Raw genomic sequence first — 57671 nt, 5'->3', positions numbered from 1 at the left:
TTGCTCCCGGTGGAAGAGAGCTTGTTCGTTCAGGGCGCTGAACTTATTTCTTATCATATTCATTCAGGATACGAGGATTATTTTGAACAGGCAGAACATAGGGAATTCAGTGGATTGCTGAGACGTTGTATAAATGGTAACTTATCTTACGCCGATTTAGCACAGGCTACGCTCGAATTGGAAATTGAACTGCTTCAGTCGCCATTTCAACTGGTATTAACTGATATTGTTGCGACTGTTGAAGACCGCCAAAGTGAGCTGCTTAGATTAAAAGAAGAATACACTGAACACCCCGTATTGCGGGAATCAACGGCCATTCATGTGATTGTAGACCAAGGATTATTGTCCATCTATCCGGCAACACTTCAGAGTCCTGAGCAATTTCGGGATGTAATTCAGGCTTGTTTTGACAACCTGAAGTTTGACAAGGGGGATTATCCACGAGCTGCGATAAGTAGTTATAAAGTGAAGCCGGATGGGCTGAAGGAGGCTTTTGCGGAGGTGAAGGAATGTATGGGGATGCTTCAGTTTGAGGGAGTGCATGGGAATGTTGTACATTATCGGCAGCTTGAGCTTTCCTTGCTTCTTGGGCAAATCCCGACAGAGGTCATGGAGAAATATTGCAACGGAACGCTTAGAGGACTGCTTAGCCGTGAGCCGGAGTATGTACGAGAAATGCTGCGGACGCTGGAGGTTTATCTAGAGAACGATGGGCATGTCAATGAGACAGCCAAAAAGCTGTTTATTCATCGGAACACGGCTACCTACCGAATCGAGAAGCTTAGTGAGCTCCTGGACGTCGATTTTAAAAAAATAAATGATCTAATGAGGCTGAAGCTAGTGTTCATGTTTCGGAGAATGCTTGGGCGGGACTAAGGACTGGGTTGAAATGCAAACACGGAGGAGGGGAACCTCGTGAATACACATGAGATCGCAATGCATATTCAAACCCATAAGGCACCTGCGGTGCTGGCGACGCTGATAGAAGTGGAGGGGCATTCGTATCGTAAACCCGGGGCAGTGATGCTGTTTTTTGAAGGGGGCACGATTGGAAGTCTGAGTCCAGGTTGTCTGGAAAGCGATCTGCAGCTACGTACCTCTGGAATATGGGAACGAGGGCTGCCCGAAATTGTGGAATACAATATGTTGTCTCCGGATGATTTGTCCTGGGGTGAAACTGTCGGGTGCGGGGGCAAAATTAAAGTGGTGCTTGAACCCGTGCAGGGTCAGCTCTACAAGCTTTTAGTGCAGGCGAGTGACAGATTGGCTAGGGGAGAGAATCTAGTTCTGTTCCGCGAAGCAGTGGAGAAAGGTTTTGCCTATAAGCTGGAGCCGGATACTTCGCTATCGCAGAACAAGAACCGTCCAAAATTATCCCCCTCGGCAAAAGAAAACCTAGCGACAGGTCACTTTATGGCCGCTCCAGCAGAATTGACAGCATTCGATACGTCTTTCGTGCCCAAACCGCGGCTTGTGATTTTTGGCGGGGGGCGTGATGTGGTTCCGATTGCGGAGCTTGCCGACAACGTTGGCTTTCGGGTTGCGGTTGCGGATTGGCGCGAAGGAAGCTTGCACAATAAGTTTCCTCGAGCTGAACAGGTAATTTGTTCCCCTATGGAGGTTGTTCAGCGATTGGGCATAGCTCAGGAGGATTATGTATTGATTTGCAGTCATCAGCTTGGGAGAGATAGACAGTTCCTGGAGAGTGTGATTCCGCTTGCTCCTTTATATATAGGGATTATCGGGTCGAAGGTGCGGATATCTCTTTTACTGGAAGAGCTTGAGGCTCCTGCATCTTTGCATGCGCCTGTAGGGTTGCCCATTGGTGGAGAAGGTCCGGAGGAAATTGCGGTCAGTATTATAGCTGAAATTATTCAAATTAGAAGGGCGGGCTCACGAGAACTGCCCAAAGGAGTGGAGAGTATTGAAGGTAGCAGGAATATATTTGGCAGCGGGGCAGAGCAGGCGGATGGGCGTGTCCAAGGTTTCACTGAAATTGTCGCAGGAGGTCTCACTCGGGAGCGTCGCGCTTAGTGAATTGGATCGTTGCAATCTAGAACCGCTAATCGTGGTAGTGCGTGCGGATGACAACTTGGAATGGCTGCCACCCGCGATTGAACCGCAAGGATCCAGACGTACCGAAACTTGCTTAACCGCACATCTAGGATTGTCTTTTTCACTGCGCTGCGGTCTTAATGCGGTATTGCCTTTGCAGCCCGATGCAGTAGTTGTGGCGCTTGCGGATCAGCCATTTATTACTACGGCATTAGTGAATCGTTTAATACAAACGTTTGAACAATCACCGGACATGGATTATGTGGCTAGTGTCAGCAATGGGTCAGCTATGCCACCGGCTTTATTTTCGAAGACGTTGTTTCCAGTACTACAGGGATTGGATGGGGATCGCGGAGCGGCAGCGATTTTGCGTTCGCCTGATTATAAGGGAATCGTTCTGGAGTCTGAATCCACCCACTATTTCATGGATGCAGATACAGAAGAGGATTTTGGTGAGATTCAGGAGCAATGGATACTGAGGAACGAAAAATAGAAATGTAATCGAAAAGTGATCTGAGTAAGTGTTCTTTTTTCGCCTTTAGTCATATAATATGACACGGATCTCACCTTTGAAAAACCAGTTAGTGCATACCACACAAAAAAAGCTCTAATTCTTATCATCTAACACAAACGTATGTTATATAAATTTACGCAAAGACCACCTCTAAGTATAGTAGAAGTACATTAATGGTTGCAGCCATGATGAGAGATGATTTGGAGGAGGAGAATTATGATAAAAAGGGGTCAGTTCATAACATCTTGTCTTGCATTAATAGTTCTGATGACGGTGGCTTTGGTGGGGTGTGGCAGCAATAATACTTCTACAAATGCAACGGAGGCACCAGCGACAACTACAGCGGCAACAGATGCAACTGCAACAACAGAACCGGCTGCAAAGAAACCGGCGGTTGCTTTTGTGTATATCGGTCCTCCAGGGGATGGCGGCTATACGTATCAACATGATCAAGGGCGGCTGTATCTGGAGAAGGAGCTTGGAATTAAAGCTGACTTTGTAGAAAATGTTCCTGAAAGTGCCGATGCGGAACGAATCATTACAGAGCTTGCGCAATCACACGACATCGTGTTTACAACGAGCTTCGGATATATGGATTTTACTTTGAATGTAGCAGGCAAATTTCCCAATGTGAAGTTCATGCATGCTTCTGGTTATAAAACCGCAGAGAACATGGGGACCTACTTCGGGAAGAATTATCAAGCCAGTTATTTGAGCGGTATTGCGGCTGGAAAAATGACCAAAAACAATCAGCTGGGTTATGTCGGTGCTTTTCCGATCAGTGAAGTAATTTATAACTTGAATGCATATACCCTTGGCGCACAAAGTGTCAATCCGGATGTGAAAGTGAATGTGGTTTGGACGAATACATGGTATGACCCGACGACTGAACGCCAAGCGGCAATCAGTTTGCTGGATAAAGGGGCGGATGTGCTTTTGGCTTATCAGGATTCCCCTGCTACACTGCAGGCTGCTGCTGAACGGGGCGCTTTTGCCGGGGGAAATGACTCGGATATGAGCAAATACGCCCCGGATAATTATTTAACGAATCCAGTATGGAACTGGGGTCCTTATTACGTAAAAGCTGTGCAGGCAGTTATAGATGGAACATGGAAGAGCGAGCAATATTCCGGTGATATGGCTGACGGTATGGTGGAGTTGGCTCCTTTCGGGAACAAGATTCCAGAGGATGTGAAAAAGCTTGTCGAAGACGCCAAAGCCAAAATTATCAGCGGTGAGCTTGAGGTTTTCACAGGTCCGATCTCAGATAATCAAGGGAATGTGAAGGTTCAGGAGGGTCAGAAGCTGACCTTGGAGGAAGTGCTGGGCATGAACTGGCTCGTAAAAGGTGTGGAAGGAACCATCCCTCAATAATGTTTAAAAATAGGGAATAAAATGTGCACAATCTATGGGTGGGGCGGGTTCCGTTAAGCGGAAACTTCCCCACCCGTACTACAACTTGAAGGAAGGAGGGGCACAGGCCATGCGTGGAACTTCAGTTGAAATGCGGGGGATTGTGAAAAAATTTGGCTCGGTAACCGCCAGTGATCAAGTAGACTTTTCGGCAAATGCGGGTGAGATTCATGCGCTGCTTGGTGAGAATGGGGCAGGTAAAAGTACGGTGATGAGCATGCTGTCAGGGGTGTATAGAGCAGACGAAGGAGAAATCTTCATTCATGGGAAAGGTGCTCAGATCCGTTCTCCTAAAGATGCTGCGCAGCTAGGTGTAGGTATGGTGTTTCAGAACTTTAGGCTGGTGCAAAGCCTCACAGCAGCAGAAAATATCGTGCTTGGCGAAAAGTCGTCTTTCTGGCGCGGCCGTAAGTGGATGAAGAACAAACACAAGGAGATCGAGGCATTAGCGAAAAGGTTTGGACTGAATTTCCCGGTGGATCGCCCGATCTGGCAGTTGTCCGTGGGTGAGCAGCAGCGTGTTGAAATCGTTAAGACGCTGTATCGCGGGGCTGACATTATTATTCTGGATGAACCAACCTCTGTACTGACCCCGGGAGAGGTGGAACAGCTATTTGAAACACTGCGGGTCATGAAGCAGGCAGGAAAGACGGTCATTATGACGACTCATAAAATGAAAGAGGTTATGGCGTCCTCCGATCGGATTTCCGTCATGCGCAAAGGAAAAATGATCACCACGCTGACTACGGCAGATACAGATGAGTTAGAGCTGGCTCGTCTGATGGTGGGCAAGGAAATAACCATCACCCGTCAAGAGCGGGAAGCCTTTGAAGGGGATTCTTTATTAGAAGTGAAAGATGTGGACGTATTTGCCGATCACGGGCGAAAAGCATTGGATCACTTCTCACTGAACGTATGCAAAGGAGAGATTGTAGGCGTAGCTGGGGTAGCTGGCAATGGGCAAAAGGAACTGGCCGAAGTGTTAACAGGTCTTAGGAGCTGGAAAAGTGGTGAAATCACGTTTGATGGAAAGACGGTGAAATCGGCTTCGGTTAGAGGGGCAATTGATTCAGGAATCTCCCACGTGCCGGAGAATCGGATGAAGAGCGGTTTAGCTGGACGCCTCGGATCGGTGGATAATCTTTTGTTTAAGTCTTACCGCTCAGAGGAGCACTCCAAATTCGGTTTCCTGAAGTCTGCGAAGAACCGTTCGTGGTCAGAGGAGCTGGTCCAGCGCTTTAACGTCAAAACACCTGAGATGGATACACCAGTTCAGCAATTGTCAGGTGGTAATCAGCAGAAGCTGCTGTTTGCACGTGAGATCAGCCATCGGCCGAAGCTGATGGTCGCTGTTCATCCAACGCAAGGGCTGGATGTAGGTGCTACGGCTGGTGTTCACGACCTTCTTATGGAGCTGCGTGGTTCAGGTAGTGGCGTGCTGTTAATTTCGGAGGATTTAGATGAATTGCTTCAGTTGTCTGACCGGATTCTAGTAATCTACAACGGCTCCATTATTGGTGAAAGTACACATGGGGAAGCGAATCGGGAGCGCATTGGTTTATTGATGGCTGGTATTCATAACAGAGAGGAGAGCGCCGTATGAGCCTGGAGAATGGAAGAAATACCGCAGCAGCTGTACTTGAACCTATCCCAACTCACTCCGGCAAACGGTTCTCTCTACGTGTGGAATATGATGCCAGCCGCGTCCGTTCTCCTTGGTGGACTCCTATTGTATCTATCATTCTAGCGTTATTGCTGTGTGCCTTATTTATCGCAGCGAATGGGATGAATCCGGTACTGGTCTACGAGAAAATGTTCCGTGGTGCATTTGGCACTACGTATGGCCTTACAGAAACGATGGTTAAGGCGATCCCCTTACTCCTGTGTGGGCTTGGGATTGCGGTAGCTTACCGCATTTCCGTATGGAATATTGGAGCGGAAGGTCAGCTGACCGTTGGTGCTATGGCGGCTACCGCGGTCACGATTTATTTTCCTGATTTATCTTCATTCTGGTCTTTATCCTTAATGCTGCTATTTGGCATTGCGGCGGGAGCGCTTTGGGGATTGCTGACCGCTATCCCCCGGACGCATTTTGGAGTAAATGAACTTATCACTTCATTAATGCTGAATTATGTTGCCCTATTGGCGCTCGATTACGTGGTATTCGGACCCTGGAAAGATCCTAAAGGGTTTAATTTCCCCGGATCGCCAATGTTTACTGCGGCTCAGTCGCTGCCTGTTCTCGGAAGTACAAGACTTCATATCGGACTGTTATTTGGACTTATCGCCGTTGTGATTTATTACTTCATGATTCGTTTCACCAAGTGGGGCTACGAGCTCCGTCTGATTGGGGCCAATCCTGTTGCAGCCAGATACGCGGGGATTCCTATCAAGCGCCATATTATTATCGTCATGCTGATTAGTGGGGGGCTCGCGGGTATCGCTGGAATGGCTGAGGTCTCAGGTGTTACACATAAGCTGATGCAGGGCATCTCTCCAGGATATGGGTATACCGCTATTATTGTGGCTTGGTTGGCTAAATTGAATCCACTCGGTCTAATTGTTACTTCTATTCTATTCGGTGGCCTAATTGTTGGCGGATATAGTGTTCAAACTATCGGGCTGCCCTCATCGATATCAGAAATGCTGCAGGGCTCTATCCTGTTTTTCCTGATTGCTGGTGATATGATCTATCGTTTCCGCATTCGCCGTAGCGGGGTTCAGATGAAAGGAGGACGGTAGCCGATGGACTTTACGACACAGCTATTAATCGCCGCAATATCCGCAGGGACCCCACTGCTGCTGGCTACGCTGGGAGGCATTCTAAATGAACGAGCCGGCATTATCCAGCTTGGAGCTGAAGGATTAATGCTGATGGGAGCAGTCACCACTTGTATCGTGTATATTCGCTCCGGAAACCTGCTGCTGGCTCTGCTGGCTACCGTAGCTGTAACGGCTGTGCTTGGATTGCTGCATTCTTTTCTCTGTGTGACTCTGCGGGCGAATCAAACCATGTCCGGTCTTGCGATGACCCTGTTCGGCAGTGGGTTGAGCGCTTATCTAGGCAAACCGATCAGCGGCATTCCTTTGCCGGGAACCTCCCCTAAGCTGCATCTGGCTTGGCTGGAAAATGTACCGTTCCTTGGAAAAATATTCGGCAATATGGATTACCTAACCTGGTTCAGCCTGCTGCTAGTGCTTGTTTTGCATCTACTAATTCACCGCACTTCATGGGGCCTGCATTTGCGGGCAGTCGGAGACAGTCCGGCTACCGCAGATGTGATGGGGATCCGTGTGCAGCTTATCCGCTACAGTTATGTGATCATCGGCGCTGCCCTCATCGGTATGGCCGGAGCGGATATGGTATTAGCTTACGCGCCAACCTGGAATGAAGGACTGACGGCCGGCCGAGGCTGGATTGCGATAGGGCTAGTGATTTTTGCCAGATGGAATCCGCTGCGTGCCTTGTTCTGCGCCTACTTTTTTGGGGCATTGGATTCCCTTGGCTTCCGTATTCAATTGCTGGGCAGTGCAGTCCCGCCCTATTTTCTCAAAATGATTCCGTACCTTGTGACCATTCTAGTCCTGATGTACCTGGGGTACCGCAACCGCAACAAACCATCCGGCACACCGGAGGCGCTCGGAGTGCCTTATATTCGGGAACAAAGGTTTTAAGGCAAGCTGCATGAGGAGGCATCAGCAATCTGGTACTCAAAAAGGAGGCGGAGTGTATGGGGGTCTTACGGGAAGAGGAAGGAAGGTTACCTGATGTAATTCAACCCCGCAGCCTGCACGAAGCTTGGGAGAGAAAGATAGCACTTGGAGAAAGTGCCCAATATGTCGCGGGAGGGACACTGCTGAGAACAGGGTGGGAAAGCGGAACGGCGCTTATGCCGAAGCAGTTGATTGATCTCAGGCAAATCCCAGATCTCGCGGATATCACTTTGACGGAGTTCCACTTATCTCTTGGCGCTCTTGTCCCACTTTCACAGTGCCGAAGCAATGAGCTTGTGCAGGCAGTGGCTCCAGCGCTGCAAGAGGCCGCACGTTGCATAGCGGCTCCATCAGTGCGTTATCTAGCCACGCTTGGTGGCAATATCGCTTCTGGCTTCGGTGATATTCTACCCGCGTTACTGGTATATGACGCTGAGTTGATCTCCTTTGACGGTAAATTTATGACGACACTACCGTTGACAGAGTGGCTAAACAATCACTGGAGTGGGATTAAACCTGCGGCAGATCTAGTGGCTGAGCTTCGCATATCACCTGCTCGCCGAGAGAATCCATTAACAGATAGACTTGAAATTTTTCGCAAGGTTGGCCGCAGGGAAGCTTTCACTCCTTCACTTGTAACGGTAGCAATCTCAGCTTCGATCGATGAGGAACATCGTTTCCGCGAGGTTCGTATCGCAGCAGGTGGGGGCTCTGGGCGGCCGCAGCGGTTAACCAGAGCTGAAGTTATGCTTGAAGGCGTGGGGTATACAGAGGAGCTGTTGGCTTCTCTATATGAAGTGGTTGAGAACAGCTTTGAGACGTATAGTGATCCCTTTGCAACAGAACTTTACAAGAAAAAGAGTGCTGGAAATTTGGTTGTATCTGAGCTGTGGAAGGCTATGAATATACGGAGTTAAGAGGTGAATAACCCACGAAAGGAGAGAGGGAAAATGCTGCTGAATAAGGAATCCAGCGGGAGCCGCTGGCGTACACGGCCCGACGGAGAGGGCAAAGTATCAGGCAAGCTGCAGTATTTGACCGACATGAGGGCGGAAGGTATGTTGATTGGCCGCGTGCTCCGCAGTGAGCAGGCACATGCTCGTATTTTGTCCATACGCATTGAGAAGGCCATTGAAGTCCCTGGTGTACACGCTGTAATTACTCATGAGGATGTGCCCGGACTTAACGGCTTTGGCATAGCTTTGCCGCATCAACCAGTATTTTGCAGCGATCGTGTGCGTTACACTGGCGATGCGATTGCGGCAGTCGCGGCTGAGACGGACGAAATTGCGGAATACGCCTTATCTCTTATCGAAGTGGATTATGTGCTTCTACCACTGTTGGAAGATCCGGAAGAAGCCATGAAGAAAGCTGCTGTTCTTCTGCATCCCGAGGGAAACGTGCTTCATCATACGGAATACTGCAAGGGCGAACCGGGAGCGGTATTTAAGGATTGCTGCCACGTAGTGGAGGAGACCTACTACACACCTCGCCAAATGCATACCTATATGGAGACTGAGGGCGGATTGTTTATCCCCGAAGATAACGGACGGCTTACCGTGTATTCAGCTACACAACATGGGTTAATGGATCGCATGCAGCTATCCAGAATTCTGGCTATTCCTCAAGAAGATATTCGAGTCATCTCGAGTCCGATCGGCGGGTCCTTTGGAGGAAAAGACGAGCTGAATGTACAACCGTATGGTGCGCTGCTCGCCTTGCGGACACTCCGTCCGGTAAGACTGCATAATTCGAGAGCTGAATCGGTCCGTGCAGGACTTAAACGTCACCCTATGAAAATCACCATGAAAACTGGCTGCGATCACGAAGGAATCATCAAGGCGCATCAGGTCAGAATTATTTCGGATACGGGGGCTTACGCAACGCTCGGTGCGGAGGTGCTCAACTTCGCGACAGAACATGTAATGGGCCCTTACATCATCGATCATATAGAGGTGGAAGGTTTCGCTGTATATACCAATAACGGTGTGTCCGGTGAATTTCGAGGATTTGGCGGCAATCAGGCGATTTTCGCGTTGGAAGGACAAATCGATCGTTTGGCTGAGCGATTGCAGATCGATCCGTGGGAAATGCGCCGCCGCAATTTGCGTAAATATGGAGATCTGGGGCCCCTGGGTCAGGAAGTTGCTCAGACCGATGGAGCCTTTCAGGTGTGGAAAGCATTGGCGGACTCGCCTCTAATGACTAAGGTATCTTCTACAGACAGCAGCTTAGGCTTTGTGGAACCATGGATCGTCACCGGAACGGGTGCTGCAATCGCTATGCATGGTGCAGGACTTGGTTATGGCATTCCGGATCCCGCGGGTGGCCGGCTGTCTCTGACGCTAGAGGGCAAGATTGAGGCGGTGTTTGGTTACGAGGAGTTTGGGCAGGGCTTAATCGCGACCATGGAACAAATGCTGATTGAACAGTTTGGCTTCGCAGCAGAGGATCTAAGTATCGTCATTGGCGATACGGACGTCGTGCCCGATAGCGGATCAAGTACAGCTTCACGTTCGACAAGCATGATGTGGATGGCCCTAAAACGGCTACGTCCAGACTTCACGGCTCGAGTGTTGCAGACAGCTGCTACGATAAAGCCGGGGCTGGATGACTATGAAATGAAGCTCGGTCCTGGCGGCATTTGGCTAAAAGACGGCGGTCTGCTTCTGACTTACAAGGACCTGGCACAGCGAATTTCAGAACCCATTGTCTGTAATACAAAGTTTACTTATCCAACCACAACTTTTAAAAGAGTGGGAGCACATTTCCTATACACCTATTCGGCTATCGCAGTGCGCGTGGAAGTTAATCTGCTTACAGGACGTGTCCGTGTGTTGGACCAATATCATGCGGTAGCTGCGGGGCCGGTGGCTAATCCGCAAGGGTATCTCGGGCAGATCGAAGGTGGCAGTAGTATGGCGGTGGGCTTCACCTTGTCAGAGGATGCTGTAATGTCAGGCGGTAGCTATGTCACCAAAAATCTAGACACTTATTTGGTGCCGACCATTGCCGACATGAACGGAAGCATTCAGGTGCAGCCGATAGAGGATTTGCCAGATCATGATACGTATGGTCCTCGCGGCATTGGAGAGGTGGGTTCCGTCAATTTAGCTCCGGCAGTCGCATCAGCCATATTTCAGGCAGTAGGGAAACGGGTAACTAAGCTGCCCATTGATCCCGAATGGCTGCAATCTACGCCGTTTATTCCACAAAAGGCGGTGAATATCCATGCCGAGCTATAATCCCATTTCAAATCTAAATGAAGAGGACCCTAACCCCGCATCGTCTGAGGAAGCTTTTACAGAAGAGAGGTTCACCTTCAAGTGCAGCCTCAATGGTAAAGCGATATCCACGGAGATTCCACCCTCCCGTAGGCTCTTAAATGTTATACGTGAAGATTTGGAGCTGACCGGAACGAAGCGCTCTTGCGAGATTGGCCGTTGCGGAGCCTGTATGGTGCTGGTCGATGGACATCCGGTGAATTCATGTCTGATGATGGCCTATCAATGCTCAGGTGCCGAAATTACAACAATTGAGGGTCTTAGTGAGGCGGGGCTGCATCCCGTTCAGTGTGCTTTTTTAGAAGAAGGCGGGTTCCAATGCGGTTATTGTACGCCAGGGATGGTCATCTCGGTGGTTGCCCTGCTGGATGAGAATCCGCATCCTACTCAGGCTGAAGTAGAGGAAGCTTTATCGGGTAACATTTGTCGCTGTACAGGATACGGAGGCATTTTGCGAGCTGTCAATAAAGCTATAGGAGGTGGAGTGGATGGTCGTTTCTGAATACAGGTATACGCTGGAAGAGATAAATGTCATGAGGATAACGGATTTTGTGAAGCATCTGGGCGGCATTTTTGAACATTCACCGTGGGTAGCAGAGGAGGTTTATAAGCAGATCCCGTTCCATTCTATAGAGCATTTGCATAGTACCATGATGCAAACCGTTCTGAGTGCTGATCGTAGCCGAATGGAGGGACTATTAAAAGCTCACCCAGATTTGGCGACTAGGCTTCAGGTTACACCTTTGTCAGCATCAGAGCAGCAGGGAGCCGGACTAGATCGGCTAACAAGGGAAGAGTTTGATCTTTTGAATGATCTGAATAGAAAATATACAGAAAAATTTCAGTTCCCTTTTATTTTAGCTGTACGTGGTAAGAACAAAGATGCCATCATTAACGCCATGGAAGCACGGGTAGAACGTTCCCCTCAGGAGGAATGGGTGCAGGCTTTTTCTGAGATCGGCCTTATTACGAAATTCCGCCTAAGTGATTTAATCATTCATTCATCATAATCGGGGAGGGCGTCAGCCATGCTGGAACCAATGAACGGACGTACTATGTTTTATGGAAAAAGCGATGTTCTAACCTATCGTACCTATGCCAAACCGCTGGCCGTTACCCCTGTTCCCGAATCTTCCTTTACGGGCCGCGACAACATTATATTCGCGCATAATATTACATTTGCCGTTACGGGTGAAGCCTTTCTTCCTTCATTTTCAGAGGGGGATAATTCAATGGTCGTAGCTACTGATTCTATGAAAAATTTCATTCTCCGCAATACCGCTGACTACACGGGCAGCACAACGGAAGGATTACTGCAGCTTCTGAGCAGCCGTTTTATCGATAGATACAGTCATGTCACCGCGGTTTCGGTTTCCGCAGACCGGTTACCTTTTGAACAGGTAATGGTGCCCGGGGGTGAGGGGCTTAGGCAGAGTCATTTAGTGCTGCGGCACTCCAATAATGAATCCTACTCGGCTTCGCTGACAGTAAAGCGTGGGGAAAGTGGGACTGAGGTTGTTGCTCATGGATGCCGGTTGAAGGATCTACAGCTGATAAAAGTGAGCGGAAGCTCGTTTTATGGATTTGTCCGAGATGAATATACGACATTGCCAGAAAGCTTTGACCGTCCGCTTTATATTTTTCTGAATATTAACTGGACCTACATTAATGTGGAGCACGCTTTGGATGGAGATCAGGGTCAATATGTGGCTGCGGAGCAGATTCGTGATATCGCCCATAGTGCTTTTCATGAGCTCAACAGTCCATCAATCCAATCGTTGATTTATCAAATTGGACTGCGCGTGTTGTCCCGTTTTCCACAGCTGGCTACCGTTTCATTTGAGTCCAATAACCGGACTTGGGAAACCATTGTTGAGCCTGAAGAAACTAAAGGTGGGGTCTTCACCGAACCTCGTCCACCCTATGGTTTTCAGGGCTTTTCTGTCAGCCGTGCAGATCTGGCCGGAGAGACAGCGTAATGAGCGGGCGGCTTACCACCCATGTGCTGGATCTGTCGCGGGGCATTCCTGCTGCAGGACTGACGCTTCAGCTCTGGAAGCTTACGGATGGGATGAGCAAGCTTCTGTGTGAAAAAGTCACGAACAGTGACGGGAGGCTGGATGCTCCGCTGCTGGAGGGAACCGAGATGGAGGCTGGTTGTTACGAGCTGCTGTTTATGGTCGGCGATTACTATCGTAGAGCCAATGCCAAAGTGTCAGCAGCTGGCATAGAAGTAACAGAAAGCTCAGTAGACACTCAACGTGAGATGTCTTTTTTTCTAGAACAGATACCTATTCGATTTCATATAGAGAGCTCCATGCAGCACTACCATGTACCTTTGTTAGTAGCTCCTGGTGGATACAGTACGTATCGGGGAAGTTAGGAGAAATTTAACGACCAGTGGAGGTTGGCAGCTCATGAAGGAATCCTACGAACTTGTGATTAAGAACGGGAATGTAGTGCTGCCCGATCAGGTGCTTAAGCTGGATATTGCTGTATCAGAGGGACGGATCGTCGCATTAGGTGAGGAGCTTTCGACTGGACCGCTGACCCATGTCATCGACGCAGATAGGCTCTATGTCCTCCCCGGTATGATTGATATGCATGTGCACTTTAATGAGCCTGCGCTGGGACATTGGGAAGGCTTTCGCAGCGGTTCTGCCGCTTTGGCAGCTGGCGGCTGCACAACCTATGCAGATATGCCGCTTAACGGCAATCCACCTACGGTGAACGAGATGGCACTCCATCAAAAAGTGAAGGCGGCGGCGGGTAATTCCGCGGTTGATTATGTGCTGTGGGGTGGTCTCGTTCCGGGAAATCTGGATGATTTGGAAGCATTGGCAGCTGCCGGGGTCACTGGCTTCAAAGCTTTTCTCTCTAATCCCGGAGGGGAGGGTGAAGGCAGATTCCGTGAAGTGGATGAGGATACGCTCTATCAAGGAATGCAGCGAATTGCTGCTTTGGGCGGGATTCTTGCCCTTCATGCCGAAAGCGAGGCGATCACGGCAGTGCTGACCGCTGATGCCGTGCGAAATGGGAGAAGCAGTGCGCGTGATTTTGCGGCTTGCCGCCCTGCTGAAGCGGAGCTGGAGTCAGTGTCCAGGGCACTGTTGTACAGTGAACGTACTGGATGTCGGGTGCATTTTGTCCATATCAGCACTGCAGCCGCCATAGAGAAAATCTATGAAGCCAAGGTTCGAGGACTGGACGTTTCGGCTGAAACCTGTCCACATTATTTGGTGCTCACAGAAAGGGATATGGAGGAGCTAGGACCTGTGGCGAAATGTGCCCCTCCATTGCGAAGTGTACTGGAGCAGGAGAAGTTATGGGAAATGCTCGCCCAGGGCAAAATCGACTTAATCGCTTCAGATCATTCACCCTGTCCGACGGACTTGAAGATGAACCCTGAGTTGTCTTTTTTTGAGGCTTGGGGTGGAATCTCAGGTGCCCAAAGCAGCTTAGAGCTTATGTTCCATGAAGGTGTAAATGTCCGGGGATTGCCAATTACATTAATCTCTCGCTTGCTCGCCGGGCATCCCGCAAAACGCTTTGGGATGGAGCATCTTAAAGGCACTATCGCGCTAGGACTGGATGCCGACTTCGTACTGCTGAATCCAAACACAACCTATACGCTGGCTGCTGAAGATTTGTTATACCGTCACAAGCATAGTCCTTACATCGGAAGAACTCTATCCTGCAAGGTAGCTGCTACGATAAGCCGTGGCCGGGTGGTCTATACCTCTGAAGAAGGCGTACTTGCTGAGGAAGGTGGACAGTGGCTGCAGATTAGGAAGGAGCAGTACAGCCTATGAATGATTCCAGAGTGCAAGCATCGCCCGAGAAGCTGCTCAAGCTCCTGGAGGAGCTGGCGGCATATACCGCACCTGGGCCGGGGGTTACTAGATTGCTATACACGGAGGAATGGGGGCGGGCGCAGATCTTTTTGCAGCAAAAAATGGCTGAGTTTGGTTTAAAGGTTACCACCGATAAGGTGGGCAATGTTTATGGGCGCCTGTGTGGACGCAGTCCGGAGCAAAAGGTCATATTAACCGGATCACATATCGATACCGTGGTCAATGGCGGCAAATATGATGGAGCTTATGGGATCGCCGCAGCCATGCTTGCGCTTCAAGATTTGCAGATGAATTATGGTCAGCCGAAGCGTACGCTTGAGGTCGTATCTTTTTGTGAAGAAGAGGGGAGCAGATTTCCCCTTGCTTATTGGGGATCGGGTCATGTCACGGAAAGATATGACGGAAGCGAGGCCGAGACCTGTATGGATGCAGATGGAGTAACGTTACAGGCAGCAATGGCGGAATCTAGCTTTTTGCAAGGTGTAACAGATGAGACTGGAGCCAGAAATGATATTGGCGCTTTTGTAGAGCTGCACATTGAGCAGGGAATTATTCTGGAGAAAACAGATACGCTGATAGGCGTAGTTCTGGGGATTGTTGGACAGAGACGCTATATGATCAAGGTCAGTGGTGTGGCTAATCACGCTGGCACAACGCCGATGTTGATGCGGCACGATGCACTGACTAGTGCGGTAGAAATGCTGTATGTACTAGAAGGTGCTGCTATAGCGGCAGGTGATCCGCTCGTAGCAACCTCAGGCAAGCTTGAGGTGTATCCGAATACGCCAAATGTGATTCCGGGTGAGGTTCTTTTTAACTTAGATATCCGTCACAGTGAAGAGGATGAACTAGAGTGTTTCTGTGAGTGGCTTTTTTCGCAATATCATGAAATCGTCTCAAAACGTGGAGTAACCTTGGAGGTTATGCCTGTGCTTCATACACTCCCTACACCTATGGATACTAAGCTCTCTACAGCGCTGGAGAATATCTGCCTGGAACAGGGCAAAACCTACCGCAGGATGGTCAGTGGAGCAGGACATGATGCCCAGCTCTTTGCGCCGCGTTGCCCCACTGCGATGATTTTTGTACCAAGCCGTGCTGGGATCAGCCATTCACCGGAAGAGTATACCTCTCCTGAACAGCTCGCTGCTGGACTTGAGGTGCTGACTGCCATGTTATACGAGTTAGCTTATTAAAAAAATTCACCGAAGGCGTTGATGCTTGAAGGGAGAGATCATCATGAAGCGTTACGAAGATTTGTCGCCGTCCCTGCGCTGCATTATGACTCCGGGCCCGGTGGAGGTGGATCCACGTGTGCTGCGGGCGATGTCTTTTCCCGTGCTGGGGCAGTTTGATCCCGAGTTCACCCATATGATGAATGAAACGATGGAGATGCTGCGGGAGCTGTTCGCTACCCGAAATACATGGGCTTACCCGATAGATGGGACCTCTCGCGCTGGCATTGAAGCGGTGATGGTCAGTTTGATTCTGCCGGGGGAACGTGTGCTGATTCCGATCTTTGGACGTTTTGGACATTTGTTGCATGAGATTGCTGAACGTTGTGCAGCTGAGGTATTCGTTTTGGAAAAACCATGGGGAAGTGTGTTTGAACCAGATGAAGTGATAGCGGCTATGGAGACCTTTAAGCCGAATGTGGTGGCGATGGTGCATGGTGAGACCTCTACAGGACGGGTGCAGCCACTCGCGGAGATTGGCAGAGCCTGCCGCCGAATGGATGCTCTATTCATAGTGGATGCAGTTGCAACTCTTGGGGGCATTCCTGTTGAAACGGATGCTTGGATGCTTGATGCGGTCGTGGGCGGCACACAGAAGTGCCTGTCCGTCCCCTCTGGAATGGCACCGATAACGTATAATGACCGCGCTGAAGCTAAGCTCATTACCCGGAAGCGAGTAGAACGTGGGATTAGAACCAGTGATGTCCAGGCTGGTGAGCGGTCTTTTGTCCGCAGCAACTATTTCGATCTAGGCATGCTTCAGGATTATTGGAGCCCGCAACGTCTTAATCATCATACAGAGATGACCTCTATGCTCTATGCACTACGGGAAGGCTTGCGACTTGCGCTAGAAGAAGGATTGGATGCCAGATTCGCCAGACATCAGCTCCATGAAAAAGCACTTATAGCTGGTTTAGCAGCGATAGGGCTTGAACTTTATGGGGAGCCTTCTTGCAAACTTACCGTTGTAACCTGTGTGCTGATTCCTGAGGGCATAGAGGGGGAATCTGTACGCACGCTGCTGCTGGAGCGGTTCGGCATTGAAATTGCCAGCTCCTTTGGACCTCTGAAAGGAAAAATCTGGCGCATTGGCACGATGGGCTTTAGCTGCCGTACAAATAATGTGCTGCGTTTGCTGGGAGCTTTGGAAGCAGCGTTGCTGCGACATGGATTTGGAGTGGCTTGCGGTCTTGGTGTTCAGGCGGCACTTGACGTATATGAGGAAAACGTAAGATAATCGTTGGAATAGATGCTGGCGGGTGAGTTCATACCAGGGGCATGTCCGGATTGTTGGACAATCTTTGGATTAAGAAAACGGCTATCATCTACAGGGATGACGGAGCCGTTTTTTCGTACAATATCAGATTTGCCAACTATTATAACAACACAGCCGATGCTTAAGCAATCCTCTATTATTATGAATCTATTCACTACATCAAGAACGCACATGGATACTAACGGGGGAGAGATGAAAATGACAGCTTTTACAAGAAAGCCTTTAGCAGATTGTGTACCTGAGCTTGTGGCTACGGCCAGAGGAGATAAACCGGCAACACTAGTAATTACAGGTGGGAAGCTGGTCAATGTATGCTCTGGTGAAATTTTAGAAGGAATGTCTGTTGGTGTGCAAGGTGGACGTATCGCTTATGTTGGTAAAGATGTGACACATATGATTGGTGAAGGGACTCAGGTCATTGAGGCGAACGGTAAGTATATAGCTCCGGGACTACTCGATGGCCATTGTCATATTGAGAGCACCCAGCTTACCGTTACAGAATTCTCACGCGCGGTTCTGCCGCTGGGCACAACAGGCGGTTTCTTTGATGCTCATGAGATTGCTAATGTATTCGGGCTGAAAGGGATTCAATTAATGCTCGATGAGATGCGGGGAACACCGTTAGCGGCTTACATGCAGGTAGCTTCTTGTGTGCCTGCGGCAGGTGCGGAATTCGAGACAACGGGAGCTTCTATTGGACCAGAAGAAGTGGCAGAAGCCTTTACTTGGGGACCTGACGTGATTGCGCTGGGTGAAGTGATGAATTTTCCTGGCGTTGTTTATGGCGATGAGAAAATGCTTGGAGAAATTCAAGCTACGCTGCGGGCAGGCAGATTTGTAGACGGTCATTTCACATGGCCTTCCAGCGACTGGAGACTGCCCGTGTATGCGGCGGCAGGTGTGACTGGCGATCATGAGTGTGTGACGGCAGACGATGTGATTGAGCGCGTTCGACTGGGGATGTATGCCAAAATGCGCCGTGGCTCCGCTTGGCATGATGTGGCTAAAACAATTACAGCCCATACAGAACACGGCATTGATACACGCCGAATGATGCTGGTAACGGATGATCGTAGTTCGGAATCCTTACGAGATGAGGGGCATATGAATTTCGTTCTGCGTGATGCTATTGCTCAAGGTGTTAAGCCCATAACAGCTATCCAAATGGCTACCATTAATACTGCTGAACGCTTTGGTTTAGCGCGGGATATCGGTTCTATTACTCCGGGTTCTTTTGCAGATATCATCCTTCTGGACGGGAATTTGGCAGATATTAATGTAGTGCTGACGATTGCCGCAGGTGCAGTTGTTGCTGAGAACGGAGTAATGACGGCAGAGCTTGCTGAATTCACCTATCCGGAGGAAGTGTTGGCTTCGGTTCATTTGCCACAGCGTCCTACTTCAGAAGATTTCATCATTGCTGCTCCAATTCAAACCGGTGAACTTACTACAAGAGTTATTAAAGTAAGAGAAAATCATGTGGAGACTATTGAGCGTATGGTTTCGATACCAGTAGTCGAGGGGCAACTGGATGTAAATGCTATAGAAGGTTTGTGCAAAATCGCCGTGCTCGAAAGACATAAAGGTACAGGCAATAAATCAGTGGCCGTTGTCGAAGGTATTGGATTTAAAGAGCCGGCTGCCATTGCAATGACGGTTGCTCATGATAGTCATAATGTACTCGTCATCGGCAATGATGATGAGTTAATGGCTAAAGCTGCAAATGCGGTGGCGGATGCCCAGGGTGGTGTTTGCATGATCACGTCCAGTGGAGAGACGTTATTCCCGCTGGCTATTGCAGGCCTAATGTCCACGGAACCCTTCGAAATTGCTGCTGCAAAATCAGCTGCGATCAGCAAAGCGCTATATGATGCTGGCTGTACTTTGAACTACGCGTTTATGACCTTATCGCTGCTTGCTTTGGCAGTTATCCCGACATTGCGAATTACAGATAAAGGACTGGTTCGGATTTCACCGGAAGACGGAATACAGCTAGTGCCGCTGTTTGTTTAAGCAGAGTTAACTAAATAACAAGTAGGCAAAAGACTGTTTAGAGGTCGTTTATGACCAATCTGAACAGTTTTTTTTGTTATGAAAATAATGAGATTTAAGTTTTTTAAGTATACATATTAAACAGATGGACAAAGATTGAAACATTTTTTTTGTGGAATTAATGAAAAAATATTAACAAAGCGTAGTCAGTTGACGATAATAATGTTAAATTAGATAAAAATTAAAGTGAATGGATAGAGTTAATTTTACATGATTGGCATATAACGAAATTAAAGATATCATTAGATTTCAGATAGCCCAACTAAGAGGGACGAGGTGCATAGAGATGATCAGACTAGAAACGCAAGACATTCTAAATATTAGCATGAAGCAAATGGCTAGTATTTTTAAAATGAAGCCGCTTGAGCTGAGATTTGTCACCGATTTTCAGGGTGAGAAATATCTCTTAACCAATGATAAGCTACACCTCAGCAACCAGCAGTATTGGGCAAAGGTTATGGAATGTGTCTTTGAGGATCATGTTAGACCTGTGTTAATGTGTGAGGTGTTATATTTCCTGCGTAATGAATTTCTGGAAAGTGATATTAAGATTTGCTTCTCTTATAATTATGCAGAGGATGGGAACGGAGAAGCTACGGCAATGGCTGAAGTCTCGTTTAATGACTCTGCTGATTTAGAGCCGAGTGAGATCGCCGAGCTGATCGACTTTGCATTGACCTTACAGGATAAGCAATGGTTCCATGAACTGACTACTAAATATAAGCAGCTTACAGCTTAAGGATCTTTTTAATTCTTAGATCTTATGAACTGGCATAGCAAACCGTTTTGTCTGCAGCAAAGAATATTTGCGGACAAGACGGTTTTTTATGTTACCAGCCTATGGCGTTTTGTGCAACATGCTGAGCCAGAAATTGAAGCCAGTCCTCATGATTATTCAAGCAGGGGATCGCTGTGAAGTCTTCAGCATGTCCTCCTCCAGCCTCGAATTGTTCGCGCCCTTCTATTGCTAGCTCGTGCAGCGTTTCCAGACAATCCGTTACAAGTCCCGGTGAGAATATCAAAGGTTTATGAATTCCGCGTTCCGCTAGCTTTCCCAAAACATCAGCTGTAGAGGGACCTACCCATTCTTCGCGTCCGAAGCGTGATTGAAAAGTAAGCTGCCAGCGTTCGGGCTCCCAATTCATAGCTGAAGCGAGAAGACGCGCGGTTTCCATACATTGCTCTGGATAGGGATCGCCTGTATCTGCATAACGCTTGGGGATGCCGTGGAAGGTTAGTACGAAATAATCAGGATCAGAGTTCAGAAGTTTCATTTGCTGAAGTAAATGCGACTTCATAGCTAAAATATAACCGGGTTCATTGTAATAAGCATCTATAAATCTGAGCGCTGGAATCAGTCGCTTCGTAACCGGTCCAGTGGAGCTTTGGCGTCCTAATGCAGCAAAACTTGCTTGATCGAAGACAGATGCCGTCGTAGTGGACGAGTATTGCGGGAATAGCGGCACAATGATGATTCGTGTGACTCCGGCAGCTTCCAATTTGTTCATTGCTTGCTCCATACTGGGTTCGCTATACGCTAAGCCCAGCTCTACTTGATAATGCGGACCTAGAAATGCTTGCAAACCAGACTGCTGAGTTAATGAATGGGAGAGTAAAGGTGATCCTTCTGTTGTCCAGATTTGTCTGTACAGCTCAGCCGAGCGGCGTGGACGAAAGCGCAGAATAACGCCTCGCAGCAAAGGCTGCCAGAGCAGTGGTGAATAATCTATAATTCGGCGGTCGGATAAAAAACGTTTCAGATAAGGACGTACCGCCTTTGCAGTAGGTGCAGTAGGTGTGCCAATTTGGGCGAGAATAACTCCAATAGGTGGCTGTTTGTGCAATGGATTTGACTCCTTCCCATGTTAGAGATCGTTTTAAAATAGCATATCTATTCTTGAAAACACAATAATCGAGATCACGTTATTTACATAAGGAAGAGGAAGAGGGGATATTTTCTGGAAAAGATTATTAAAAATCACAATCTTGAGCAAATAGTGATATTTCTTATAGGGTGTGTGATTTTAGATACAGAGGAATGGCGGAAAACTTTGGTAGTATCAAACCAGAAATTGATGAAAAAACGCATTCATTCTTTTTCTATCATCTTATGTGAATTATTTCACCTTTTATGCGGTTTATTGTTAAAAGGAAGGAATGAATAGATTTAAGGCATTCTTTTTTGGAAAGTGATGGGTCGCGCATTGGCATGAGAGGGGGGATGGGTTCTTATGAAGAGAGAAGTCACGCTTCATAAGAAGAGAAGGGGCACTGTGAAAGGTAAGTTTGGTTAAGAAAAGCTATATATCACTGGGGATTTGGTAAAGGAGAATTTTATTGAAAAAACTAATTTCTTTAACGGTTAGCGCGGCAATATTGTTAGCGCCATTTGCTTACACACTTAATGTGCCTGCTTTGAACTTGAAGGTGGATGCAGTATCCGCAGCTTCTGAAGAAGCGGATGCACCAGCAGTCAAACCAACAGCAAAACCAGCAGCAACAGCAAAGCCAGTAGCAACACCAAAAGCAACAGCAAAACCAGTAGCAACACCAAAGCCAACAGCAAAACCAGTAGAAACACCGAAAGCAACGGTAAAACCAGTAGCAACCCCAAAGGCAACAGCGGCACCAGCAGCAACGACAAAACCAGCTACAACGCCAAAAGCAACCGCTGCTCCAGCGGCTACAGTAGTTCCAGCAGCGACTGTTAAGCCTGTGCCTACAGCAATTCCGGTTACAGTTAAGGAAAATGTATATCAAGATGGAGTTTACGTAGCGTATGGCGATGCTTACTCCAAAGGTACCGAAGGCGCTAAGATCGAAATTAAAGATGGAAAAATTACTAGCATCGATCTCCTGAGAACCAGCCCTAAGCTGATCGACAGAGATGCTCGTAACAATTATAGCGCTTTATGGCAAGCTTATGGATTGATGGAGAATAAATTGATTGGCAAGACAAGAGATGGAGCAGCTGCAGTAGACGCTGTTTCGGGAGCAACACGCTCTAGTAATGGATGGAAATTGTCTGTAGACAGAGCGTTTGAAAGAGCTCTAACAGTGAAAGATACAGATGCAATTTACTTTGATGGTGTTCATATGGGCATAGATCCTTCAGGTAAATATGCAGTATTTGCAACCTACGAATCCAATAAGCTCACAGCTGTTAAGGTGTACCCGCTGAACAGTGCCGGTGATTTCGTGGATGAGAAGGCCTACACAGCTGAGCAATCCGCAGCAGTTGCAGCTATAACACCAGCATTGCTGGCTAAAGGAACAGCTGCAGAGCCTGTTGCAGGACTCGAAGCCGACTTTGAGGCTGCGATTAATGCCTTCTGGGATGCTGAGCAGAATGCAAAGATTGACAATGCTTCTGCTTATGTAGACGGATTCTATTCCTCTTATGGAACTGCAAGAAGTGTGGGTGTTGAAAGAGCTGACATCGTGATCCGCAACGGTAAGCTAGTGGATGTGAAGCTGTTCAGACTTGGGAACAACCTAATTGACAGAGGTGCAACAGCTTATGCGGAAGTTGTAAAAGCTAATGCTCCGATGACAGCTAAGTTGCTTGCTAATGGATCTTACTTCACTAACTATGATGAGAAGGTTGATGGAATTTCTGGCGCTACAGAAAGCAGTCACGGTTGGAACCAAGCCGTAGAAAGAGCTTTTGAAAAAGCACTAAAAGTTCCTGGTGAAGTTAGATATTTTGACGGAAAATTCGCAGGTGTAGATAACCAATCTAAAGTATTACTGCTTGTTGATATTGCTTCAGATGCAGTTACAAACATTAAAGTAAGCTTGTTCAGTGCTGACGGCAAGCTGATCGCTGATGACAAACTAAGTGCAGAACAAAAATCACTGGTGGGTACACTTACTTCAGGATTACTTGAAAAAGGTGTGCAAATGTCCGATATCACAGGTCAAGAGGAGCTATCCGCAGCTGCCAAAGCTGCACTGACGGATGCTTTGACTAACGCATCCAAAGTTCAAGGGACCTATAAAGACGGAACGTTTACTGCATTTGGTGATGCTTATGATAAAGGAACAAATAGAGCAGACGTTACACTACGTAACGGTAAGATCGTAAATGTTGCTTTGTATCGTGTAGGAATGAATCTTGTGGATAGAGGCAAAGCTGCTTACCCAGAGGTGGTAAAAGCAATTCCACAATTGACTTCTAGCTTCCTTGCAGCAGGTACTAGAGAAGCTGTGCAAGCTGTAGACGCTGTTTCCGGTGCAACTAGTAGTAGTGTAGCTCTCAAGACTGCGGTGGATAGAGCATACGGGAAAGCTGAAATTGTAGAAGCTAATAAAGCGGCTTACTTTGATGGAATCTTCATTGGTGTAAGTGCTGATAAGCTTGTGAATGTTATGACATATGTAGAACATGGCGTTCCTGTTAAAATGCTTGTTTATTATCTGGATAAGAATGGAAGCACAAGAACGGTTAACCAATTGACTGACGCTGAACTGGCTGTGAAGAGCGAGATTGAGTCGACTTCCACAGGTTATAGCTTACACAAGTATGGATATCGCGCAGCAGCCTTCGGAAATAATGATGCTGAGAAAGAAGTATCTGCTAAAGTGGTAGAAGCTATCAAATCAGCCCTTGAATCCGCTGGTAAATAAGCAGTTATCAATCAATACTTAATCTATACAGGGGGTTATTCTAGAGCCATATTATGGCCCGTGGAGTAACCTCCTTTATCTACCTGTACATAAAAGTGAAAATAGATCGTATAGTGATTTAAAGGGATTTTGGACGTGAGTGTCTAAAGTTTAATATAGAGGGCAGGTACAAAGCCTGTTATTAATAGGAGGCTTCAACATGACACAAATTAAACAGCTCGCTCCACAGGATGAATTTGTTGGCTTTTATCTCTTAAGAGAGCTAGCGATCAAACAAACGAACGGTACTCCTCCAAAGGATTATTTCGACCTGGTCTTGGGAGATTCCAGTGGACAATTGTCCGCGAAATATTGGGACGTCAGCACAACCGATAAAGAAACTTTTTTTCCTATGGCACTGGTGAAGGTTCGCGGGATTGCGCACACTTATCGTGAGAAATTGCAAATCAAAGTAACCAAAATCAGATTGGTGAACGATGAGGATGGCGTAGCGTTAACGGATTTCATTCGCTCCGCTCCTATTCGTCCAGTAGACCTTATTCATACGATTAAAGGGGTTATGGCAAGCATTACAGATCCGGAGATTGCTTCGATTGTCTCCTTTTGTGTAAGCAAAGTGGAAGAGAAATTGATGCATTATCCGGCTGCCAAAACGCATCACCATGCTTATTTTGCCGGACTTGCTTATCATATGGTCCGTATGCTGGAGATTGGGGATTTTCTGTGCAAGCAGCGTCCATTCCTGAATCCAGATTTAATGAAAGCTGGAATTATTCTGCATGATATCGCGAAGCCGGAGGAGATGGTCTCTCAGCTCGGGATTGTCTCAGAATATAGTGTTCAGGGTAAGCTGATTGGTCATATTTCGATGGCATCTAACTGGATTACGGAAGCGGCCATCCGTTTAGACATTGATTTGAATTCAGAGAAGGTTCTAGCGTTACAGCATCTCGTATTGTCACACCATAACCTGGGTGAATGGGGCAGTCCAGTTCAGCCGCAAACGGCTGAGGCCGTAGCCCTGCATCATATTGACGCGATGGATGCGAAGCTGCAGATGGTCGAGGATGCGCTGGATACCACACCAGAAACCGAAGAATGGACGCCATTCATCAGAGGATTGGAGAATAAAGCAGTATATCGGATGAAGATTTAGTATGTTGTGTTGATCTTGGTTGGTGATCTGGATGAACCGATGGGATGTTCACTGATCGCTGATAGAACATACGGAATTCTTCCCTATAATGACCAGCAAGGTTAGATTTCTTCATAGTGAATGAATCGGCATGTATGCTATATCATTTCGAATGCAAAACACCCAACCAGCTGTTATAAGCCGATTGGGTGTTTTTTGCTAAACAACTTAATATTCTCTTATAAATAGAAGTTTTTCGTTCTTTGATTGTTCACAGGTTTCTTAGCAGGTTTACTCTTACGAGCAGAAAAAGGAGTGTATCCACCAGTAAACATTGTTCCGCTAGTATATCCTTGGCTGCTAGAGAGCAAAAGCGGGTCAAGGTGTGATTCTCGCTCCATAAGCATTAATAGAACCAAAGCCGCTGCGCGCGCATCATCGAGAGCGTCATGGTGCTTCAGCTCAATGCCGAAATGCTCGGATACTACATTAAGTTTATGAGAGGGAAGCTCGGGCAGCATTTTTTTCCCTAATAAATAAGTACATAAGTATTGAAAGCTCGGATAGCTTATGGACATCCCATCGAGGCAATACCGCAGTACACTCATATCAAAAGCGGCATTGTGTGCTACAACGATTCGTCCATGCAGCAAAGGTTCAACGGCGGGCCATAATTCGTGAAAAGTAGGTTGACCGATTACCATGGAGGGGGTGATGCCATGTATCGAAATGTTCATGCCGTCAAACCGCTGTTGCGGATCGATCAGCCAAGAATGTTCTGCAGTGATAACGCCATCTTTAACTTCCACAAGTCCTAAAGCACAGGCGCTGGATCGACTGGAATTCGCCGTTTCAAAGTCAATTGCTATAAAGTCCATTCGTAAAGCTCCTCATCTATCATATATACATTCATATTAAAGTAGTAAAATGATAAATACAATCTAGTACAAGTTACAAATAGTAGTTGAGTAAAAATAAGGTGTACAAGAAGTGTTGTAGCTTTTTCAAGTTTCGTTATCTTGCTATCCTATTCAAGAATCCGTACACTGCAAAATAGATATTGTATATTATTGTTAAGCTAAAAACGGGAGGACATACTTTGGGAGTTGTAATCACTAAATTTTTTGAATATGGACAAGCAGAAATCGATTACCTCGGAAGTGTGGACCCAGTGCTAGGTGCGGCGATGGCGCGAATGGGGAAAGTGGAACGTGTGATTATTCCAGATCTTTTCACTGCGCTTATTTATGCCATAGTAGGTCAGCTAATCTCAGTCAAAGCAGTTCGGACCATCTGGACAAGAATGCAGGCTCAATTCGGAGAAATCACTCCGCTGCAGCTAGCTTTACACACGGCGGATGAGATTCAGGGTTGCGGTATGACGATGAAAAAGGCGGTTTGTATTCATGACATTTCCAAGCTGATTGCTGATGGGGCGTTTAAGCTGGAGGAACTATATGGGTTATCCAATCAAGAGGTTATTCAAAGACTCATGAAGTTAAAAGGCATCGGTAAGTGGACAGCAGAGATGATGCTAATCAATTGTATGGAGCGCCCAGATGTAGTTAGTTGGGGAGATATCGCCATTCGTCGTGGCATGATGAAGTTGTATGGGCTTGATACGCTTACCAAAGAGCAATTCGAACAATACCGTCTCAGGTACTCACCATTCGGTTCGGTAGCCTCCATATATTTATGGGAGATTTCATTTCAATAATTAATACGTAGGGAGCATTATAGTGGAGAAATCAATAAAGGAACAGCTAGTGGAGTTGGCAGATGCGGACTACCAGAAGTTTTCTGCGGCTTTACTTCCGACGATTGATAATGTGATAGGAGTCAGGCTACCGGAGCTGCGTAAACTCGCCAAAACCATTGCAAAGGGTGACTGGAGAGCCTATTTGGAGCACGCCGAGTCAGATTATTTTGAAGAAGTAATGCTGCAGGGTATGGTGCTTGGTTACGTGAAAGCAGAGCTTGAAGACATCCTGCGATATATCGCAGATTTTATCCCCAAAATCGATAACTGGTCGGTATGTGATAGCTTTTGTACAGGACTGAAGTTTACCTTGAAGAATAAAGAACAGATGTGGGATTTTATAGTTCCGTATCTATCATCTGACGAAGAATACGAGATTCGATTTGCGGTAGTAATGATGCTTAATTTCTTTATTGAAGAAGCGTACATCAACCGGATTTTACAACTACTCGATAAGGTCAGACATGAGGGGTATTATGTAAAAATGGCAGTTTCTTGGGCGTTATCGATGTGTTATGTGAAGCTGCCTGCGGCTACGATAGGTTATTTGAGAACTAATACTTTAGATGATTTCACCTATAACAAGGCTTTGCAGAAAATCACAGAGTCTTACCGTGTAGATCCGGAATCGAAAAAAATGATTCGCGGGATGAAGAGGAATAGAAAAAACAAGCCCCTTATATAGCTCAGTAGCTGAGAAATAAGGGGCCTGTTATTATATTTATTTTTTGTCGGTATTGATTTTCCGGTTGCGGATACGTTCAATTTCATCATCAACAGCACTACGAAGGTTAGGATCAATGGACGAAGCTGCGCCTGCTCCTGAGTTGGATTTATACTTGGCGTTTTCCGCCAGAGCTTCCCACTCGAAAATCTTCTCTTCCATTCGTTCGAAGCCACGTGAAGCGGTACCCACATTAGGTCCTTTTACACTGTTGCTATGAGGAGCGGAGCTTAGTGTTTCTGTAGCTTGCTGAGCACGAGCGATAAGTTCAGTTCTTTTCGCTTTAAGCTGTTCGCGCTCTTCTTTAGCTCTAGCGATATTGATCTCCAGCTCTGCCAGGGATTGCTGCGTTTGCACCTGACTATTGATACTCTCATCCAGCTGTTCTGTATACCGCAGCTTGGCCATGAGTGCAAGGCGCGCTCTTTCTTCATTTCCTTGCTCAACCGCCTGAACGGCTTCAGCTTCGCTTTGCTCTATCAACTGAGTATATTCTTGCTTACGGCGTTCCAATACACTCGCTGTAACTTTTAAATCACGCTCATTGCGTTCTGCCGCAGCTATTTCGTTCTCAAGATCGCGCAGATACTGACCTGTCAGTAGCACTGGATTTTCTAATTTGTTCAGACCTTCGTGTAGGGCAGCTTTAGTAAGGGTGGAAATTCTTTTGAATAAACTCATGTTATATCTCTCCTTAGTATGTTTGATTGGTATTAAAGGACGATCTGTTAATAGAAATCATGTCCATCCGAAAAGCTGCCAAAAGGTTCTTTAGGGACGATGATGCTGGCGATAAAGTAAAAGATAAGTACGGTACCGAAGCTGAAAAGTGCTGCCGCAACCGTTACGAGACGGAGAATTGTGGCATCGATGCCTGACCAACTGGCAAGACCTCCGCATACACCACTAATTTTCTGGTCACTTCTGGAACGATATAATTTTTTCATTTATTATTGTCATCCTTTCTTATGGGGGTGAGTATTATTAAATCTTGCAATCCGCTTGCTTATGTACTTATTGTATAGCCTTTTCGAATACGGCAAAACGGCCTGAAGGCGGTTTTAAATACCAGACCTGAGTCGAGGTTCGTTCCCGCAGGAAGGCGGGGGAAATAAGTTCATGATTGTGGATGAACTACAAATCGCGGTTGAAGTTAGGTACAATAAAGAGAGGAATACTTGTGGCGGTGTCGAAATATGCTTATATATGACTACTACGGAATTGGGGGCTGAACATGAGCTTTTTTAACAAGGTAAAGGCAGGCGTAAGCGAGGCTGGGAATAAGGCAAAGACAGTGGTGGAGATCAATCGTTTGAAATTACAGAACAACAGCAAGCAGAATGACATTGACCAGCAGTATCAAGTAATGGGTAAACTGTTGTTTGAAGCTGTAACACAAGGAGTAGGACCACTGCCGAGTGAGCAGATCGAGAAGAATATTTCCCGTATTCTTGAACTGAAGTCGGAGATTGAGGTCAATCTGCAGCAAATCGCTGGGTTGTCTGATGTGAAGCACTGTAAAGCATGCGGTGGAAATGTGGCCATCGAGGCTCGCTTTTGTCCGAGTTGTGGATCAACCTTTGAAGTGTCAAATGAACCTATTCGTGACGTAACACCATCGTCGATACCTTTGGATAAGAAGGAATAAATCTACAACAGGCAAGTAATTCATTAAAAAAAGGACAGCTCAATAGCTGTCCTTTTTTTAATTTCGGAAGTGAGGTCGTTTAGCCTTTGGTTGCAAGACGTTTTTTAAAATAATACACAATTAGCAACATAAGCGGCAGAACAAATGCAAGAGTGAAATCCCAATCTACCCAGTAGGCAGGGATTTCCTTTACATAGAAAATGATGTCTTTGGCAATCAGTTGTGACATACCAAATAACAAAAATCCAGTGGGTATGATCAGAGGGCGATGGCTTTTAAGTTTAAATAATTGGGCTGTACCTAATGTTAAAGCATAGTAATAAATGGCTGTTTTGAAGTATGTACTGATAATCCATGCTGTAGCCATAAGCGCTTCAATACGTTGCAGAGAATTAGCAATATTAATTTTTTGAGCAAGAATATATGCGGCATAAAATTGATGTTCAGAAGCGTAAACACCAAGAACGGTAATGGAAAAAAATAAGATGAGGTTAAGTCCCAGAGCTCCGATGATCAAGGCTATGAAAATATCCCGGCTAGTTTTGCTATTCTTCTGAGCATAAGGATATACCATAAGAAACACGCACAATTCACCAAAAGGATAAAAAACACCATACATCAAAGTATGGAGCATGTCCGGTACTGGTGTGTTCATGATGGGGTATAAACGTTCCATTTTGACATCGGGTGTTAGCAGAAGCAGCAGACCGATCAAAAAAACTGCAAACAAAGGGAAAAAAAGCTGAGCTGCCCGTCCCAATGTCTCCAGACCCAATCGTACGCCATATACCAGCAGGAAAATGGCCATAAAACGGATAACCCCACCGGGTGTTTTCTCGTAAATCTGTGTACACATGAAATCTTCAATTTCTCTTATGTAAGTGGAAGCTGCAATCAGGAAGAACACTAGATAGAACATGGCTACAGCTGTTCCGGCCCATTTTCCTAGAATTTGTAGGCTAAGCTCGATAATATTCTTGTCGGGTTCAATGTCTGCTAAGCAGAGCAACAGTTTTATGGTCGCCAGGCCCAAGGGAATACTAATCAAAGCAGCAATCCATGCATCTTGTTGCGCTCCTGATATCATTAACGCTGGATACACAAGCGCCATATCCCCAATAAATGTGAATAGCCCGAGTATAATCATTTGATTGGTACTAATTCGATCTTTCTCCAAATGCATATACCCCCTCAAATTTATTGGACTAGTTTTAGTATGGTTGTAGTTACCAGAATTATGCCATTCCGAATTTTAATCAGAAAGGAATAATTATCAAAATTAACATCAAACTATACTCATTAATCTAAGTGAAGTGGAGGCTACATCATGAAGAGCTCGGAGACTGTTAGACTATCAAACCGATTGAAAACCAATATTGATCAGTTGTACGGGTTGCTGGGCGGAAGTTCTGATGTAGTGATAAAAGAGTTGCAGATAGAAGAAAATACTCATATTTCTTTGATTTACATAGATGGTCTTGTAGATACTCAGGTGCTGCACAATTCAATTTTGTATTCTTTGCAGGAACATATTCCTTATGAACAGCTGGGGAAGCTTGAACCCGAGCAGAAGATTGAGATCATTAAGAAACAAATATTAATAGCCGGTGATCTAACCGTCATCGTTGATTTCAACCAATTTGTACACGAATTATTGTCCGGTAGTGTAATGCTGCTGCTCGATGGGACATCCACCGCTCTCCGGATCGGTTTACCTGGCTGGGAAGATCGCAATGTAGGAGAACCCAGTTCGCAATCGGTTGTACGAGGTCCAATGGAAGGATTCACGGAGAATTTGCGGACGAATACAGCACTGGTTCGGCGGAAAATAAAAGATAGCCATTTATGGCTGGAAACCGTTCAGATCGGAAGGGTGACTCAAACTAGCGTATCCATTATGTATCTAAGTAACATAGCGAATAAGGATTTGGTGCAAGAAGTAAAACACCGTCTGAATAAAATTGATACGGACAGTATTCTCGAGAGTGGATATATTGAAGAGTTTATTCAAGAGACGGCAGTTACACCTTTTCCTACCGTATACAACAGTGATCGTCCGGACACGATTGCAGCAGGTATTTTGGAAGGAAAAGTAGCCATTCTTGTTGATGGTACCCCTTTTGTACTATTGGTACCCACATTTTTTGTAGCATTTTTTCAGTCTGCTGAGGATTATTACCAAAGAGCAGATATTGGAACATTGCTGAGATTAGTTCGTTTTATTTCGTTTTTTATTACTTTGCTTGCACCTTCATTGTATGTTGCGATTACTACGTATCATCAGGAGATGATACCGACCAATCTTGTAATTAGTTTAGCTGCCCAGCGGGAGAGTGTTCCTTTTCCTGCTTTTGTCGAGGCGCTGATCATGGAAATGACTTATGAGATTTTGCGGGAGGCGGGGGTGCGGATACCTAAAAATATTGGACAGGCAATTTCCATTGTCGGAACGTTGGTGATTGGGCAAGCAGCGGTTGCGGCGGGTTTTATTTCCTCTGCAATGGTCATCATTGTATCGCTTACAGCCATTTCTAGTTTTGTTATTCCGGAGACAGGAATGTCTATAGCTGCACGGATGATCCGTTTTGTGCTTATAGCTTTGGCAGGATTTATCGGATTATATGGCATTCTATTCGGGATTTTTATCATCGTACTGCATTTGTCGAGCTTGCGTTCTTTCGGAATGCCTTACATGAGTCCGCTCGGACCTTATAACTCAAAAGACTTAAAAGACTCAATTTTTCGCTTTCCATGGCCTTTTTTAAAGACAAGACCTGCTGAGAACAAGACACAGAACCTATTTCGTCAAAGCACATCCAGTGATGAGGAATCAACACAATGAATAAAAAATTAGTTAGAGGCGCTCTTCGATTGATGATAGCTCTCCAATTTACTTTAGTGCTAAGTGGCTGTTGGGAAAGAAAGGAGCTAAATGAGGTAGCCTTTGTCCTGGGGATAGGGATCGACAAAGCTGAAACTGGTTATACAGTTTCGATGCAGGTCGTTATTCCATCTGCAATTTCCTCACAATCGAATGGAGGAGGGGGAGGTACTGGAGTCCCGGTGGTTGTTTATAAATTTACGGTACCTACATTTTATGATGCACAACGTATGTTGAATCTGGATAGTTCTAGAACGAGTTATCTTGGTCATATCCGGGTGTTAGTGATTGGGGAGGAACTTGCCCGCTCCGGAGTGGGCGAGATACTGGACGTATTTAAAAGAAGTCGGGAACCTCGAATGGATTTCTACGTTATGGTTGCCAGAGATACAACCGCTAGCGATGTCTTGAATGTCCTTACACCTATGGATAAATTACCAGCGAACAAATTATTTAGTTCCCTAGATAATTCTTATAAAGATTCAGCAAAAACAGTCGCTGTCACGCTGGATGATTTTATTGAAACTTTAATGTCCCAAGGTGAAAACCCTGTACTTACCGGAGTGGAAGTTATGGGAGATCCCAAAGAGGGTGGAGATAAAAGCAATGTAGAGCGAACAATGCCTAAGGCGAGATTGGAATACCATACTGTTGCTGTGTTCAGAAAAGACAAACTGATCGGTTGGCTAAACGAGGGTGAAACGATCGGTTACAATTATATCAATGATAAGGTAACCTCACATTCTGGTCCGGTAGCAGGGGAAGACGGAAAACCTATTGTTATCGAAGCGATCCAGGCTTCAACCAAACGCAAAGTAAAAATTATTGATGGGGAGCCGCATATTTACCTTAATGTGAAGACGCTTTGCAATATTGAAGAAGTGCAAAGTGTGGAGAATTTGGAACTGGTAAGCACTATAAGACGGTTGGAGAAGGAAACAGAGGAACGGATTATTGAGCGGATGCAAAACACTGTGGAGCAAGTAAATAATCGCTTCAATGTTGATATTATGGGATTTGGACAATCGATCTACCATGCCAGCCCTAAAGCTTGGGCAAAGCTACAGCAAACAAAAGGCGATGACTATCTTAAATCATTACCCGTCCATTATAGTGCCTCAGTAGTTATTAACCGCGTGGGTCTAACAGATAATTCTTTTCTTGAAAAAATCAAGGAGTGAAGCCAAATGATAATACTGTTTTTTTTGGTGATTGCTGTTGGTTGTATGGCACTTGATTTGCCTAAATTAATACGAAAGCGCCGAGTACGTGATCTTAGCGTATATTTTATATTTTGGATTTTGGGGCTTGGCGCGACCTTATGCGCGTTGTTAAAGTTGAACATCCCCAGTCCGCTGTTTCTAATTATCCTTATCTATAAGCCAATAAATAATTTGTTTGGAATATGGTTTCATTAACAACGACGGATTTGCAAACTACCAAACCCCTTAGAATATACATTGGATAAAACTTCTGGTTTTTCTGATGAAATTCTAAGGGGTGTATTTTTTATGTCGATCAAAATATTGATTGCTATATACAATTAAATACAATAAAGTTGTCATATAGAGGATAATTTTGTCGATTTTTCTGCAAAAATGTTCCAATTCGCATTGCATCAGGTGACTTTAGGGTCTATGAGGTTCGAATCCTCCTCCTGAAAAAGACAGAAGAAAGTGGTGCACATAATGAGTAGCAACAGATTTGAGAACAAAGTAGTTATTATTACAGGTGCAGGTACAGGAATCGGAAAAGCTACAGCCTTAAGAGTAGCAAGTGAGGGTGGTACTGTAGTAGTTGCCAATCGATCAGATGCTGGAGCTAACACAGTTGAAGAAATCAAAGCTTTAGGCGGGCAAGCGTTGTTTGTTCGGGCAGACGTTTCTCTTGAAGCAGACTGCAAAAATATCGTAGATCAAACATTGGCAGCCTACGGAAAAATTGATTGCCTTTACAACAACTCAGCAATTACAGGAGATAATGCGGATGTTACAGAATATGATCCGATATTGTTTCAAAAGGTGATTCAGACAAATCTTAATGGCCAATTCTACATGTTGCATTATGCATTACCACATATGAAATCCGGAGCTTCCGTTCTAAATTGTTCCTCTTTGCATGGTATTTTCATTGGGATGGCCAATGATGCAGCCTATTCAGCAAGTAAACATGCCATTGTAGGCATGACTAAATCGGTTGCCAAAGAAGTGGGTCACCGGAACATCAGAGTAAATGCTATTTGCCCTGGTCCTATCCCAACACCAACCATGAACAGATATGAAAAGCTGTTGTCTGATGATGTAGAGATGCTTCAATCTCTTATCGCTTCTGGAACGGCTCTGGGCAGATACGGTACGCCTGAGGAAGTAGCTGCGTTTGCATGCTTCCTACTAAGTGATGAGGCTTCCTTTATTACAGGTACAGCACATGTGATTGACGGGGGCTATTCCGCAACAAAGTAATTAAGGATTAATTTACTTATATAACAACTAATATATAATATTAAAGGCTTTGCGGCGTATTCTGGTTCCAAAAACCTGTAGGGTGACTGGATTAAAATTGGAAGTCGCACGCAGAGTCTTTTTTAGTTGTCTAAAAACAGATTCTTCGTATGTTGGCAAATTGCATGGTTGTAAGGGACAGCTGATACACAAAAATGAATGAATTAAGGAAAATATGCCATGGATATGTTGGAATTTGTAGAAAATTGTATTTTAATATAAATAAAAAAAGAAATTTGTCGATAATAATATAGGTAATATGTATTAGTTAATATTCTAGAAAGGGTGTTGTTATAAAAACGATACAGGAAGTAGATGTCTTCGCCCTGAAAAAGCCTGGGGCAGGTATTTTTTGTCTGTGAAGTTACATACATTTTCATCTCTATCATTAAAAAAATAACTTTAAAACTTGGAGGGAAAAAATTATGCCATACACAATTAAGTACAACCAAAATGAGAACCATATCGATGTAGTATCTATTGATTTTTCAGCTGAAGATGTTCCAGGATACCTTAAAGACTTTGAAAATATCATGAAGCTTGTTAAACCTAAATTTACAGGAACAACTGATGTAACAGAATCTAAAAGTGTACTTACTCCTGAGGTTGCAGCTATGCTAGCCCCTACAGGTGCGATGGCGAGTGAAGCTGGTCAAGCAGGATGGGCTTATGTAACTAAAAATCCAATTTGGAGAATGCAATTGAAACGTATTTTTGGTAGAGATTTTGCAGATGCTTACGATACCTACGAAGAAGCCAGAACATACCTAAAAAGTTTGCAATAATCTAATATTACAGTTAGCAAAAAAGTGCGGAGAATGTTCTCCGCACTTTTTTGCTTTATCTAAATTTAAAATTGAAAGTCTTCATCTTTTAGCGGCTCCACGTTAAGCGCCCGCACGTATCCGTTCCCTTTTTTCGAGAAGAAATCATGCTGCTTGGTGTGGGTACTGATACCATTCTGAACAATCGGGTTGATCTCTTCCTCGTCGAATAGCGGATCATGGCCCAGATTCATCATGGCTTTATTGGCATTGTATCTAAGGAAAGTCTTAACCTCGTCCACCAGTCCGATGGGAGCATAGATCTGCTCTGTATAACGTTCTTCATTCTCATGGAGCAGTCTAAGGAGGTCTACCAGCTTCTGGTGTAGCTCGCGTTGCTCGTCCTCTGGAAGCCCGTCAAAGATCTCCTGCGCCAGTACACCGACATATACCCCATGAATGCTCTCATCCCGTAGAATAAGGTCGATAATCTCACCGCTGCAAGTCATTTTGCCTTGACCGGCCAGATATAGGGGGTAGAAGAAGCCACTGTAGAACAAGTAGCTCTCGAGCAGTACTGAGGCTGCCATGGCAAGGTACAGATCTTTGGGTGAATCTATTTTTTTGTAATATTGTGATATGGTCTCTGCCTTGAACTGCAGATAAGGATTCTCTTCAACCCAGCGGAATACACTGTCAATCTCCTCCGTGGAGGACAAAGTGGTGAAGATGCTGCTGTACGATTTGGCGTGAATCTGTTCCATCATGCCCATAAAGCCAAGCACAGCCTTGCGCTGAAGGCCTTCGACATGCTCCATAATCTGCGGCATACCTACTCCGCCTTGAATCGTATCCAGCAGCGTGAGTCCGCCGAGTACCTTCATATAGGAATCCTTTTCTGTCTCGCTGAGTGTGAGCCAGGACATTTTATCATCGGATAATGGGATTTCATCGTCCGTCCAGAATTGCATAATGTTCTGATTCCAGAACATCAATGAGAAATCGTCGTCAGGACGGTTCCAGTTAACGGCTTGGATAGCGGTCATAATATGGCAATCTCCTTTTCTGCGGCTATAGCCTTCCAGTTAGATAGAGCAGGTGAGGCATTCCTCAACGGACAGCTTTTTGGTCCGGGTGTAATACAGCGACTTCAAACCTTTATGCGCCGCGTACAGATAGGAGCGGGCCAGTTCTCTGGTGGAGACATCGCTGTTCACATGCAGAACGGTCGAGATGCCCTGGTCGATATGGGGCTGGATTTCCGCGATCAGATCGATTACCTTGAACTGATCCATTTGGTAAGCCGATTTATAGAAAAATACATTATCCGGCCGCAGGTACGGCATTGGATAGTAAGTCGTTGAATTGGCATAAGTCCGTGTCTCAATCTGCTCTACAATAGGCATAACACTTGAAGTGGCATTTTGAATATAGGAAATGCTGGCAGTTGGCGCAATCGCCAAACGGTAAGCATGATATAGACCCTTTGCTTTTACTGCATCGCGTAGTTGTTCCCAGTCCGCAGGGGATGGGATGAAAATATCACCGAATAGCTCTTGTACTCTTGACGTTACAGGGCGGTAATCTGTAGTCAGGTAACGCTCAAAATAAGCTCCTGTCGCATAATCAGAAGCCTCGAATCCCTGGAAAGACCGGCCAGTTGCAGCAGCGATCTCCATGCTTTTCTCCAGTGAATGGTAGTTCATGGTCATGAAAAAGGTCCGGGCAAAATCGCGAGCCTGTTCGCTTTCATAGGCGATCTTGTTCTTGGCCAGATAGCCGTGTAAATTCATAACACCGAGACCAACCGAGTGCATCTCTTTGTTTGCTTTGGCTACGCCTGGGGCATTGGAGATGCTGGTCATATCGCTGACAGCGGTCAGGGCGATCATGCCCTCATGTACCGATTCACGGATTTTGCCATGCTCCATCACGTTGACAATGTTCAAGGAAGCCAGATTGCAGCTAACATCACGGCGGATAGTATTCTCCTGCCCGTAGTCGGCAATCTCAGAGGTCTCCTGCAGCTGGAAGATTTCCGTGCAGAGGTTGGACATTTTGATCTGTCCTACGTTTTTCAGGGCATGAGCTTCATTGGCGTTGCTCTTGTTCATAATATATGGATAGCCAGATTCCAGTTGGATCATGGCGATTTTGGTCAGCATATCCCGTGCGCTCATGGCCTTTTTCTTTTTGACACGTGGATCGGCTAGCAGCTTATCGTACATTTCATCCAAATCCATGTCATCAAGATGCGTGCCGTAAGCTTTGTACACACTGTAAGGGGCAAATACATGGAGCGGTTCATTATCCTTCGCCAGCTTATAGAAGCGATTCGGAATGATTAGGCCGATGGACAGGGTTTTGAGTCTTGTTTTTTCATCGGCATTGATCTTCTTACTGTCGAGAAATTCAAGAACATCCCAGCCAAAAATGTTGTAGTAAGCGGCTCCAGAGCCTTTACGTTGACCCATCTGGTCAGCATAGGAGAAGCCGTCCTCCATCAGCTTGAGTACAGGTATAATGCCTTTGGCTGCATCTTCAACCCCTTTAATGGTCTCCCCGCGGGAGCGAAGCTTGGACAGGTTGACAGCCACGCCACCGCCGATCTTCGACAGCTGCATGCAAGTATTTAGTACATAGTTGATCGAATTAAGCGAGTCATCCATTTCAATAAGAAAGCAGGACACTAGCTCACCGCGACGGCTCTTGCCGGCATTCAAGAAGGTCGGAGTCGCCGGCTGTAGGCGCTGCTCCATCATTGAACGGGCTAGCATGCTGGCAGTGTCGGCGTTCCCGCGTCCTAGGTGAAGGGCAACTGCCGCCACACGGTCCGGGTAATGCTCCAGATATTGCTTACGGTCATTGGTTTTTACAGCGTAATCCGTATAGAACTTTGAAGCTGCCATATAAGATGGAAAACTGAAGTTGTAGGCATGGGTAATTTGATAAACTTCCTCAATTTCAGCCACGCTGTACTGCTCGTAAAAATTTTCATAGAAATCCTGTTCAAACATATAATCAACCTTGGCCTTTGTATTCGCAAAAACCAGGCTACGCCGTTCTACATCCCGCATAAATTCGGCTACTGCCTCAAGGTCTTTATCCAATTGAAAGAAGCCACTTTCGTCTCTCTTCATCAACATGTTGTTTAATTCAATATGCCGCAACTCGGCTCACCTCCTGTTTAATTCGTTCTACATCACCAAATGTGCCTGATAGTTCAAATTTCCCAATAACTGGCACGTTGTACCGATCTGCAATCAAGTCTGCACTATTCGCGAACAGCTCGCCCCAGTTCTTGTTGCCGCTGGCGGCGATGCCCTTCAAATTGGAATAATTGTTCTTTAAGAAAGTAGACACCTTCTCTGGAATTTGTCCAAAGCCGGTGGTATATGTAATAAGCACATAAGGCTCATCAATGGTCATATGCTCTTCAATCTGCACAGCTGGCAGCTTAAGCTTACCAATGAAGCGTTTGACGTTTCCTGTTTTCGAATCGTATGCGACTAGCATGGAGTCTCTCCCCCTGTATATATTAAACCTACATTAAATATGTAAAGATTGAATAGATAAGCTGTAAATACTGGAAAATCATATCCATACTATATTTAGTGTGCGTTGTTTATTTTAATCACTATATGTTGAAAAGTCAACATGGAAAGAGCCCTTATTTGTTGGGAATTAGTCTAGTAAACGTTCTATCAAAGTATTGAAATCGCGGAGATTCGCAGGTTATTGCAGTTTATTAAGGCAGTTGTACTGTTTTTGATGCTGGATCTTGCTGCATCATTTTTATCATGACTAATTAGCGTCGTTCCGTTGAGCAGAACTGCAGGCGGTGGAACATCTATCACGGGTGAGAAATATGCTTCTGATATTAGAGAATCTTTGCATATAGCTGTAGGTTAAAGTACATGGACTTAATCGGGTGGCAAGTGGAGGAGAACATTAATGAAGCTAAAGCGGTGAGACTAATAATGGGTTTGTACAATTTCCCCCGTACATGCACTTCTAGGCATCTACCCACATACAATAAGATGACCATGAACCCGTAAGGCTAACAGATCGGTTTCATTGTACAAGTGCGGGAGGTGTCGCCAAGTTGCCTGGATTCTTAAGTACGATCGCGTTGCTAATCAAAGAACTGACGTTGCTGGTATCCTACGTAAGGAACAACGCATTTCCACAGCCGCTCTCGGAGCAGGAGGAAAGCAAATACTTAGGCATGATGGCTGAAGGGGATGCTAAAGCCCGAAATTTGCTTATCGAGCACAATTTGAGACTTGTCGCCCATATAGTAAAAAAATTCGATAACACCGGAGAAGACATGGAGGATCTAATCTCCATCGGCACCATCGGCTTGATTAAAGCCATCGAGAGCTATCGCCCGAACAAAGGGACAAAGCTGGCCACTTTTGCTGCCCGTTGTATTGAAAACGAAATTCTGATGCACCTAAGATCCTTGAAGAAGACTCGTAAAGATGTATCCCTGCATGATCCAATTGGGACGGACAAAGAAGGTAATGAAATTACACTTATCGATATCCTTGGCTCCGAAGCTGATGATGTCATTAAAGAAGTTGATTTGAAGATCGAGAAGAGCAAGATTTATCGTAATCTTGATATTCTGGATGACCGGGAAAAAGAGGTTGTCGTTGGGCGATTTGGATTGGATACAGGTGGGGAAGAGAGGACGCAGCGGGAGATTGCCAAGGAGTTGGGGATCTCGCGGAGTTATGTTTCGCGGATAGAGAAAAGGGCGCTGATGAAGCTGTATCATGAGTTTTATAAGGTGAAGCGGTAGGACTGATGACAATTACACAGTAATAATCCATTAATAATAAAACTTGAAAAGCGACTTGTCTACGGATGAGTCGTTTTTTGTATGGATAGGGTTCGCCCTACTTATGATACGGTTCATTTCATCGCACTATCTGTAACGGCAAGTTATAAGGCCATCCCTTTCGGGATGGCCCTTCCTGTAAACGTGGTTACTCGAGTACTCTGTCATTTTTAATTGAATTTCTTTTAATTAATAGTTCCTAGTAATCTGGAAACAATTGCTGCAAACTCTGCTCTAGTAATATCTTTTTCAGGCTTAAATGTACTGTCTGCGTATCCTGTAATAATATTATTGGATGCGAGTGCATCAATGGAATCATAATACCATGCATTTCTTGTAACATCTTTGAATGATGTGTTTCCAGTACCTGTTAGCTTAAAGGCTCGAGTGATTAGTGCCGCTAATTCACCACGACTAATCTTCTCATCTGGACGGAATCTTCCGTCACTATATCCGTTCATCAAACCTGATCCAGCAGCTGCACCAATAAACTTATTCGCCCAATGAGTTGGAGATACATCTATAAAGTTACTTTCTTGTCCTTCAAGTCCCATGTAAGTTGCAATTACTTTAATTGCTTCGGCACGAGTCAAACCTGAATTTGGACGGAATGTTCCATCGGAATAACCCGTCAATAATCCCTTAGCAATTAGTGCGTCAATGCTTGCTTTTGCCCAATAATTCATTGTATCTACAAAACTAACAACTTTCGGCTTATCTGCTGGTGTTATTGTTTCTGCAGGTGCCGTTGTTTCTATAGGCGTTGTTACTGCTGGAGGTGTACCTCCTCCAGTATTTGGATTGGTTGGTCCATTATCTGTGTTTGGATCAGGATTAGTAGAGTTTGAAACATATTGAAGTGCTGGAGCAAATGTTGTAAGTAGTCTAGCTTGACTTTGTTGCTCAAGAGCGTAGCCCATGCCTAAAATTTTTGCATCGTCCCATGCTCTACCAACCAGTTGCATAGAAATAGAATATCCGCTGTCATTCGTTCCTACAGGAACAACTACCGTAGGGAGACCCACATTAGAGGTTAATACGCCCGTGTTACGGTCAGAACTTAATTGAGAAGCTGATGCGTCATTGTTATATACGTCACTAATAAAACCTGCATAAACAACAGCATCAACGCCATTCGCGTCCATCCAGTTTTTAATAACTTCCTTATAGTCGGTTCTATACTTAATGTAATCTTGCACAGCTTGTTCAGTCATGCGAGTTGGAGTACTATATCCTCTTTGATTATAGATAAGCACCTTATCTGAAGCTAGTACACTTGCTCCATCAATATAAGGGAAGTCCTTATGAAGCTCAATATAACGTGCCCAACCTTCAGTAGATCCATTAATACCTGAAGGACGACTAGGGCCTGATGGTACAGCTGACATTTCAACCATTGTCGCCCCCGCTGCTTGAAGCTCTGAGAACTTATCCATCACTGCCCGTCCAGTATCATCATCAGCATATGCAGATACAAAGGATGCAGGAATATATCCAATTTTCTTTCCTTTCAATGCATTAGCATCCAGAGATTCCTTCCAATCCACTGGACGCTTATGATCTGCATCAGCAGTGACTGTGAAAATATCTTGTGGGTCTGTACCCGTTGTAGTATTCAATATAATGGCTAGGTCAGTTACTGTTTTAGCAATAGGACCTGCATAATCTTGTCCCCAAGTGAGTGGAAGTACTCCTGTAGTACTTGCCATACCGTCTGTACCCCGGAAGCTTTTTAAGCTAGCGCCTGTAGTTGGTGCATAGAGAGATACCCCTGTTTGCGATCCCATTGCTGCTGCTGCAAAATCAGCTGCAACAGATACTGCAGACCCGCCGCTTGAGCCAAAAGATGTTTTTGATGGATAGAGTGCATTCCATGTTTGCTGCCAGCCGCTCTCACTAAAGCTTCCGCTGTTAGCAAACTCAGAGGTATTTACTTTACCAATAATTACAGCTCCAGCTTCCCGCAGCTTTTTCACTTGGAAGGCATCGGAATCAGGCTGCCAGCCTTCAAGAGCTTTACTGCCACCTGTAGTAGGCATATCCTTTGTGTCATAAATATCTTTTATCGCAATTGGAATACCTAATAAATCACCTTTTACACCTTGTGCACGGGCATCGTCAGCAGCTTTTGCTTGGTTAAGCGCAGTTTCAGATACATGCAGGAATGCATGGAATCCCAATTGTCCCTCATCGTATACCTTAATTCTATCTAAATAGGCTTGAGTAATTTGTACAGAAGTAGTTTTACCATTAATCATATCCTTCTGTATTTCTGCAATTGATTTATTCTTAACATCATACGGCGATGAAGTTATTAATTCTTTGGCCGCAGGAGCATTTGGAATATCCAGATGATCTCCAGTATCAAGTCCCTCTATAGCAGATATATCCCAGTTGCTAATTGAACGAATTTGTGCGTTTGTTAATCCTGTTACATCCAGCAGACTATGAAGTCCATCTAGCATAGCAACCAGATTTTTCAACCCTTCTTCACCAGCTTCTCCAACTTGTACATAATTTACTAGGGACTTCGATTCGCCCGGCCCAATATTTAGTGAATTAATGAACCCATAGAAATTCGCTTCATTTCCATACTCAGCTAAGGGTACTGTGAATGGATCCTGTTGCTGATTCCCTAGACCTGTTAATCCATTATCAAACGGTTTTGGAGATCCCACTGCAACGCCTAGCGGCTTATTGTTTCTGGCACTGCTATCTACAACAATCCATGAATCATCTGTAGTTACCTTAAGATCGCCTGAGTAGGTTGCCTTAACTACTGAAGCATTTGTTGTTGTACCATATCCTAAAGAGCCACCGAATGATACATCAACTTTTATAGCGACATCATTTTTATTAGTGAATGTATCAAAGAATCTCGTTCGATTATGAATAGTATCCACATACACCTCACGTGTTACAGTTACATTTCCTAGATTTACAGATTGAGCCGAAGTAAACTTATTAACGCCATCGTATTTCAAGTCAAACCCACGCATCATTTGACCATTCATCAGTGGAGCTGAAGGCGAGGACACTTTAACAAAGATATTGCCGAAACCTTGTACTTGTGTAGCACCAATTGTACGTAAACTTCCTGTGTCTAAGCTAGGAGCAAAAACATCGTGAATCTCCCATACTGTGCCACTTTCTGAAGTAACTCTAGTTAAAGCGTCAGCTGTTTGGAACGGAATTACACTCGTAGCAATAACAGATAACACAATTGAAGTAGCTATAAATTGCTTTTTACTCCAATTTTTTTTTGCTGGTGAATATTCAGATCGGGTGGAACCAGAATGATCTCTTTTAGTTTCACGTAGACGTTTGAACTTATTCATGTGCGTAATCTCCTTTTCCTTTATGTATTTTATTATTTAATGTTAGGAAATATAACACTAGTAGTTGTTTCAGTCAATGAATATTATGGAATTAATATATTTTGAGTTTAAAAAAAGGAGAAAAAGGCTTTTTTAATTATTATTTGTAATGTATATGTTAACTAAAATGTTAAATAGATAACGTTATATGATAGGTTTTATGGGGTTGTAGGATATTGAGTATCATCATCCGGCTGCATCATCAAAAACCTTGAATTTCACGAGTTCAAAAAGAAGAGGAACAGCTAATAATTAACAGAGAATATTATGTTTTTCATTTCATGAAAGTGGAAGATTTCTATATGGGAGAATGGCATAAAGCAGAATCACTGATGATTCCAGATGCACTAGCCCGCAAGATCAATAATGGGCATCCTGAAAAGAGTAAAGTATCTGCTGGGAAAGAAGCCATAAGAAAAGGTAATGAAATTACGCTTATCGACATCCTCGGCTCAGAAGCTGATGATGTTATTAAAGAGGTCGATCTTAAGATTGAGAATATCAAGATTTATCGAAATCTTGATATTCTGGATGACCGAGAGAAAGAAGTTGTGGTGTGTAGGTTTGGGCTGGATACAGGCGGGGAAGAGAGGACGCAGCGTGGAATTGCTAAGGAGCTGGGGATCTCGCGGAGTTGTGTATCACGGATTGAGAAAAGGGCGCTGATGAAGCTTTATCATGAGTTTTATAAGGCGAAGCGGTAGGGTCTTAGATAATAACTAAAGATTCACAATAGAGTGTTTTAAAAGCAACTTGCCAACAGGAGAGTTGCTTTTTTGTAGTTGGGTTAAATGAACATAAAAAAACATATTCAGAAAATTATCTATTTAACTGCTGAGGGTGGGGGTCAAACCCGTACGGTGCTCACGAACCGTAAGATTTTAAGTTCTGCGCTTCTACCAACTGCAATTCACCGTGATCCCGATCCGTTTGGTGGTCGGATCAGCCTCCGTTGCCTTCCGGTGGTAGACGCCGGAAGGCAACGGAGGCTGCCCTGGTAACACCGTATAGTTTCCGTTCCTTCGTCGCAACGGACAATTGGCCGTGGCACACATAGAGCAGCTCAAAATCTTTTAGCCTCCTTCTCGGGAACAAGCGAGGCGCGACCGTCTGGAACTGCGTTTAATGGATGGAGGGAGTCCACTCCTGGAAGAGGAATCGCTTGCGGACCGGGTGTTGGAGAGGGTGGGGAATAACAGGATAGATCCCTTACATAGAATTAGATGGAATACCGGAATCGTGCAAAAAGTAACTTTCTTAGCTAAATAAAACTATCCATCATTCTTATATAATAAAGGTAACAAGGTATCATAACAAGACGAAAGCTATTCTGTAGTAATCCGGTATTATACAAATGTAAGTGCTCAACCATGAAGATTAGATGCTGTAGGGAGACTTCGGCTTCTCCCAACAAGAGCTTGGATCAACACAAAATAACCTCCGCGAGTGAGAAGGATAGGATGGATGCATCATGAAAAGGTACGGGGCGGTCGTGATAGGCTGTGGTTATATGGGCTCTCTCCACTTGGACGCGATATCACAACAGGAGCGGGTCCGGTTGATCGGCGTGGCGGATTGGAACCGGGACAGGGCCTCCTTAGTGGCAAGCCAATACGGAGCCAAGTGTTGGAGCACGGATTACCGGACATTGATCGAGCGTGACGATGTGGATCTGGTCATTATCGCCACGTACCCGTCCTCCCATCTGGAGATCGCAAAAGATTGTCTCGCTGCAGGGAAGCATATCCTATGCGAGAAGCCGATGGCGGGCAATGCACGGGAAACGCAGGAATTCATGAAGCTGGCCGGTGGAGCCAAAACCAAGGTGCTGATTGGTCACATCCTTCGCCATAACACCACGTACCAGGCGGTAATGAAGATGATCCGGGAGGGCGCCATCGGCTTCCCCTTGGTCATTCGGTTATCCCAATTGAAGCCCTCCAAAAATTGGGCTTCCCACTTGTCCCTGCTCCGAGACGTCTCGCCGATCGTAGATTGCGGCGTCCATTATATCGATGTGATGCGTTGGGCTACAGGGGCGGACGTGATAAGCGTCAACGGGATCGGGCAGCGTCTTTATGAAGAAGTCCCGCTGTACACTTACAATTATGGGCTCATGACCCTCCGTTTGTCGGACGGCTCCATAGGCTACTTTGAGACGGGGTGGGGCAAGGGGCTTCCGACTGATAACCGGAAGGAATTCATCGGACCCGCAGGCCGGATCCGCATCATCTACAAGAACGATCGACCGCGAGAGGAACAGTATCTGGGAAATCTGGTCGAGGTCGAAGACCATCGGAAAGGAACGGTCCGGCAGATCAATATGGACTTCTCCGTGAAGCCTACGGGTGCCCAACTGGACTATTTCCTGTCCATGCTGGAGAACAACTTACCCGCTATACCGGCAATGGAGGATGCCTACCGGGCGATGGAGGTCGCACTTCTGGCCGATCGGGCGATCCATGAAGGAATTACGTTACCATGTGCGAAATAAGGGTGGACTGACATGGTTATGGTAACAGGGGATGACCCGGTGCAAGGTGTACACCTGCTGAAGGGCTATATCGTCCCCACCCATGTGAAGGACGGCATCCGACATCAGCCGGTCGATCCAAGGGATGTGTGTGTACGGTGCCCTTGGGAGAGGGGAAAGTGGGGGATTCGCCCGAGATGGCGGTCTCCTTCATCCGCCAATACAGGTAACGGTAGACGGCCGCGCGAAATCTCGGGTCTAAATAATCAAGTTAATTAATAGGGTTGTTTTGGTGTGTTAACCCCAGTGGGATTCCGAACAGAAGGGAATGAAACATGGAAAGGAAATTGGAAACCTTAGTAATTTCCCGTCTGACAAATCAGACGGATGTTTCAGATACAGAAGAAGTCCAGATCATCAAGCAATATCAATGGCTTAAAGGGTATAACCCGGTCGTTACAGCAAGATTAAATTACAGTCAGGAGGATCTGAAACTTCAGTTTAAGGTTTACGAAAAGAATCCAATACGAACATACAGAAACTTAAATGATCCCGTGTATAAGGATAGCTGCATCGAGTTCTTTTTTCAGCCTACTCCGGATTCGGACCAACGCTATATGAATTTCGAATTTAATGCGAATGGCACAATTCTCTTGCAGATAGGAGCGGATCGGTATGATCGCTTCCCAATCACTATTAATCCGGCACTTTTCCATGTCCTAACCACTACCGATCAAATCAATGATAAAGGAGAAGTGTATTGGGAATTAAGCTTTTCGATCTCATGGGCTTGGGTACAATCTTATTTTTCAGACTTTCGGGCAGTGCCGGGAAAAAGGATGAGAGGAAACTTTTACAAGTGCGGCGACGATACGACCTATCCGCATTTTGGAACATGGAGCAGAGTTCATTCGAACAAACCAGAATTTCATAGAAGCTGTGATTTTGGGATTCTGTACTTAGAGTAACTGCGAAATGGAGCGTCAATGAATAACTTCCGAAGCTGCATACACGGGGTTGGAGGTTTTTTATCTTTTTTAGGAAAATTTCAAATGGAAACAAGATTGTTATTATGTAAAATTATACATAAGTTTAGGATGACGGCAATAGCAGGGATTTTGTAATGTTCGATTATTTTTATGGAACACTAGTCCAGATATCTTTAAAATACAGTGTGCCGCAAAAGTGGACAGCTTTGTGCTTTTGTTACGGTAGCTCTTGATAACTTTTATAAGCCCAATGGTGCAAATGTAATCAAATCCTTTATGTCTTCTCCGGTGATATAGAATTTTTTAGGTTGTGGACACGATATGATGTCAATCTGAAGTCGTTTTCAGATGTATCTCTACACGATCCTATTGGGACAGGTTATATTTTGACAGTTTTTATGAACGGAGTTTGAAAATTAATTTAGCATGAACCAGTCATGGTTGCTGTTGAATCACCTAAATAGAAGAAGAGAACGTTATATAAGAATTATATCTATCGTGAAATAGCGGAAAGATGGACGATTTTATAGATAAACCCCGAAAGAGCCTTGGAACTATAAAGGCTCTTTTTTGTACCATTGGTTGACATGATAAACGAAAAGAAAGTATGATATTTTAAATCGTAATAATTACGAATAAATAGGCTGTAGAAGATGATGGATATTCGTGAACCCTTTGAGATCAAAATTAACAGATTTAATCGAGGTGAGTAATGATGGATTCATTCACTGTAAACAGGCTGAAGGCCATTCTAAACGGATATATTGATCAAAAAGTGCCTGGAGATTTACGGTTATCCGTCAGAATAAGTTATCGTATGGAGCACAACCAAATTACATTGATAGAGGAACGGCCTGAATGGCATGACCGAAAGTGGCTGGGGACTGATTTTGCCCAATTCCGCTGGGAAAATGATAAGTGGAGGGTCTATTCAAAAAAAGAAAATAACGAATGGTCACAAGCAGACTCTATAGTTCCTCACGTGGACTTCGAACGGCAATTAGAGCAGGTTGAACTGGATTCAGAAAGGATCTTTTGGATTTCTTGAAAAATAATTATTTTTAAAGGAGCTTCAATAAATAATGACCAAAAGCAGCGCCAATCAACGTCTGCCAAGAGCAAAAGGAATGGATATGGGAACCTATTATACACCCAAAGAATGTGCCAAAAAGGTTAGACATCTCGTCTTGCCCGATATGAATCAAAAGATTGTCGATGAATTTATTACAATCTTAGGAATGAGGGGAGTATTTGAAGAACATCAAGTTCCGATTCCCAATAAAGTGGTTATGTATGGTCCACCAGGCACAGGGAAAACACTGACGGCATTTTATATGGCTCAAATGCTGGAGCTTCCACTTATCCTAGTTCGATTGGATGCAATGATTCACAGCCATTTGGGTGAGACTGGAAGCAATATCCGGAAAATATTCGAGTACGCGAAAGCATCTCCTTGTGTTCTATTCCTTGATGAGTTTGATGCCATTGCAAGAACACGGGAGAGTAATGACGAGGTTAAAGAAATGGCTCGTGCGGTGAATACACTGCTGCAATGTCTCGATGATTTTGGTGATAATAGCATTTTTGTAGCAGCGACGAACCTGGAAAATGAATTGGATAGGGCTATTTGGAGAAGGTTTGATACAAAAATGATTTATTCTATCCCTGATGAATCAAGCAGGTATCAATATATCGAACTGTTAATCAATGGCTTTGAGGGAGAAGCTGGGTTGACGGAAGAGGCATGCGAGCGTCTTTCCGGCTGCAGTTTTGCTGATATTGAGCAAATTGTTCTGAAAGCGAAACGCAAGGCGATTATAGAGCGTTGTCCGCTAAAACGGGAGCATATTGTTCTTTCTTATGAAGAATACAATCCTTCCATAACTTAATGTTTTCAACGGTGGCATGTGTTTTCAAAGAGGAACTTGTTAATCGCGATATATTAGAGGATCTGACCTATGTATAAAAATCCGTGCATGCAGTGTGCGGATTTATTTGTGTGCTTGGTTCATGCAATTACTATTTAATTTTGATTTACTAACTATTTAAAAGTTATTAAAGTAATGATTGACATTTCAGATAGTAATAATTACTATTAATCTCAGTTGATTTATTAGTAATCATTACGATTAAAGTGAATATAAGGGGGTTATTCATTCTTATATGACTTGTGTTAGCAGACTATCAAACTATGGAGGTATGTTGTGAAAGACAATCAAAAGAAATTTCTAAAATGGAAGACCTTATCGTATGTAACCTTGGTATTGTCAGCACTTTTATTGCTGGCTGGATGTACAAATGGATCAAAGGAATCAAATAATTCCTCCGAACTAGAGAAATTTACAACTCTTAAAGAAGATTTAGTACTTGCTGTAGGAATTATGGATGGTGGACAGTTTGATCCCAAGAAGGGCTGGGGGATGACACAGATCCGTCTAACTCATAGCTCGCTATTAGCTATTGACTCAGATCTTAACTTTATTGGGGATCTTGCACAATCCTATACCATCAGCGAGGATGCGTTAACATGGACTTTCCCGCTTCGTGAAGACGCTAAATTCTCCAACGGTGAGCAAGTGACTCCGGAAGATGTCAAATTTACATATGAGATGCTCAAGGAGGATGGGATTAAATTCGATCTGTCCTTTGTTAAAACAATTGATATTCTGGAAAATAACACCATCGCAATTACTCTTGACGAGCCACGCTCCACATTTGTTAGTCAGCTCACAGAAATTGGAATCGTCCCTAAAGCTCACTATGATGAGAACTATTCTCGAAATCCAATTGGCTCTGGACCGTATAAGGTAGTTCAATACAATGAAGGACAGCAAGTTATTATGGAGTACAATCCCTATTGGTATGGTGCAGAGCCCCAGTTCAAAAAGTTGACATTCCTTCTTCTTGCCGAGGATGCGGCTCTTGCAGCTGCAAAGGCGGGAGAAGCCGACATTGTGTATGTGCCGCCCACATTCGCAGAGCAAAAGGTTGAGGGAATGACGCTTCGAACTTACGAGAGTATCGATTCACGCGGTATTATGCTGCCGGCAGTGCCTAGCGGTGGGAAAGGGTTGACCAACGGTAAAGAAGTAGAAGTGGGCAACGATGTAACTTCAGATCTTGCAATCCGTCAGGCACTTAATATTGGACTAGACCGTCAGAAGCTGCTGGATGTAGCTCTAGATGGACACGGTAAAAAAGCATATTCCCTAGCGGATGGTTTACCTTGGTTTAACGAAGAAACCGTGATTGAGGATGGCAATATTGCAGCAGCTGCGAAAATCCTCGAAGATGGTGGCTGGGCGGATAAGAATAAGGATGGCATTCTGGAAAAAGACGGCCGCAATGCAGAGTTTAACATGTACTTTAGCTCTAATGATCAGCTCCGCAGCGATCTTTCTCTTGCCGTAGCAGACCAAGCAAGCGCCTTCGGAATCAAAATTAATCTTCTAGGAGTTACATGGGATGATATTTATCTAAAAGGAAAGACAGCAGCGGTGGCATGGGGAGGCGGAAGGCATCACCCTTATCAACTGTATACGATGAATTCCTCTGAGCAGATCGATAAAGGGATCGGCAATATGTCTAACTATTATAATCCTAAAGTCGATGAATATTTAACACTAGCGCTTACTTCTTCTTCACTGGAAGAGGCTAATAAATATTGGAAGCTTGCCCAATGGGATGGAGAAACAGGCTTCAGTGGTATCGGAGATGCTCCGATTGTTTGGCTGGTGCGGGTGGACCACCTGTACTTGGCTAATACGAAGCTGGATCTGGGTAAGCAGCCTATTCATTCGCACGGTCATGAGTGGGCATTGTTTGGAAATGTAACGGAGTGGACATGGACCAATTGATTATATAAGGAAAGAGACTTCTGAGGGCTATCTATTTCAGAAAGCTCTCTTTTCTGTGCAGGAAGGGGGGAGTTCTTGTGGCAAAAAGCATCATTATTCGATTGATTCGAGTGATAACCCTGCTGGTTGGCTTATCTATTCTTACTTTTTCTCTTATCCATTTATCTCCCATGGATCCGGTCAACGCATATATCGGGGGAGATAGCGCAGCGTCACCACAACAAATCGAGAAAATTAAAGAATATTGGGGTGTGGATAAAAGTCCAGTGGAACAATATGTTTCCTGGGCAAAGGCATTACTGCATGGCAACTTTGGAACTTCAAAGCTGTACCGTAGCCCGGTTATTGAGATTATTCAAAGCCGCTTTATTTCATCGCTTGCATTAATGGGAACAGCATGGGTTCTATCAGGTGTGATTGGTTATGTCCTTGGAATGACTGCAGCTATGAACCGAGGAAAACCAATAGATAAAATTATTAAATGGTACAGTTACACGCTTGTCTCAACCCCCATATTTTGGATGGGACTAATCCTTCTAATTGTCTTTGCTGTTTGGCTTCACTGGTTCCCTGTAGGTTTGTCGGCGCCGGCCGGCATGATGGAGAGTGACGTAAAGTTTGTTGATCGAGTTCATCATTTTATATTACCGGCTCTGACCTTAAGCATACTCGGGGTGGCTAATATAGCGATGCATACTCGAGAGAAAATGATTGATATTTTGAATACGGAGTATGTCATTTTTGCAAAGGCAAGGGGCGAAAGCAAGTGGCAAATCTTCAAGAATCATGGGGTGCGAAATTCAATTCTTCCAGCTGTCTCTCTGCAATTCGCCTATTTCGGCGAGCTTTTCGGAGGTTCTATGCTAGCAGAGCAGGTGTTTTCTTATCCGGGATTAGGTAGCACACTAACCACAGCAGGGTTAAAGGGGGATCTACCCTTAATGGTTGGCATTATTCTGATTAGTTCTTTGTTCGTCTTTGCAGGAAATTTGATTGCCGATCTTTTAAATAAAATTGTAGATCCGCGTATGAGGGGGGAGGCCTAAAATGCAGGTCATACAAGAAGGAATGAATGAACGTAAAAAAATGATTGTACTGCTTGCGTTATCTTCCGGGTTTCTATTAATGATTTTGATCCTCAGCTTTATACTCAGCAATGATAATCTGCGTCTCAATGCTGCTACCAAAAATCTTACACCTAGTTTGGATTATCTATTTGGCACGGACTGGCTCGGTCGAGATATGTTCACCCGTACCATGAAGGGATTGCGGTTGTCACTGGCTGTAGGAGCCTTAGCTTCTTTCCTTAGTGTAATTATTGCAACCATGATGGGGATATGCGCGGCAACCTTTGGCCGAACAGTGGATAGTATCATCTCCTGGCTTATCGATTTGTTTATCGGTATGCCTCATCTCGTGTTCATGGTATTGATCTGCTTTATTGTAGGTGGCGGAATATATGGCATTGTACTTGGTGTTTCGCTGACTCATTGGACTGCATTGGCAAGGGTCGTGCGCTCTGAAGTGCTACAAATAAAAGGGGCCGAATACATTCAAATCTCTAAGAGCTACGGGAAGTCCGCATGGTATATCACTAGAAAGCATATCCTTCCCTCTATTTTTCCTCAAATAATGATTGGTTTTTTACTGATGTTTCCGCATGTGATTTTGCATGAAGCTGCGTTAACTTTCTTGGGGTTTGGGCTTTCTCCGCAAACTCCCGCTATAGGTATTATACTTTCTGAAGCGATGAACCATATTTCTACCGGAAAGTGGTGGCTGGTGGTATTTCCGGGATTGCTTCTAGTGATAGTGGTTAAAAGCTTTGACAGTATCGGCGAAAAGATTCGTATTTTAATGGAGCCTTCCAGCTCCAATGAATAGAGGGGTGAGTGATGAGTAAAGTGAAAAATCCGTTATTACGGGTAGAAAACTTATCCATTGGTTTCTCTCAATATTATAAGGGCACACAAAAACGTGTAATCCATCCAATAGTTGAGCTGCATGTAGATATCAACGAAGGAGAAATTGTAGCAGTGGTAGGTGCCAGCGGTTCAGGGAAAAGTCTGTTGGCACACGCTATACTAGGGATTTTGCCCGGGAATGCAACCAGCAGCGGAACAATCTTATACAAGGGAGAAGAATTGACGCAAAAGAGAAAAGAACAGCTCAGAGGTCGGGGGATCTCCTTCATTCCACAATCCGTTAATTATCTGGATCCCCTTATGCGTGTTGGACGGCAAGTACAGATTGGCTTGGATCAGGCCACTGCTCAGGCCAAACAAGAGGAGCTATTTGAACGATATGATTTGAAAAAGAGCGACGGAAAGTTATTTCCCTTTGAGTTATCCGGTGGAATGCTTCGCCGGGTGATGTTTGCTACAAGTGTACGAGAGGGTGTCAAGCTGGTCATTGCCGATGAACCAACACCCGGAATTCATCCGCAAGCGCTCACCGAAATATTAAAACAGCTCAAGCAATTCGCCAAAGAAGGCGCAGGAGTTATGCTGATTACTCATGATATTATGTCTGCGTTAGAAATTGCTGATCGAGTTGCTGTTCTCAAGGATGGAACTACTGTGGAGATTGCTGAGGCTGCAGCATTTGAAGGAAGTGGAGAACGTTTGAAGATGGAATACACTAGAAGGTTGTGGCGAGCCTTACCGCAAAATGATTTTGACTTGGAATTTAAGGAACAGGCGGTGAGAAGTTATGTGTCTGATGGGAGTGAATCTAAGTCACTATTATCAAAAGGAACGTTGGATTTTTAAAGATGTCAACATTACGGTAGCTCCTGGTGAGGTTCTTGGTCTATCAGGCTATAGTGGATGCGGGAAAACGACGCTAGCCAGGATTTTAGGCGGGTATATCTCCCCGCGTAAAGGACAAGTAACGTTAGAGGATAAAGCTGTGAAAAGTCAGGCATTTCGACCGGTACAATTAATATACCAACATCCGGAGAAGGCGATTAATCCTAAGTGGCGTATGCGGGACGTTCTGGCCGAATCCTATACACCCTCCCAGGAAATTCTGGATGCTTTCGAAATACGGGAGGAGTGGCTGAATCGTTGGCCGGTGGAGCTGTCCGGAGGGGAGAAACAGCGCTTCTGCATTGTCCGTGCTCTGAATCCGGCGACCAAATTCATCATAGCTGATGAGATGACGACGATGCTGGATGCCATTACACAGGCACAAATTTGGAATTCGTTTCTCCGAATCTGTAAAAGTAGAGACATCGGTGTGATTGTAGTCAGCCATGAGAACAGTCTTTTGAATCGATTATGCGATAAGATTTATAAAGTGGGGGAGTAATGAATGCACAAAAGAATATGTATACTATCATTTATTTTAGTTTTCTCTCTGCTGTCAGCATGTTCAAGCAGTAAGGGAGGAGAGAACCGGAAAGCTGAGAGGGTATCCAATGATGAATTAGTATTTGCGAGTACAAAGGATATCCGTGATATTAATCCGCACTTATACGCTGGTGAAATGCCTGCACAAAATATTGTTTTTGAATCACTTGTTATTAATACCCCAGAGGGTGTGAAGCCGGGACTTGCCGAGAGCTGGGAAATTTCCGAAGAGGGTACCTTATACACGTTCCATTTACGAACAGGAGTTACTTTTACCGATGGTGAACCGTTTAACGCTGAATCTGTGAAAATAAACATTGATTCAGTTGTTGGAAATATTGAAAAGAACTCATGGCTGAATCTTGTAGCAGAAATTAAAGATACGACAGTCATAGATGAGAATACCTTCCAGCTCACCTTAAAGAATCCCTATTATCCAACCTTGGAGGAATTGGGTTTGACGCGTCCGTTTCGGTTTATTTCCCCTAAGAGCTTCATCGGTGGAACTACAGCGAATGGAGTTAAAGGCTATGCAGGTACTGGGCCCTACGTCTTAACAGAGCATAAGCAGGATCAATATGCTATCTTCACATTAAATGAGAACTATTGGGGAGAAAAACCTCGGATAAAAACAATTAAATGGAGAGTAATGCCAAATCATCAGACCATTCTTCTCGCACTTGAAAAAGGAGAAGTAGACTTACTTTTTGGCTCCGACGGAGATATGGTGGACAGCGACTCTTTCAAGTCATTGATGGATCAGGATAAGTATAGTACTGTCATCAGTCATCCTGTAGGATCCCGTGCGATTGTAATCAATACGAACCGGTCCGTCACTAAAGATCCTAAGATTCGCGAAGCATTTATGTATGCCATTCATAAGGAAGTTATAGCTGACGGTATTATGAACGGTACAGAAAAAGTAGCGGATACATTACTTTCTCCTTCTGTACCCTATGCAAACGCAGGTTTAAAGGGAGTAAGCTACAATGAGGAGAAGGCATCTGCTTTATTAATTGAAGAGGGTTGGATGCTCCAATCTGATGGGTATCGGTACAAAGATGGCAAGAAGTTAGAACTGACTATTTATTATAATTCCGATAATGCGCAAGAACGAACTATAAGTGAATCCATGCAGAATGATTTGAAACAGATTGGGGTGGAATTACATATTGTAGGGGAAGAAAAACAAGCTTATTTCGACCGTCAAAAAACTGGTGAATTCGACCTGATGTACTCCCTTTCTTGGGGATTGCCTTATGATCCGCAGACCTATGTTTCTTCTTGGCGAGTGCCCTCGCACGCCGATTATCAAGCCCAACTTGGGCTGGAGAAAAAAGAATGGCTTGATAAGACGATTACCGATCTGATGATTGAGCAGAACGAAGAAATACGTAAAGAAATGTACAAAGAAATTCTGACTTATATCCATAATGAGAATGTCTATATCCCATTAACCTATTCGGTTACCAAAGCTGTTCATCTTAAAGCTTTACAGGGCGTTGGGTTCAATGTATCCCAATATGAGATTCCTTTTGAAAAAATGTATTTCGAAGCACAATAAACAAACAGGTATCCTCGCTGTTCATGCTTCAGTGCTCTGAAGCATGGGGCGGGGATTTTTATATCTAAGGAAAGAAATGGGAGGATGGAGTTGAATAGGTACCTATTAAAACGGCTAGCAGCGATCATTCCTATCTTGATAGGAATATCTTTTATGGCCTTCGTTCTGATAAATCTGCGGACCAGTGATCCTGCTGAAATTGCCCTTCGAGTTAATCAGGTTACACCCACACAAGAAATGGTTGAAGCGATGAGAATTACATTGGGATTGGATAAACCCTTTTTTGTGCGTTATATACATTGGCTCAGTAACAGTATTCAAGGAGATTTCGGGATTAGTTATGTGACACACCAATCCGTTGGCGATCAGATTGCATTGGCGCTTCCAGCTACTTTCAAGCTTTCAGGTGTCGCGTTGGCCATTATTCTGTGCATAAGTACGCTAATCGGTGTGTTCAGTGCTATTTATGAAGGAAGCTGGCTCGACAGACTGCTGCGCGTCTTTGTTTTCCTCTCAGCGGCAATGCCCAGCTTCTGGATAGGTATTCTTCTTATTTGGTTATTCTCCGTTAAACTCAATTGGTTTCCAACCAGTGGTATGGAAGAAACAAGTTCTGTGGTACTACCGGCAGTAACGCTCTCTTTAGTGTTCATTTCTACTTATGTTCGATTGATACGAAATAACATGATAAAGAATAAAAAGGAGAATTTTGTTCTATATGCCAGAGTAAGAGGACTTAAGAATAGCAAGATTATAGGGAAAGTATTTCGAAACTCCTTACAGCTATCTGTTACAGCTCTAGGAATGTCCATCCCAAAGCTTATCGCGGGAACAGTCATTGTGGAGAATATCTTTGCATGGCCGGGAATTGGTCGCTTATGTGTATCTGCAATATTCAATTCTGATTTCCCGATGATTCAAGCATATATTCTGATCATGGGTAGCTTGTTTGTCTTTTGTAATCTGCTGGTAGATATACTCAATTCAGCTCTAGATCCCCGATTGAGAAGGGAAGGATAGTATGGCTGTTTGGAAACGACTGATGATGGATAGAATGGCAGTGCTCTTTATGGGGCTTATTGGTAGTGTCATCATTGCAGGGATAGCCGCCCCTTGGCTGGCACCTCATGACCCTACCGCAATGAATATTTTACACAAATACGCGGGGTTCAGTCCTGATTATCCACTAGGAACAGATCAACTAGGACGTTGTGTTTTATCCAGGCTCCTTTATGGAATTCGGACAACTATTCTATATGCATTAATCACTACTGTAATAACCATTGCTACGGGTACGATTCTGGGAATCGTATCAGGATATTTTCGAGGGAAGGTAGACGAGCTCATTATGAGAATCTGCGATATAATGCTCTCTTTTCCAGCTGAAGTTATGATCCTCGCCATTGTAGGTGTACTAGGACCAGGCTTACTGAATGTTGTTATTGCAAATATAGTCGCGAAATGGGCTTGGTATACACGGATGATTAGATCGGTCGTTATTGAATATACGGATAAAAATTATATAAGATTTGCCAAGGTATCCGGTTGCAGTACAGGGCATATTATGCGAAAACACTTACTACCAGGCGTTTCAGGAGAAGTGGCTGTATTTACGACTTTAGATACGGGATGGGTTATTTTGAATATCTCTGCTCTGTCTTTCCTTGGTTTAGGTGTGCAGGCTCCTGTTCCTGAGTGGGGAATGATGTTAAACGACGCGAAGAATGTGATGATTACGCATCCAACCCATATGTTAGCACCAGGTTTTGCGATC

Annotated in this window: 50 protein-coding genes and 2 pseudogenes (2 of these 52 running past the window's edge); 43 read left to right on the top strand and 9 right to left on the bottom strand. The window is 44.8% G+C overall.

What is annotated here, in order from left to right:
* The 18 genes from M2444_RS16835 to M2444_RS16750 all read left to right on the top strand — a co-directional run.
* Positions 1 to 876 carry the 3' portion of a PucR family transcriptional regulator gene (locus M2444_RS16835; protein ID WP_280787525.1) on the top strand. The gene continues 699 nt to the left of window position 1, outside the view, so 876 of the gene's 1575 nt are visible here — the last part of the coding sequence; its start codon lies beyond the left edge, outside the window; the stop codon is at positions 874 to 876.
* Between the two features lie 39 nt (positions 877 to 915).
* Positions 916 to 2034, top strand: a complete 1119-nt coding sequence (locus tag M2444_RS16830; protein ID WP_280787524.1) for an XdhC family protein — start codon at positions 916 to 918, stop codon at positions 2032 to 2034.
* Complete coding sequence (locus M2444_RS16825) at positions 1976 to 2548, top strand: NTP transferase domain-containing protein (RefSeq protein ID WP_179283703.1); 573 nt, start codon at positions 1976 to 1978, stop codon at positions 2546 to 2548. Before M2444_RS16830 ends, M2444_RS16825 begins: the two co-directional genes overlap by 59 nt.
* A 237-nt stretch (positions 2549 to 2785) precedes the next feature.
* Positions 2786 to 3943 carry a BMP family ABC transporter substrate-binding protein gene (locus tag M2444_RS16820; RefSeq protein WP_280787523.1) on the top strand — a complete coding sequence of 386 codons (1158 nt, stop codon included), beginning with the start codon at positions 2786 to 2788 and terminating at the stop codon, positions 3941 to 3943.
* Positions 3944 to 4052: 109 nt separating this feature from the next.
* Positions 4053 to 5585 carry an ABC transporter ATP-binding protein gene (locus M2444_RS16815; RefSeq protein ID WP_094877426.1) on the top strand — a complete coding sequence of 511 codons (1533 nt, stop codon included), beginning with the start codon at positions 4053 to 4055 and terminating at the stop codon, positions 5583 to 5585.
* Positions 5582 to 6724, top strand: a complete 1143-nt coding sequence (locus tag M2444_RS16810) for an ABC transporter permease (RefSeq protein WP_280787522.1) — start codon at positions 5582 to 5584, stop codon at positions 6722 to 6724. The genes M2444_RS16815 and M2444_RS16810 overlap by 4 nt, the downstream gene beginning before the upstream one ends.
* A 3-nt stretch (positions 6725 to 6727) precedes the next feature.
* A complete protein-coding gene (locus tag M2444_RS16805) occupies positions 6728 to 7657 on the top strand; it encodes an ABC transporter permease (protein ID WP_280787521.1) in 930 nt (309 codons plus the stop codon).
* Between the two features lie 56 nt (positions 7658 to 7713).
* Positions 7714 to 8613, top strand: a complete 900-nt coding sequence (locus tag M2444_RS16800; RefSeq protein WP_280787520.1) for an FAD binding domain-containing protein — start codon at positions 7714 to 7716, stop codon at positions 8611 to 8613.
* A gap of 33 nt (positions 8614 to 8646) precedes the next feature.
* Complete coding sequence (gene pucD / locus M2444_RS16795) at positions 8647 to 10941, top strand: xanthine dehydrogenase subunit D (protein ID WP_094877422.1); 2295 nt, start codon at positions 8647 to 8649, stop codon at positions 10939 to 10941.
* Positions 10928 to 11482 (top strand): (2Fe-2S)-binding protein, encoded by a 555-nt coding sequence (locus tag M2444_RS16790; RefSeq protein WP_094877421.1) that lies wholly within the window; start codon positions 10928 to 10930, stop codon positions 11480 to 11482. The genes pucD and M2444_RS16790 overlap by 14 nt, the downstream gene beginning before the upstream one ends.
* On the top strand, positions 11469 to 11990 hold the full coding sequence (gene uraD, locus M2444_RS16785; protein WP_094877420.1) for a 2-oxo-4-hydroxy-4-carboxy-5-ureidoimidazoline decarboxylase: 522 nt from the start codon (positions 11469 to 11471) through the stop codon (positions 11988 to 11990). The genes M2444_RS16790 and uraD overlap by 14 nt, the downstream gene beginning before the upstream one ends.
* An 18-nt stretch (positions 11991 to 12008) precedes the next feature.
* On the top strand, positions 12009 to 12959 hold the full coding sequence (gene pucL / locus M2444_RS16780; protein ID WP_280787519.1) for a factor-independent urate hydroxylase: 951 nt from the start codon (positions 12009 to 12011) through the stop codon (positions 12957 to 12959).
* A complete protein-coding gene (gene uraH, locus M2444_RS16775; RefSeq protein ID WP_094871244.1) occupies positions 12959 to 13363 on the top strand; it encodes a hydroxyisourate hydrolase in 405 nt (134 codons plus the stop codon). The genes pucL and uraH overlap by 1 nt, the downstream gene beginning before the upstream one ends.
* Before the next feature lie 34 nt (positions 13364 to 13397).
* A complete protein-coding gene (locus M2444_RS16770; RefSeq protein WP_094877418.1) occupies positions 13398 to 14792 on the top strand; it encodes an allantoinase in 1395 nt (464 codons plus the stop codon).
* Positions 14789 to 16030 (top strand): Zn-dependent hydrolase, encoded by a 1242-nt coding sequence (locus M2444_RS16765; RefSeq protein WP_280787518.1) that lies wholly within the window; start codon positions 14789 to 14791, stop codon positions 16028 to 16030. Before M2444_RS16770 ends, M2444_RS16765 begins: the two co-directional genes overlap by 4 nt.
* A 43-nt stretch (positions 16031 to 16073) precedes the next feature.
* Positions 16074 to 17306 carry a pyridoxal-phosphate-dependent aminotransferase family protein gene (locus tag M2444_RS16760; protein WP_094871238.1) on the top strand — a complete coding sequence of 411 codons (1233 nt, stop codon included), beginning with the start codon at positions 16074 to 16076 and terminating at the stop codon, positions 17304 to 17306.
* A 237-nt stretch (positions 17307 to 17543) separates the two neighbouring features.
* Positions 17544 to 19358: an adenine deaminase gene (locus M2444_RS16755; RefSeq protein WP_481857504.1), complete on the top strand. Its 1815-nt coding sequence runs from the start codon at positions 17544 to 17546 to the stop codon at positions 19356 to 19358.
* Positions 19359 to 19683: 325 nt separating this feature from the next.
* On the top strand, positions 19684 to 20136 hold the full coding sequence (locus tag M2444_RS16750) for an IDEAL domain-containing protein (protein WP_094877416.1): 453 nt from the start codon (positions 19684 to 19686) through the stop codon (positions 20134 to 20136).
* Between the two features lie 91 nt (positions 20137 to 20227).
* Here the strand turns inward: M2444_RS16750 and hemH are convergent, their stop codons facing one another.
* Positions 20228 to 21241, bottom strand: coding sequence for a ferrochelatase (gene hemH / locus M2444_RS16745; RefSeq protein WP_094877415.1), 1014 nt, complete (start codon positions 21239 to 21241; stop codon positions 20228 to 20230).
* Positions 21242 to 21734: 493 nt separating this feature from the next.
* Between hemH and M2444_RS16740 the strand changes: the two genes are divergently transcribed.
* Both M2444_RS16740 and M2444_RS16735 read left to right on the top strand, forming a co-directional pair.
* Positions 21735 to 24026, top strand: a complete 2292-nt coding sequence (locus tag M2444_RS16740) for an FMN-binding protein (protein WP_280787516.1) — start codon at positions 21735 to 21737, stop codon at positions 24024 to 24026.
* A gap of 199 nt (positions 24027 to 24225) precedes the next feature.
* On the top strand, positions 24226 to 25182 hold the full coding sequence (locus M2444_RS16735) for a 3'-5' exoribonuclease YhaM family protein (protein ID WP_094871230.1): 957 nt from the start codon (positions 24226 to 24228) through the stop codon (positions 25180 to 25182).
* A 218-nt stretch (positions 25183 to 25400) separates the two neighbouring features.
* Here M2444_RS16735 and M2444_RS16730 read toward each other — a convergent pair whose 3' ends face one another.
* Positions 25401 to 26039 carry a 3'-5' exonuclease gene (locus M2444_RS16730; RefSeq protein WP_280787515.1) on the bottom strand — a complete coding sequence of 213 codons (639 nt, stop codon included), beginning with the start codon at positions 26037 to 26039 and terminating at the stop codon, positions 25401 to 25403.
* Positions 26040 to 26260: 221 nt separating this feature from the next.
* Here M2444_RS16730 and M2444_RS16725 point away from each other — a divergent pair, with 221 nt between their 5' ends.
* Both M2444_RS16725 and M2444_RS16720 read left to right on the top strand, forming a co-directional pair.
* Entirely contained in the window at positions 26261 to 26878 is a 618-nt protein-coding gene (locus tag M2444_RS16725) for a DNA-3-methyladenine glycosylase family protein (RefSeq protein ID WP_280787514.1), read from the top strand.
* A gap of 22 nt (positions 26879 to 26900) precedes the next feature.
* Positions 26901 to 27605: a DNA alkylation repair protein gene (locus tag M2444_RS16720; protein WP_094871224.1), complete on the top strand. Its 705-nt coding sequence runs from the start codon at positions 26901 to 26903 to the stop codon at positions 27603 to 27605.
* Positions 27606 to 27641: 36 nt separating this feature from the next.
* Here M2444_RS16720 and M2444_RS16715 read toward each other — a convergent pair whose 3' ends face one another.
* On the bottom strand, positions 27642 to 28325 hold the full coding sequence (locus M2444_RS16715) for a PspA/IM30 family protein (RefSeq protein ID WP_094877411.1): 684 nt from the start codon (positions 28323 to 28325) through the stop codon (positions 27642 to 27644).
* Positions 28326 to 28372: 47 nt separating this feature from the next.
* A complete protein-coding gene (locus M2444_RS16710; protein WP_042185808.1) occupies positions 28373 to 28591 on the bottom strand; it encodes a PspC domain-containing protein in 219 nt (72 codons plus the stop codon).
* 287 nt (positions 28592 to 28878) lie between these two features.
* Between M2444_RS16710 and M2444_RS16705 the strand changes: the two genes are divergently transcribed.
* Positions 28879 to 29292, top strand: a complete 414-nt coding sequence (locus M2444_RS16705; protein WP_280787513.1) for a zinc ribbon domain-containing protein — start codon at positions 28879 to 28881, stop codon at positions 29290 to 29292.
* Between the two features lie 79 nt (positions 29293 to 29371).
* On the opposite strand, the gene M2444_RS16700 is transcribed toward M2444_RS16705, so the two are convergent.
* The gene (locus M2444_RS16700) at positions 29372 to 30475 is read right to left on the bottom strand and encodes a GerAB/ArcD/ProY family transporter (RefSeq protein ID WP_280787512.1); all 1104 of its coding nucleotides are present in this window, start codon (positions 30473 to 30475) and stop codon (positions 29372 to 29374) included.
* A gap of 144 nt (positions 30476 to 30619) precedes the next feature.
* Between M2444_RS16700 and M2444_RS16695 the strand changes: the two genes are divergently transcribed.
* From M2444_RS16695 to M2444_RS16680, 4 genes are all read left to right on the top strand, one after another.
* On the top strand, positions 30620 to 32134 hold the full coding sequence (locus M2444_RS16695) for a spore germination protein (RefSeq protein ID WP_094871215.1): 1515 nt from the start codon (positions 30620 to 30622) through the stop codon (positions 32132 to 32134).
* Positions 32131 to 33354 carry a Ger(x)C family spore germination protein gene (locus M2444_RS16690; RefSeq protein WP_280787511.1) on the top strand — a complete coding sequence of 408 codons (1224 nt, stop codon included), beginning with the start codon at positions 32131 to 32133 and terminating at the stop codon, positions 33352 to 33354. The genes M2444_RS16695 and M2444_RS16690 overlap by 4 nt, the downstream gene beginning before the upstream one ends.
* Before the next feature lie 507 nt (positions 33355 to 33861).
* Complete coding sequence (locus tag M2444_RS16685) at positions 33862 to 34635, top strand: SDR family NAD(P)-dependent oxidoreductase (protein WP_094871209.1); 774 nt, start codon at positions 33862 to 33864, stop codon at positions 34633 to 34635.
* A gap of 464 nt (positions 34636 to 35099) precedes the next feature.
* A complete protein-coding gene (locus M2444_RS16680) occupies positions 35100 to 35459 on the top strand; it encodes a hypothetical protein (protein WP_094871207.1) in 360 nt (119 codons plus the stop codon).
* A 65-nt stretch (positions 35460 to 35524) separates the two neighbouring features.
* Here the strand turns inward: M2444_RS16680 and nrdF are convergent, their stop codons facing one another.
* From nrdF to nrdI, 3 genes are read right to left on the bottom strand one after another with little or no spacing between them, the layout of a single operon-like run.
* Positions 35525 to 36484: a class 1b ribonucleoside-diphosphate reductase subunit beta gene (nrdF, locus tag M2444_RS16675; protein WP_094871205.1), complete on the bottom strand. Its 960-nt coding sequence runs from the start codon at positions 36482 to 36484 to the stop codon at positions 35525 to 35527.
* Positions 36485 to 36523: 39 nt separating this feature from the next.
* Positions 36524 to 38608: a class 1b ribonucleoside-diphosphate reductase subunit alpha gene (gene nrdE / locus M2444_RS16670; RefSeq protein WP_280787510.1), complete on the bottom strand. Its 2085-nt coding sequence runs from the start codon at positions 38606 to 38608 to the stop codon at positions 36524 to 36526.
* On the bottom strand, positions 38595 to 38954 hold the full coding sequence (nrdI, locus tag M2444_RS16665; protein ID WP_094871201.1) for a class Ib ribonucleoside-diphosphate reductase assembly flavoprotein NrdI: 360 nt from the start codon (positions 38952 to 38954) through the stop codon (positions 38595 to 38597). The genes nrdE and nrdI overlap by 14 nt, the downstream gene beginning before the upstream one ends.
* Before the next feature lie 589 nt (positions 38955 to 39543).
* Between nrdI and sigK the strand changes: the two genes are divergently transcribed.
* Entirely contained in the window at positions 39544 to 40245 is a 702-nt protein-coding gene (sigK, locus tag M2444_RS16660; protein ID WP_094871184.1) for an RNA polymerase sporulation sigma factor SigK, read from the top strand.
* A gap of 224 nt (positions 40246 to 40469) precedes the next feature.
* On the opposite strand, the gene M2444_RS16655 is transcribed toward sigK, so the two are convergent.
* The gene (locus M2444_RS16655) at positions 40470 to 43622 is read right to left on the bottom strand and encodes an amidase family protein (RefSeq protein ID WP_280787509.1); all 3153 of its coding nucleotides are present in this window, start codon (positions 43620 to 43622) and stop codon (positions 40470 to 40472) included.
* A 452-nt stretch (positions 43623 to 44074) separates the two neighbouring features.
* Here M2444_RS16655 and M2444_RS16650 point away from each other — a divergent pair.
* The 15 genes and pseudogenes from M2444_RS16650 to opp1C form a co-directional block, all read left to right on the top strand.
* Positions 44075 to 44365: pseudogene (locus M2444_RS16650) on the top strand (sigma-70 family RNA polymerase sigma factor); the annotation flags it as partial.
* Positions 44366 to 44452: 87 nt separating this feature from the next.
* On the top strand, positions 44453 to 44662 hold the full coding sequence (locus tag M2444_RS16645; protein ID WP_094878127.1) for a hypothetical protein: 210 nt from the start codon (positions 44453 to 44455) through the stop codon (positions 44660 to 44662).
* A 470-nt stretch (positions 44663 to 45132) separates the two neighbouring features.
* Positions 45133 to 46155, top strand: a complete 1023-nt coding sequence (locus tag M2444_RS16640) for a Gfo/Idh/MocA family protein (protein WP_348536923.1) — start codon at positions 45133 to 45135, stop codon at positions 46153 to 46155.
* Positions 46156 to 46164: 9 nt separating this feature from the next.
* A pseudogene (locus tag M2444_RS33475) lies at positions 46165 to 46284 on the top strand (sugar phosphate isomerase/epimerase); the annotation flags it as partial.
* A 185-nt stretch (positions 46285 to 46469) separates the two neighbouring features.
* Positions 46470 to 47102, top strand: coding sequence for a carbohydrate-binding family 9-like protein (locus tag M2444_RS16630; protein ID WP_280787508.1), 633 nt, complete (start codon positions 46470 to 46472; stop codon positions 47100 to 47102).
* A gap of 733 nt (positions 47103 to 47835) precedes the next feature.
* Positions 47836 to 48171, top strand: a complete 336-nt coding sequence (locus M2444_RS16620; protein WP_256990621.1) for a DUF3024 domain-containing protein — start codon at positions 47836 to 47838, stop codon at positions 48169 to 48171.
* 34 nt (positions 48172 to 48205) lie between these two features.
* A complete protein-coding gene (locus M2444_RS16615; protein WP_280787507.1) occupies positions 48206 to 49012 on the top strand; it encodes an AAA family ATPase in 807 nt (268 codons plus the stop codon).
* Positions 49013 to 49327: 315 nt separating this feature from the next.
* Positions 49328 to 50980, top strand: a complete 1653-nt coding sequence (locus M2444_RS16610; protein WP_280787506.1) for an ABC transporter substrate-binding protein — start codon at positions 49328 to 49330, stop codon at positions 50978 to 50980.
* Positions 50981 to 51057: 77 nt separating this feature from the next.
* Positions 51058 to 52026 (top strand): ABC transporter permease, encoded by a 969-nt coding sequence (locus M2444_RS16605; protein ID WP_280787505.1) that lies wholly within the window; start codon positions 51058 to 51060, stop codon positions 52024 to 52026.
* Between the two features lies 1 nt (position 52027).
* Complete coding sequence (locus tag M2444_RS16600; RefSeq protein WP_094878134.1) at positions 52028 to 52864, top strand: ABC transporter permease; 837 nt, start codon at positions 52028 to 52030, stop codon at positions 52862 to 52864.
* An 11-nt stretch (positions 52865 to 52875) separates the two neighbouring features.
* On the top strand, positions 52876 to 53751 hold the full coding sequence (locus tag M2444_RS16595; protein ID WP_094878135.1) for an ATP-binding cassette domain-containing protein: 876 nt from the start codon (positions 52876 to 52878) through the stop codon (positions 53749 to 53751).
* Positions 53702 to 54292 carry an ABC transporter ATP-binding protein gene (locus M2444_RS16590; protein WP_306440484.1) on the top strand — a complete coding sequence of 197 codons (591 nt, stop codon included), beginning with the start codon at positions 53702 to 53704 and terminating at the stop codon, positions 54290 to 54292. The genes M2444_RS16595 and M2444_RS16590 overlap by 50 nt, the downstream gene beginning before the upstream one ends.
* Before the next feature lie 3 nt (positions 54293 to 54295).
* Complete coding sequence (gene nikA, locus M2444_RS16585) at positions 54296 to 55897, top strand: nickel ABC transporter substrate-binding protein (protein WP_094878137.1); 1602 nt, start codon at positions 54296 to 54298, stop codon at positions 55895 to 55897.
* Positions 55898 to 55987: 90 nt separating this feature from the next.
* Entirely contained in the window at positions 55988 to 56917 is a 930-nt protein-coding gene (gene opp1B, locus M2444_RS16580) for a nickel/cobalt ABC transporter permease (RefSeq protein ID WP_280787504.1), read from the top strand.
* A gap of 1 nt (position 56918) precedes the next feature.
* On the top strand, positions 56919 to 57671 hold the 5' portion of the coding sequence (gene opp1C, locus M2444_RS16575; protein WP_280787503.1) for a nickel/cobalt ABC transporter permease. 138 nt of this gene lie beyond the right edge of the window; only the first 753 of its 891 coding nucleotides appear in the window; the start codon lies at positions 56919 to 56921; the stop codon falls past the right edge of the window.

Origin of the sequence: Paenibacillus sp. PastF-3, assembly GCF_029893135.1 — a bacterium.
Taxonomy (GTDB): Bacteria; Bacillota; Bacilli; order Paenibacillales; family Paenibacillaceae; genus Paenibacillus_AQ; species Paenibacillus_AQ nitricinens.
This window is presented reverse-complemented; position numbering and strand designations above follow the sequence as displayed.

Excerpts from the sequence above, each read along its gene's own strand:
- M2444_RS16820 (WP_280787523.1), top strand. The coding sequence starts at position 2,786 with ATGATAAAAAGGGGTCAGTTCATAACATCTTGTCTTGCATTAATAGTT.
- M2444_RS16815 (WP_094877426.1), top strand. The coding sequence starts at position 4,053 with ATGCGTGGAACTTCAGTTGAAATGCGGGGGATTGTGAAAAAATTTGGC.
- M2444_RS16810 (WP_280787522.1), top strand. The coding sequence starts at position 5,582 with ATGAGCCTGGAGAATGGAAGAAATACCGCAGCAGCTGTACTTGAACCT.
- M2444_RS16805 (WP_280787521.1), top strand. The coding sequence starts at position 6,728 with ATGGACTTTACGACACAGCTATTAATCGCCGCAATATCCGCAGGGACC.
- M2444_RS16800 (WP_280787520.1), top strand. The coding sequence starts at position 7,714 with ATGGGGGTCTTACGGGAAGAGGAAGGAAGGTTACCTGATGTAATTCAA.
- pucD (WP_094877422.1), top strand. The coding sequence starts at position 8,647 with ATGCTGCTGAATAAGGAATCCAGCGGGAGCCGCTGGCGTACACGGCCC.
- M2444_RS16790 (WP_094877421.1), top strand. The coding sequence starts at position 10,928 with ATGCCGAGCTATAATCCCATTTCAAATCTAAATGAAGAGGACCCTAAC.
- uraD (WP_094877420.1), top strand. The coding sequence starts at position 11,469 with ATGGTCGTTTCTGAATACAGGTATACGCTGGAAGAGATAAATGTCATG.
- pucL (WP_280787519.1), top strand. The coding sequence starts at position 12,009 with ATGCTGGAACCAATGAACGGACGTACTATGTTTTATGGAAAAAGCGAT.
- uraH (WP_094871244.1), top strand. The coding sequence starts at position 12,959 with ATGAGCGGGCGGCTTACCACCCATGTGCTGGATCTGTCGCGGGGCATT.
- M2444_RS16770 (WP_094877418.1), top strand. The coding sequence starts at position 13,398 with ATGAAGGAATCCTACGAACTTGTGATTAAGAACGGGAATGTAGTGCTG.
- M2444_RS16765 (WP_280787518.1), top strand. The coding sequence starts at position 14,789 with ATGAATGATTCCAGAGTGCAAGCATCGCCCGAGAAGCTGCTCAAGCTC.
- M2444_RS16760 (WP_094871238.1), top strand. The coding sequence starts at position 16,074 with ATGAAGCGTTACGAAGATTTGTCGCCGTCCCTGCGCTGCATTATGACT.
- M2444_RS16755 (WP_481857504.1), top strand. The coding sequence starts at position 17,544 with ATGACAGCTTTTACAAGAAAGCCTTTAGCAGATTGTGTACCTGAGCTT.
- M2444_RS16750 (WP_094877416.1), top strand. The coding sequence starts at position 19,684 with ATGATCAGACTAGAAACGCAAGACATTCTAAATATTAGCATGAAGCAA.
- M2444_RS16735 (WP_094871230.1), top strand. The coding sequence starts at position 24,226 with ATGACACAAATTAAACAGCTCGCTCCACAGGATGAATTTGTTGGCTTT.
- M2444_RS16730 (WP_280787515.1), bottom strand. The coding sequence starts at position 26,039 with ATGGACTTTATAGCAATTGACTTTGAAACGGCGAATTCCAGTCGATCC.
- M2444_RS16715 (WP_094877411.1), bottom strand. The coding sequence starts at position 28,325 with ATGAGTTTATTCAAAAGAATTTCCACCCTTACTAAAGCTGCCCTACAC.
- M2444_RS16710 (WP_042185808.1), bottom strand. The coding sequence starts at position 28,591 with ATGAAAAAATTATATCGTTCCAGAAGTGACCAGAAAATTAGTGGTGTA.
- M2444_RS16705 (WP_280787513.1), top strand. The coding sequence starts at position 28,879 with ATGAGCTTTTTTAACAAGGTAAAGGCAGGCGTAAGCGAGGCTGGGAAT.
- M2444_RS16700 (WP_280787512.1), bottom strand. The coding sequence starts at position 30,475 with ATGCATTTGGAGAAAGATCGAATTAGTACCAATCAAATGATTATACTC.
- M2444_RS16695 (WP_094871215.1), top strand. The coding sequence starts at position 30,620 with ATGAAGAGCTCGGAGACTGTTAGACTATCAAACCGATTGAAAACCAAT.
- M2444_RS16690 (WP_280787511.1), top strand. The coding sequence starts at position 32,131 with ATGAATAAAAAATTAGTTAGAGGCGCTCTTCGATTGATGATAGCTCTC.
- M2444_RS16685 (WP_094871209.1), top strand. The coding sequence starts at position 33,862 with ATGAGTAGCAACAGATTTGAGAACAAAGTAGTTATTATTACAGGTGCA.
- M2444_RS16680 (WP_094871207.1), top strand. The coding sequence starts at position 35,100 with ATGCCATACACAATTAAGTACAACCAAAATGAGAACCATATCGATGTA.
- nrdF (WP_094871205.1), bottom strand. The coding sequence starts at position 36,484 with ATGACCGCTATCCAAGCCGTTAACTGGAACCGTCCTGACGACGATTTC.
- nrdI (WP_094871201.1), bottom strand. The coding sequence starts at position 38,954 with ATGCTAGTCGCATACGATTCGAAAACAGGAAACGTCAAACGCTTCATT.
- M2444_RS16655 (WP_280787509.1), bottom strand. The coding sequence starts at position 43,622 with ATGAATAAGTTCAAACGTCTACGTGAAACTAAAAGAGATCATTCTGGT.
- M2444_RS16645 (WP_094878127.1), top strand. The coding sequence starts at position 44,453 with ATGAACATAAAAAAACATATTCAGAAAATTATCTATTTAACTGCTGAG.
- M2444_RS16640 (WP_348536923.1), top strand. The coding sequence starts at position 45,133 with ATGAAAAGGTACGGGGCGGTCGTGATAGGCTGTGGTTATATGGGCTCT.
- M2444_RS16630 (WP_280787508.1), top strand. The coding sequence starts at position 46,470 with ATGGAAAGGAAATTGGAAACCTTAGTAATTTCCCGTCTGACAAATCAG.
- M2444_RS16620 (WP_256990621.1), top strand. The coding sequence starts at position 47,836 with ATGATGGATTCATTCACTGTAAACAGGCTGAAGGCCATTCTAAACGGA.
- M2444_RS16615 (WP_280787507.1), top strand. The coding sequence starts at position 48,206 with ATGACCAAAAGCAGCGCCAATCAACGTCTGCCAAGAGCAAAAGGAATG.
- M2444_RS16600 (WP_094878134.1), top strand. The coding sequence starts at position 52,028 with ATGCAGGTCATACAAGAAGGAATGAATGAACGTAAAAAAATGATTGTA.
- M2444_RS16595 (WP_094878135.1), top strand. The coding sequence starts at position 52,876 with ATGAGTAAAGTGAAAAATCCGTTATTACGGGTAGAAAACTTATCCATT.
- M2444_RS16590 (WP_306440484.1), top strand. The coding sequence starts at position 53,702 with ATGGGAGTGAATCTAAGTCACTATTATCAAAAGGAACGTTGGATTTTT.
- nikA (WP_094878137.1), top strand. The coding sequence starts at position 54,296 with ATGCACAAAAGAATATGTATACTATCATTTATTTTAGTTTTCTCTCTG.